This is a genomic window from Streptomyces sp. NPDC000134, assembly GCF_042899225.1.
GTDB lineage: Bacteria > Actinomycetota > Actinomycetes > Streptomycetales > Streptomycetaceae > Streptomyces.
Map to the genome: position 1 here is coordinate 1 of NZ_JBIAZN010000027.1, position 57,022 is coordinate 57,022.

The following is a 57,022-nucleotide window of genomic DNA, read 5'->3' on the forward strand; positions in this document are numbered from 1 at the left end:
ACGCGATCCCCGCAACTACCTGGCCTTTCTCGGCCTCGCCGCCGCCCTGTGCTGCTACAAGCGACTCATCCGCCTCACCACGTAGGACACGGTCTTAGTTCCCCGGACGAGGCAGAGGCCCGCGTCCGCACCCCCAGCGATGGTCTTCACTCCGCCCGAGCCGCAGTTGACGGCCGCAGCCCTGGGTCCTGTGCCGGCCAACTGGCTGGCGCCGACCGGGCGTATGGAGCACGTGCTGACGAGGTGGGGGCACAGGCAGTTGGCCGAGGTTCCTGTCGGTATCAGTTTCGACGTGGTCGTCATCCCCGGCGCCCTCGCCTTGGATGTGCTGGGGCGGCTGCGCCGTGCATGGGTCCGGCCCGGTCCTGTCGTGCTCGGCCCGTCCGGGGCGGAGCTGTTCGTCTGTCGAGGGTCAGTGCCCGACTGGGACGTGCTGGACTCCCACCTGCTGCGACGCGGGGGGCTGGTGCTGCTGCCGCCGCCGACCGTGCTGGTCCCGGAGGCGGTCGGTTCCCGCGGCTGGCTGGTGCCGCCCGCTCATCGGGCCGCGACTGCGCCGTGCGGGGTCGGCCTGGGCTGTGGCAGGGACCTCGCGGAACCGGTCCGTCAGGCCGTCCACGCCGCGGCCAAGAGCGTTGAAGAGAACGGGCGATGAAGGCCGCCTCCGCCAGATCCAGTGCTCCACGCGGCAGTAGGCACAGTCCGCGCGGTGACTTCCGTCGGGCTGGTCGTGCCGTGACCACATCCGTCCTCCGACCCCAAGGTCCCCCCGTGCCGGATTCACCCCCCACCGGCTCGCCGCGTCACAGCGGGCGAGCGCCCTTGACTGAGCACGACCTCATCGTCAGTCCTGTCGGTGCCGACCGCGACCTGCGAGAGGCCCTGGAGGACCTGAAACTGGGGCGTTACCACACCACGGGGAAGCTGCTGGCCGCGACCGGCCGCAACTGGCCGCTGCGGACCAACCGCAGCCGGCTGCTGGCCGCCGGCGCGGGCGACGGCGGGGTCTTCAAGGTGTGGCTGGACGAGCAGCCGCACAGCGTGGACGCGTCGATGATGTGGGCGCGGGTGCTGACTCGGGCCGCGCTGTCGGCCTGGCGGCGGCGCGCGGACCGCCAGTTGCTGTGGCGGGCGGCCGTCCTGGCACGGGATGCGTGTCTGCGGACGATCGAGCTGGACCTGGCGTGCCCGGTGCCGTGGATCTGCCTGCTCCAGCTCACGGCGTTGCCCTTCGAACCGTACCTGTTCGATCCTGCGGCTCGTCACCGTCGGCCGCCGTGGGGACAGAGCGTTGACCCGACGATGCCGTACGAGGGGCCGTGGCCTTTGCTGGACGAGATCGTCCGGCGCGATCCGGGGAGCCGGGAGGGCCACCACCGGATGCGTCAGTTTTTCCAGCAGCGCGGTATGGGCGCGGCTGCGAGGGACTACGCGTTCTGGGTCGCCAGCGGCCGGCCGGACAACGGCGAGCTGCTGATGCTCCCGGTGTACGCGCTGGTGGACTGGTACCTGGAGCAGCACGGCGACGGCCGGGGCGGCGCGCTGCACTTCTGGCAGTCCGCCCAGGTCAGGCACTACGCGTGCCGGGCGCGGGACGGCTGGTTCGCCCAAGTTCCGCCGACGGAGTGGGCGTGGTTGCCGCTGGTGGACCTCAGCTACCTGGCGTACGTGCTGATGGCCTGCGGCGAGGACGCTGTTGAGGTTTTCGCCGCGATGGGCCGCTATGTCACCCCTGAGCCGTGGCAGCAGGTCAACGCCAGTCTGGGGCGTAGCTACGACTGGCGCAGCGAGTACGTCCGCATCCGCAACGCGGCCATGCGGTAGCCGGAGGGCCGGATGCATATCCGAGCGCCCCCGCCGGCGCGCCCTTCCCACCCCACACTCCTTCTCTCGAGAAAGCGGAAACGGTGTTTCACAGAAGATCCGGTGCGCACCAGCCGGCCGGCGAGGACGACATACTGAGGGCCCTGGGCATCCAGCCGGAGCTGTCCCGGAAGATGGGCGGCTTCGGGAACTTCGCGATCAGCTTCTCGGTGATCTGCATCCTGGCCGGCGGGATGTCCCTGTTCGGCTACGGCATGGGCCATGGCGGGCCGGTGGTCATGCTCGGTAGCTGGATCGTGATCGGGTTCATGACGTTGCTGGTCGGGCTGTCCCTGGCCGATGTCGTCTCCGCCTACCCGACCTCGGGCGGCCCCTACTTCATGGCGAGCGACCTGGGCGGTCCGCGCTGGGGATGGGTCACCGGCTGGCTCAACTTGTTGGGTCTGCTGGGTGCCATCGCCGGAATCGACTACGGCGCCGCCAAGTTCGTCGGGGCCTTCGCCCAGATGCAGTGGGGTATCACGCCCACCGACACCACCGTTATGATCATTTTCGCGGGCATCCTGCTGCTGCACGGAGTGCTCAACTCCTTCGGCGTGCGGCTGGTCACCCTCCTGAACTCCGTGTCGGTGTGGTGGCAGCTCGGTGGTGTGGCCCTCATCGTCGGAGCCCTCGCCCTGGCCCCGGTCCAGCACCAGCCTCTCGACTTCGGGACGTACTTCTACAACGACACCGGGTTCACCACCGCCCTCTACGTCGCGCTCATCGGCTCGCTCCTGCCCGGCTACACCTTCTGCGGCTACGACGCCTCCGCCCACGTCGCCGAGGAGACCACCGACGCGAGCACGGCCGCGCCCCGCGGCATCGTCCGCTCCATCTGGGTGTCCTGGGTGGCCGGCTTCGTCCTGCTGGCCGGGCTGGTGGTCTCCATCCAGGACTACGCGGGCACCCTGGGCACGTCGACGGGGGTGCCTCCCGCGCAGATCTTCATCGACGTCCTGGGCGTGGGCTGGGCCAAGCTTCTGTTGCTGGTCGTGATCGTGGCGATGCTGTTCTGCGGCAACGCCGAGACGGCCGCCACCAGCCGCATGATCTACGCGTTCTCCCGGAGCCGGGCCCTGTGGGGCTACAAGCACTGGACGCATGTGTCCGACCGGACGAGGACCCCCTCCCGGGCGGTGTGGCTGGCCGTCGCGGTGCCCTTCGTTCTGGCACTGCCCGCCCTGTGGTCGCCGACCGCCTACGGAGCGATCACCGCGATCAACGCGGTGGGCATGATCCCCGCCTACGGCATCCCCGTGCACCTGGCGCTGCGCAAGGGCCGCGCCTACCGGCCCGGACCGTGGACCCTGGGGCGCTGGCGCAAGCCGGTCGGCATCATCGCGATCGTCTACGTCGCGGTCATCACCATCGTCTTCTGCCTGCCCCAGTCCAGCCCCATCACCGCCGAGTCGGCCAACTACGCCGGCATCGTCCTCGTCGCCGCGCTGGGCATCGCCTGGATCACCTGGCTCACCCGCGGCAGACACGCCTACCAGCAGACCACACCCGCCACCGCGCAACCGCACGCCGCCCTGCTGAGCGAGGACATCTGATGATCAGCGACGACCGGACCCTGGCCGACCTCGTGAAGGACTCGATGGCCAAGGAGATCCTGCTGGGCGTTCCCGACCTGCACGGGCGCCTGCAAGGCAAACGGTTCAACGCCGAGGTGTTCATGGACCGGATGACGTCCGGGACGGAGATGTGCGGTTACGTCGTGGCCTCCGACATCGACATGACCCCCTTCGACAGGACCGGCATCACCGGCTGGGACCAGGGGTTCCGCGACATGCTGATCAGGCCGGAACTGGACACCAGGCGGCTGCTGAAGCCCGGCACCGCCCTCGTGCTCGGCACCCCCTGCGACGACAACGGGGCCCCGTTGCGGATCGCACCCCGGCAGGTCCTCGTCGGCCAGACGGAGAGTCTGCGCCGAGACGGCCATACGGTGAAGGCGGGCATCGAGGTCGAGTTCGTGCTCTACCGGCGCGGCACCGCCGGCTGGGAGCCGGCGTGGAGCGACAACCTCGACTACAGCCTCGGCTACCCCGCCGCCGAGGCCGGCGACTTCCTCCGCACGCTGGGCGCCACGCTCACCGGTGCCCGCATCCGCTGGGAGTCGATCAAGACCGAGGGAGCGCCGGGTCAGGTCGAGATCGCCCTCGCCTACGGTGACCCGCTCGACGCGTGCGACGACTACGCGGTGCTGCGCCAGGTGGTCCGCGAGTCGGCCGCCAAGTACGGCCTGGTGCCCGCGTTCATGGCCGCGCCACAGACCGACATCGGCAGCGGCCTGCACATGCACCTGTCCCTGTGGTCGCTGGACGGGCAGCCGCGGTTCGCGCACGAGCGGGACGAGGCGGCACCGGAGGTGATGGATCTCGCCACCGCCGGGCTGATCTCCGCGCTGCCCTACCTGGCGCCGATGTACGCGCCGTACCCCAACTCCTACAAACGCTACCGGCCGCACAGCTTCGCTCCGACCCGCTTCAACTGGGGCGTGGACAACCGGGCCTGCGCGATCCGGGTCACCGGTCACGGCCGCGCCGCCCGCTTGGAGGTCCGGCTGGCCGGCGCCGACGCCAACCCGTACACGACGCTCGGCGCCTACCTCGCGGCCGTCATCCACGGCCTGAAGGACACCCCGGCCCTCCCGCCGCCTCAGGCCGGTGACGCCTACCAGGACAACCGCTCGCTCCCCCTCCCCAGCGACCTGGCCGAAGCGGTCGCGGCCTTCCGGCACAGCACCATCGCCGAGGAATTGCTCGGCCGCACCGTCGTCCAGCACTACACCCAGGCCGCCCGTACCGAACTGGAGCACCACCGGCTTCAGGTCACCGACGTCGAGCAGCGGCGCGGCATCAGATGAGCCCCCCGCGCCGAGGAGGAGTGCCTCGGCGCGGGGCCCGGCCCTCGGTGTCCCCGGAACAGGGGTGCCGGGGAACTGAGGGCCTCCTCGCCGGCTGGCCGAAGGGCCGCCACGGCAGCCGGCGCAGGGGCGGGCCCAGGGAGTCCCCCGTCTCCCGGGCCCGCCCCACCTCAACCAAAACCTGACGACTGACCGACAGGAGAACCCTTATGTCCACTGTTTCCACCGGGCTCCTCGCCCGCCAGGAGGCGGATCTGCTGCACCAGCTGCTGGAGGTCGTCGCCCGGCATCCCGCCGGCCGGTTCTTCCATCTCCTCGTCGCAGACGGGACGGTGCCCGTCTGCCCCGGTGAGGTCCTGGTCCAGGAGGCCGACCTCGACCGCGGGGTCATCGAACTGCGCCCCCGCAAGGCAGCGGACATCCAGGTCGGCGACGTGCTCCACGACACGCGCCGGGTCAGCATCGCCGACCCGGCGTTCGTCGACTACGCCCAGACGCCGATGGACCCGGAATACGTCAAGGACGCCACCACTGGCCAGCACATCATTGTCATGGGCGTCACGGCGCCGGGTGAGCGGTGAGCACCGACCCCGCCCGCGACATCGCGTACACCGTCCTGACCGCCCTCAGCTCCGCCGTGGTGCCTCACTGGGAACTCGGCGTGGTGCGGCTCGCCCACCTGCCGGCCGCTCTGCCCGAGCAGTGGACCACCTCGCTCCCGCTGCCCAGCGACCCGGGGGCACGCGGCCCGGACCAGCCGGTCACCCTCGTCGACGACTGCGAGTTCCAACGCGAGAGCGATGAGACAGCCCTCGCCGAGGCGTACGCCCACCGGCCCCGGACCCGCGTTCTGGAGAACGTCGGCACCCGCTGCGAAGGCTGGCAGTCCCTGACCGCCCTGCACCTGGCCAGGGTGCTGGAGCGCCAGGTCGTCTGCTCCCTGTACGAGTCCCGCCCGCAGGACGCCACCATGGGCTGGCACTGGGACGACTGGGACGGCGTGATCCTGCAAGTCCGCGGCGCAAAGTTCTGGCGTCTGCGGACCGAGCCAGACGCCGATCCGCACACCGTCGTCACCCGGCCCGGCGATGTCCTCCTTCTGCCCAGAGGACTCCCGCACGACGTGATGACACCCGACCACTCCGTGCACCTCGCCTTCGCCGTGACGCAGCATCCCCTCGGTGCCGAGCCCCTGGGATCGGCACCGGCCGGGAGCGTGTCCCGGCCGAAACCGGCCGACGCCCGCCTCACCAGCACCAGCTAGGACCATCCGATGCCCCGAAGCCTCCCTGACCTGCACAAAGGGTTCCCGGTCCCCTACATCGCTCAGTGGTCCGCCGAGAAGCTGCCCGACCCGATCGTCAGGCTCGGTCCCCGCGGGATCTGGATTGCCGGGCATGTACGTGACAGGCACGGTGTGTTGTGGCGGCCGTCGGCGTTACGGCGCGGGGTGGGCAGGCCCCTACATGGGCTGGTGCACGGGCCGCGGCAGCGGCGGGCGATGCGGCTGCTGCTGTGCCAGGTCTGCGGCGGCCGGCCGGACCACACCGAGCAGGGCTGGCTCTGGCTGCTCAAGGACGAGTCACGTTACGCGGGCTGGCCAGAAGGGGAGATCACCACCCATCCGCCGGTGTGCCGGCTGTGCGGGGCCCTGTCCGCGCTGCTGTGCACGCACCTCTGGCAGGGAGCGGCCGTCGCCGTGCGGGTGGGCAAGCCCATCATCGACGGCGTGTACGGACTGCCCTACGCGGTGTCGAAACCGTGGATGACCCCGGGGAAACCCACCGTGATACTCCACGGCGATCCCGCCATGCCCTGGATGCTCGGCCACCAGGTCGCCGCCTCCCTGACGAAGGTGACGATCACGGACCTGCCCACCCTGCGCCCCGAAGACCTCACCGACGAGGTCACCGACTTCCTACGCAAGGCCACAGCCGTGGACGTGGCCCGACTGCTGGCCAAGGTCGGAGGCATCGCGGCACTGAACCGATGACTCCTGCCCGCAGACAGGCCGGCCCTTCAGCTCAGCCCGATGGGCCAGCGGCTGCTCCAGGCCGTCGCCGAACACAGCACTTCCCGGACCCGATACCGACACCACCGAGAACAGGGAGCGTCATGGAGGAAAAGAAGCGGGACTGGTTCGCTGATCCACCGCCTCGCCGAATCGGGGCCCTCGCCCTCATCATCAGGGGAACCCGAGTTCTCATGGTCAGTCGTCCGTACCGGACGGCCGTCTCCGTGTGGGGGCTGCCGGGAGGGTCGGCCGCCGCCAACGAACTCCCCCGTCAGGCGGTGAGCCGCCACCTCTCCGACAGATTGGCACTCCGGGCTACCGCAGGCCGGTTGCTCGTCGTTGACCACGTGCCCGAGAAACCAGGAACGCATCGTGAGGGCATCAACTTCGTCTACGGCGTAGAGATCGCCGACGACGCCGAGCCAGCTGTCACGGAGTCCGGCGGTCTGGGCGAAGCCCGTTGGGTCGAGCGCGCTGACGTGGGCTTCCTGGCGGTCGACCACGCCCGGCGCCGCATCGAGCAATGCTTCATCGCCGCCGACACCAACCAGGTCCTGGACCTGGTCCTCGGTCTACCGCTGCCCACCTGCGACTGACTCTAATTGGACTGAACGACATGACGACCCCTGCTCCGACCGCACCACTCACGCCGAAATTGCAGCAGTTCGCCCAATATCTCATGGAGGGGCGGACCACCCGCGATATCCGCGCATTGTCCGGCCTGTCGCCCTCTGTGACCTATAAGACGATGCGCGATCTGCGGGCACGCCTGGGCTGCCCGGCCAGCTGCAAAGCGCCGGTCATCATCCATTACCTGCTCACCGCCGGCCACGTCACACCCCCGGCCGTGAACAGGCCCGCCCCAAAGCTCAGCACGATGGACAAGCGGCTGCTCCAGGCCGTGGCGACCTACAGCACGGCGGCTGCAATAGCCAAAGCAGCCGACGTCGCCCCCCGCTACTTGCCCGGCGCGCTCAAGATGCTGCTCACCAGGACCGGGGCACCGGACAAGACCCAGCTCGTCATCCTGGCCCATGCATGGGGCCTGCTGAGCTCAGAACGCCGTCAAGACCATGGTGCTCACGGATGGGGACGGCCGGGTGCTGTTCTGCGGCCCGACCAAGCCCGGAAGTTGCGCGGACATCACCCACGCTCGCCAGTTAGGGCTGGTCAAGCTCCTGGTCGATGGGTCCTCCGTGGAGATTCTTGCTGATGTCGGCTACCCGGGGCCTGGGCGCGCAGACCGGCGGCTGGGTGGTGACACCGCCGCGCCGCAAGCTCAAGAAGAACGCTCCGGACTGGTACGAAGAGATGTACGAGCGGCAGCGCAAGGCGCATTCCTCACGACGCATCCGCGTCGAGCACGGCATCGCTCACCTGAAGAACTGGCGAGTTCTGACCCGCCACCTCGACCGCCGCGAGCACATGAGTGACACCGTCCAGGCCGTCGCCGCCCTGCTGTCCCACCAGCAGACTGCGGACCTGACATCGGCGCGGCAGATGTGAACGCCGAGCCCCGCCGCCATCCTCGACGCCTCACGGCATACCGTGCACGAGCTCGTTCGGCCTTGGGGAACATCGGTACAGCCGTTAGCGCTAAGCACTTGATCATGGTCTGATCACGCTCGGACCGTTCCCGGGGTGGGGAACATCGATACAGCGATTGGCGCTGAGAACGATCAAGTTCGGCTTGGGCGTGGCCGACGTTCCTCAAGTCCGTGGTCCTCCACGACGGACCGGGAGAAGCCGGCGAATGCATCCCTGCTCGCGTCGAACGTGGCACGGGCCTCATGGAAAGCCAGGTCACGGCGTTCCTCGTCCTCCGCCGCCCGACCGCGCCACGGAGCGCGACGGATGCGTTCGACAAGCTGACGGAACTCGTCGTTCAAGATGCGGCCGCAGATGTAGACCTCCTGCGCCGCGGTCGCCGCAGTGTCCGGGCCGTTGAGCTGGATCTCGATCAGCAGCTTCCTCAGTTCCCGGACAGCATCGCTGATGTCCTGTTCAGAGAGCCGCAGGTTGCGGCTAGTGAGTAGGAATGAGCTGGCGGGTCCGTTGACTGCTCCAAAGCCGATCCTGTGTAACGCGTCGTCGATCGGTTCGGCTGCCTGCTGGAACAGCCGGTAAGCCGCGCGTCGTTCCTCTCTGAGCTTCTGCGCGTGTTCTATTCGCCCGCGGTCGCGAGCCTGCCGCCCGGCGGCAAGGTAGGCGAGCCCCGCTGCTCCTAGCGTTCCGACGACACCGATTCCTGCGCCCGCTAAGGCGGTGATTCCCTGGTCCATGAGCGGCATCCTGACGCATGCACGCGATCGACATCAGCAGAATTCGCCGCCCTGGTCTCGTCGTTGGTCAGTGTCGGGGACGCCAGCGAGTGAAGACGCACTGGTCGTCGCCGGCGCCGAGCCGGAAGGGCAGGGCGATGCGGTCCAGGGGGAAGGTCTCGCCGGGGGCGTGGAGGGTCCAGCCGCAGCGGGTGTAGAAGGCGGCCAGGTCGCGGTCGGCTTCGTAGGAGCCGTACAGCAGCATGTAGCCGAGCTGCTGGTGGATCTGCCACGTCCGGTTGAGCAGCGCGGAGGCGATGCCCTGGCCCGGGCGGGTTCGGCGACGGCCAGACCGTGGATCTTGGCGACGAACAGGCTCAGGGCCATGGCCTTGCCGGCCGGGAAGCCGTTGTTCATGGCCATGTCGATGAGGGTGCCGGGGGCGGTGGCGGAGAGCACGCCGATGGTGCGGTCCTGCTCGTCGGTGGCGACCAGCGTCAGGGAGACGGTGGTCAGGGCCTCGCTCATCGGCCGGTCGGTGAAGGTGTGGGCGGCGGCGGCGTGGTACGCGTTCGTACCGGCTCCGCCGAGCCCGGCGAGCATGGCGCAGGACGCCGAGCCGTCCTCGATGGCCGCCGCCAGGACCGGGATGATCCTGACGCCGTCACCGGTGGTGGCCATCAGCGCGTTTGCCGCTTCGATGTCCTGGCCGCGGGCCAGGCGGATGCGGGTGCCGGCCGGTCCCTGCCAGCCGGTGCGGACGCGGTCGGCGGACAGCGGCGGCGTCTGCCGGGCCTTCTTGGTGGTCTTGCCCATGGTCTTCGTTCCCCCCTGGTGGTGGTGCCGGCGGCGTACGGCCGCCTGCGGATGGACGGGACGGATGGATCTTGTTCCGGTGGCTAGGCGCCCTATCGCCGGTTTCCAGCCGGATGTTCCTCGTCGGGCTCGTCCTGATCCTCATCCTCGCTGTCGTTGGGTCAGCGGCCGAACGGCCCGATACCACCAGGGCCTTCGGCGCCGAGCACGCTCGGTCCCTTCGTACGGTGCGGCGTGCGGATCACGCGTCTTCCCCGTCGCGCCGGGCCTGCACCAGCAGCGCCGCCACGACGTCGTCCGTCTGTTCCTCGCTCCGCTCAACGAGTGTGTGCAGCACTTCGTCCGTAGCGCCGTCCATGACCTGCCGGTTGAGCCGCTGCATCAGCTCAGCGTCGGTGCCGCTGCCGGGGCCGGTGAGGTCTACCCGGGTCGGGCGGCGCGGGGCGATGATCTCCGGCCCGGCGCTCGAGTCGGCCTCCTCGGCGTCGGCGAGCGCGCGGTAGACGGAGGCAACGGAGGGGTTCTGTCCGGCGTTCTTGCCGCTCTTGATGGTCAGCTTCTTGGCGATCTCGGGGACGGGAACGCCCTTGTCCTTGAGCGCGCGGGCGAACAGCAGCATGTCGTCGCCGATGACCTTCGGCCGTCCGCCGTGGTTGCCCTTGGTCGCGGCGGCGACCTGCCCTTCCAGGGTCTTCTCCCGAATGTAGTTGCGGTCGAGCTGGGCGGCGACGGCGAGCACGGCGAAGAACATGGCGCCCATGCCGTTGGGGTCGTAGATGCCGGTCAGGGGGCCGGTGAGGAGTTCGAGCTGGACGCCGGCCCTCTGGAGCTGGTTGGACAGGGTCATCAGCTCGGCGGCGTTGCGGGCCAGGCGCTTGAGCTCGTGAACGGTAAGGATGACCTCCTGGTCGGGGGCGGCCTCCTTGATGTCGTACGCCAGCTTCAGCGCCTTCTCCAGTTCGGGCCGCGTTGTGACCCGGGTTGAAATCTTCTCGGAGAAGATCCGCTTGCAGACCGGTTCGAGCGCGGCGAGCTGGCTGGCGAGTTCCTGCTGTGCGGTCGAGCAGCGCGCGTACCCGATCCGGATCGGTTTGGCCGCGGTGGCGGCCGGCGTGTCCTCGATGGGCGGGCCCTGCTTCCACGGCCGTCCCGGGCCGCGGTCCTCCGGCACCCGCACCTCCAGCTCCTCCCGGAGCGCGGGCACAAGAATGAAGCGGGCGGTGTGGTACTTCGTCGCGCATCTCCCGCCGCGGGTGCGGCAGGGACTCCCGGCGAGGGCTTCACACTTCGGACAGTCGTTTCGTTCTACCGCGTTCGCGGCTTGATCGGGCGTCAGATCCACCCCGGGAGTCTGTCAGAACTGTCTCGCACAATGTGCCGGTTCTGAGAGGACTTCTGCGAACGGCGACCTGCGGAAACGTGATCGTCCGCAGGCCTCTCGCTGAACTCTCACAGACGGTCATTTTTGAGAGCTCGCCCGGCGGTCGTGCGCCCCCGAAACGCACCGCCGCGCTGACAATGCGGCATTGTCAGCGTGGCGCTGTGTCGGGAGAGTGGGGGCATGACGAGCACCGACAGGTCCACCCGCCCCACCCCGTACGCGATGGACGAGGAACAGGCCGGGCTGCTCGACCGGCTCGCCACCGACTATGCCGACGCCCTCTCCAAGATCCGCGACCGCGAGCCGCAGGCGTCAATCGCCCCGGTCCTGCACGCGGTCCGCGCCCATCAGGCACAGCGGATCTTCGCCTGCGATCCGCGCTGGCGGGAGACTGCGGGCATTACGGAGGTGCCGGAGGACCGGGCCGAGGACGTCAGTGCCGCGCTCGCGCTGCTCCAGATCGCCCGCGACGACCTGGAGACCCTGGAGGGCGCGCTGCTGCTGGCCGCACGCACGGCCAGCACCCGCACGGGCAAGCCTCTGCTGACGTTTCGGCAGATCGCAGCCGTTCTCGGTGTGGAATCCGAGCAGGCCGCGCAGGGCCGCTACCGCCGCAAGGTCGGCACTCTGAACGCCTCCTCCTCCGGCATCGACGGCACCCCGTAGCGCAGCGCCGCAGCGCCAACCGCTGTACCGATGTTCCCCGAGGCACAATCAGTCTCAAGGTGGTGGTGACCAACTTGGTCACGGGGCCATCGCGCGAGGGTGGCCCCCGGGCGTGCCGGCGCGACGTCCGGGGGCGCTTCCCTCGGTCACAGGTACATGCCGGACGCCGGCCGGGTCAATGGGGCCACGTCGGACGCGGGTCAGGAGGGCTGCTGCCGCCGCCCGGCCGGGTCTCCGCCGGAGTCGTCGGCCAGCTCGATGACCGCGATGATCCGCTTGCCCACCGGTTCGCGGTGGACACAGAACGTCTGGGACACCGCCATGGCGATCTCAAGGCCGTGCTGACCGATCCGTTCCGGGTCGGCCGCCTGGTTGGAGGGCTGTGTGGTGGAGCTGTCCCACACGCTGATCTGGACAGCGCCCCCGACGATCTCCAGCAGATTCGTGAGCGAGCAGGCCGGACAGTGGCACTTCCTCACCAACCACGCCCGGGTGTTGGGCGCCATCGCGCGCGACCCTGCCGCCCGGCTCCGCGACATCGCCGAGATCTGCTGTATCACCGTACGCACCGCGCAGAGCATCGTCACCGACCTCGAACAGGCCGGGTACATACGGCGGGAGCGAGAGGGACGGCGCACGCGCTACATCCTCAGCCCCGACGGCGCCCTCCGCCATCCAGCAGAGGCACACGTGCCGGTGCGGGAACTGCTGGACGTCTTCACCACCCACGACTGCCCGCGCTGACGGCACCCGCTCACTCCGGCTCGCCGTCGTCGTCCTCATCGAGACCGGGGGCGTCGGGGTCACGCAGCGGGCGCAGGGTGCCGCTGGTGCGGATGGAGGCGGTGAAGCTGTAGCGGCCCAGCACGTTGAGGTTCTTGTGCTTGAGCGGCGAGAGCCTGGCGATGTCCTCGTTGCGGATCTCGTGGCCCTCGGCGCGGAGCTGGGCGACGGCGGCGTCGATGTACTTGGTGGTACTCAGCACCACGGCGTTCAGGACCAGGCCGAGCGAGCCGAGCTGGTCCTCCATCCCGTCCCGGTACGCCTGGTGGATGGTGCCGCGCTTGCCGTGGCACACGTCCCGGGCGAGCTTGTGGCAGGACTCCTGCACGGTCAGCTGCCGGTTCATCTGACGGCGGTAGGTGTCGTCCACCGGGTCGACCACGGCCAGCAGGTGCAGGGTCTTGGCGATCCGCCCGTACTCGGCGAACGCCTGCCCCAGCGGCGTGGGCCGTCCGTCGCGGCCGAACATCCGCAGCAGGTCATAGGCACGAACCTGGTTGGTGACCAGGGAGCCGGCCACTCGCAGCATGTCCGGCCAGTGCGTGATCACCTTGTTCAGGTTGCGGGCGATGTCTTCCAGCGGCCCGTACGTGCCGGTCTCCACGCCGGGCAGACTGGCCCGCCAGAACCGCTGGTCGTCCAGGTCGCGGAACCGCGGGCTGAAGTTGTAGCCGAGGATCTTGAACAGGTCGAACACCATGTCGGAATAGGAGGCGTTGTCGGTGGGTATGTAGGGGTGTCAAGCTCTTCCGCTGATCCTTGTCCTGACATCGTGGCAGGCACGTGAGGCACATCTGTGGAAATCGCTGGTGCCCAGGTCAAGAGGGAAGACAAGATGTCTTCGTGACCACCAGTAGTCGATGGATCAACCTTGCGGCCTCGCAGCTGCCGCCGGCGAAGCTGCGGACGCTCGCGAACGATGCGGGTCTTGAAGTGCGTCGGACTTCGGACGGCGGTTGGCGCGTGTGCGTGCAGGAGGATTACCGGCGGAGTCAGTCACCGTTGCTGCGTTCTGAGCGCGCCAGCGCAGCAGACCCAGCGTCCTTTTCGCGGCTGACTGAACTGTTTGACACCCCTATAGAGGTTTCCTCCCTCACTCAGGCTGGCCATGCGAAGGTCCGCCAGCAGCAGACGCCCGCTGCACTGGCGGCTCAGTTCCAACTCGAGTTCATGTTTACTCCTGGACAACAACTGGCCGGTGTCATGCGAGCCTTCCTTAGTGAACGGGCGACGTTGCTCGACGGGCCGGCTTCTGAAATTCGAGTTGTGCTGAGCGACTCCGCCCTGCCTCGCCGGGCCCACTTCCCGCGCATCCTCACCTCGCTGGCCTTCCAGAAAGAGGAGCTCCCTGCAATAGGAGGAGAAGTCGGCAAGCTCTTCCCTGTCGCACAAGGGCTCACGCAGGACGTTTCTATCGGTGCACTCACGTTCGTACTTCCAGCGCTCTCCGCAGCGTCTCCGAAAGTGCTTGGTGTAGCGGCTGCTCGCTTGCTCGCATGCGGTGTCTGGCTTTTTGGTCAGGCGCTGAGTGATGCGGATTGGCCAAGCAACCGCCTCACCGATGTGCTTACCCCAACGGCACGCTTCGATAGCCCAAAGGGGCACGCGGCCACCCCAAGCGTGGACCTTACGGGTCCATATCTCAGCTGGTGGGTGCAACGCTCCGCTGAGCTCCTCCGCATAGCCACTGACCCTGCTGGCTTCAAAGATGAACAGGGCTTCTATGCGCCGACTCGCCACCTCGCCTTCATCGCGAGCCTGGGGCGCCTCTACCGTGACACAGCCGAGGCCATGCGCTCGAACAGTCACAGTGTCGCCCTGCGCGCGGCATACGATGCGCTCGATTGCCTGGAAGGAATGCGATGGAACGCGTTCGACAACGCGACCAATCCCGGCAAAGTCCGTAAAGTCTTGGAGAGACTGCGCGAGACACTTCCGTCACCGGTCGCCGAAGTGGCACTTCCCCTGTGTGAGCGTGCAGCACGAGCCCTGGAAGAGGTGCGGGACGGATTCATCACCAGAAGCCGTCACTACTCCACCGACGGGCTGGTTGAAATGCCAGGGAAGGGAGGTCCGCAAAACATCTCCTGGGACAAGGCCGTCCAGATGTACGTCCGTCTGGACCGGAACAGCGCTCATTCATTCGGCAAGATCGAGGAGGATCCTCTCGACCGCAGTCTTCTTTTTGTCCACGAGGGGGTGATTCCCGGAGACCTCTGCTACCTTCCTTTCCTGCATTTGATGGACATGCTGGTAAACTGTGAGCGCCTCGAAGTGCAGCTCTCCAAACGCCGCTAACCTCGATCGTTCATGAGTCCCCGTCAGCAAGCTGACGGGGACTCATGAACGATCGAGGTTAGGCCGTGCGGCAGGAGTTGTGCTGTAACCGCGCCGACAACAGCGAAGGGACTGAGGCGATGCCCCGCGGGGCATCGCCTCAGTCCCTTCGCTGTTTCTGACTCGGAACTCGGGTGCCGCGCTACGACGCGGCGAGGTCCACACCGAGCAGGTCGGAGAGAGTGGCTACCGTCTGCTTGGGGTCTCGGTTGTGCACCCCGGCAAGGCCGAGCTGCTCCGCTGCCTGAACGTACGCTTCCGTGTCGTCAACGAAGATGCACTCTTCCGCCGGCAGGTCCATGAGCTTAAGCGTGATCTCGAAGAGGCCCTGGTCAGGCTTGCGCATCAGGTGCTGCTCGGAGATCACCACGACGTCGTACAGCCGCTCAAGCTCGTAGCCGTCGTACAGGTCCCAGGGGGCGAGTCCCACACTGTTGGACAGGATGCCCACCTTGATCCCGGCGCGCTTGGCCGCAGCAGCCGCGTTGATCAGCAGCGGCTCGGGGCGGAGGTCGCCGAAGATGCGGCCCATCAGGTTGTCGGGGGACACGCCCAGCATCTTGCCGGCGAACTCGTTCCACTCGGTCTGGGATACCGCTCCGCGCTCAAGATCGCTGGTGATCCGGACGCCTTCCTTGTCCTTGTACAGGGCCGTGAGACAGGCGCCCTGCGGAAGGCCCTCCCGCTGCTCGAAGGCGAGCACCGCGGGCAGCAGCGGCGTGGTGAGCACTCCGCCGAAATCGAGGATGAGACCAGTGCGGCGGTTGGACATGCGGGAACTCCAGTTTTGCTGAGATTACGGACGCTCATCCAAACCAGATGGCGTCACGGCCCCGGCTACATCGTGACGGCGGTAACGGTGCGTCGCAGACCAGGGCGCACTAATGGGCGGATCAAGACCATTTGTCCGCGCAACCCACGGTACCGCATCAGATCAAGCAACGGATGGTGCCAAATCTCACTGCCGGTCTGCTGATCAAGATCGTCATGTTGTGCCCCGCGCGCCTGATATGAAGCCGCCCCTGGCTGACGTCGTGGAGAACCTATCGAGGGCTACTGATCAGCCAACTGCGCTCTTGTCGCGTACGCGAGAATTTCCTCGGTCTGCTCCTCGGTTATTTCCGCATAGGCCGCACTGACGCGCGCTAGCCATGCCGCTTCGCTGTCGGTGTCAACAAAAGGCTTCTCTCGCAGAGGGGCGGAGGCATCCACCCTCGCCGGCCCGGTGTCAACGGCCTTGAGCGCGGCCTTAATCCAGTACGCCTCTGCGGCCGCCTCAGGATCGGTATACGAGGCGGTAACGTCCTCTGCGGCGAATATTAGCTCCTGTGGAGCGTAGTAGCGCAGATTCTCGCAAGCATCAGCGATATCCTGGGTCCACCGGTCGAGGCGGACGTCGATCGGGACACGCATGTGCATAAGTTCGGTGAGGCGCCTTCCAGGTGGATAGAGGCTCGTCCCCGGAAACGCCTCCACCAGATCGAACCAGAGTGGATAGATTCTGTCCAAGGTGCGCCACGTCTTCCATCGGGCCACTGCCGCGCGGGTGGTGGGAATGCTCGCCCCGACAGCCACGATCAGGAAAAGCAGGTCCATCCATATCGATGCAGCGTCCACGACAAGCCGCACTGCGGATGGGCTCATAGGAAAAGCCACTGCGGTCCAAACGAGGGCAATGCGGGACACTGAGTGGACCAACCCCATCCACATCGAAATCCCCATCAAGCGCAGCCCGATGCGCATGCTCGTGCTCTCGGCCCGTCGGGCTGCCCGTGTCCACTGGTAACCGCAAACTGTGGCAGTGACAAGTGGGAAGAAGTAGAAGACAGTCATGTAGACCGCAAATCCCCGCTGACCAGCGTGGTCGATGAGGAAATCTTGGCTTCGAACCCTGCGGTCCACCACGGTGAAGAAGAGAACCGTGAGAAGAATGACGCCTATAGCCCCAGCCTTATATGATGCGCGGGCGATCCAGCGAGAGACCGCTACGTGACGGGGTACAACTGCCTCCGAGCTTTTCCCGTAGCTCGTGGCTACGTAGGTCAAGGCTGCGATGGTCGCCGCAGTGCTGGCGAAATGTCTCAGCAGGGCATCAAGGTCCACCACCGGGATTCGGGCCATGACGCCCATCAATGCCGGCGTATAGAGCCATAGGGCTATTCCGAACCCTGCATAGCCACCCCAGAGGGCCCGGCGGTGAAAGTCCCCGTAACGAACTGCTGGGAATCGCCACACGGCGATTGCGGTGATTACTACCGCAGTCAAGTATTGGAAATAGTCGGACATTCAACCGTGGCTATCTGGGTAGGCTGCAATTTTTTCGACCCTGAAAGTCATCCGGCCGCAGCCTTAATCGCAAGGAGGTGGAATTGGAGTAAGTTTGTGAGGCCCGAGGTGGCTAGCGCCTGCGCCGCGGCGGGGCAACCGGGTGGGCAAGGGAGGACTCTAGGAGGCTGACCATGTCATCTCCCCCGATCGACTGACGGCGTGCCAACCTCTTTATCAGCGACGCCGAAAGCTCGGCCTGCTTCTCCTCGGGGCTGTCAAAGTCGACGCGCCCCTGGACTAGGGTCGATGGATAACGGCGGAAGACCTCTTGGCGAATTCGTTCAGGGACGTATCGCTCGATCTCGGCAGGCGTTAGCGTGGTCCCGTGGTCCAGCCATTCGTGCGCGAGCTCATGGAGGATGATGTGTTCGGTCTGATTTCGGCTTGAACGGCGACGGTAGAGAATGAGGGTGAACTCCGGCGCTTTGACTCGGAGACCACATGCGGTGCCCAGCCCTCCATCGGGGTCATCCAGTGGCACTAGCCGAATTTGGCGGCTCAAGGCTCCTTCCATATTTTTCACCAGCGCCTCGACACTGAAAGGAGCCGGAGTGGGAAGGTCGGCGAGCAGTCTCTCACATTCCTTCACGAGTGCGCGCTGTGAAGGGTCTCTACGCCAACGCATAGTCGCTCCATTGCAATGCTCGCCAGCCCCGCCCGGATGCTCGTACGCGAGGCGCTAGTAGTCAGGAGCCTGTGCTTGAGGTGCGCGGTGGCCGGCCGATCGGCGGCCGTGTCCACGCGCAATCGTACAAGGGGGGAAGTGCGACATGTCCGGGCTGGGCGTGTTGTGAAGGTCACGCTAGCGCGGTAACTCCAAGATCAAATTCGAGTGACGGCGCTTTAATTGATCTTTGAACGCCTCTGCGCTGCCGCTAGGCCGCCGGGGCACGGTAACCGCGACGATGCCAGGCCGCTCACGGGAGACCCGCGGGTACGACGCCCATCAGGGTGTCGTACCCGCCGCTTGCCGGAGTTGGGGCCGCTAAGAACCAGGGGGCTGCTACTTCCACACAGGGATGAGCCGCTTGGGGTTCGGCGTCTTGTTCCCCCTCTGCCCCGGAAGGACCTGGACGGCAGAGAAGACCTCGAAGAGCACGTGGCGCTTCTGCGAAAGGTCGTACTCGCCAGCAAGCCACTTTATGGCCACGTCGTTGGGTGCCTCGTTCTGCATTTCTGCCGCCAATTCGAATTTGGCCCGCTCGCGGCGCAGCTTCTTAATTTCCTTTTCCAGCGGAATGGCCAAACGATAGAACATGTCGGCGGGCACTTCGTCGTCCTGCCACTTCTTTTCCAGGTCGGCGAGCTTGTCAGCCTTCTGCTGGAGTTTCTGTTCGTGAGGCCACGTGACCTTGACCGGAATGAAAGTCGCTTGGGCCTTCTTCAATTTCGCCAGCACCAAGCGTTGGAGCTGTTGGTCGACCATAGGGCCGGAGATCGAGTTGCGGGAGCATGTCGAGCAGGTGTAGACGTACGGGCTGCGCTTGCTCGTGGCCTTCGAGCCGCCCATGGGCTTGTTGCAGACGCGCGTCGTGACCGCCCCGTTGATCTCTTCCTCGATGCGGTACTGGCAGCGAAGCAGCGTAGAACCCAGGTACTTGATGGTCTTCGGAATACCGGTAATCCTCGGCGTGCCGGAGCCTCGGGCAAGATAGGTGCTTCCCGGTCCGAAGGTGGCACACACCGTACGCCATTTCTCCGGCGTGGTCACTGTTTCCCAGACTCCCACGATCGGCTGGCCGTCATCGTCCAGGACGAGTTCGCCGCGGTTCGCGCGATATCCGCACACGCGGGGAGCGGTCATCATCTGTGTGAGCGTCTGCGGAACGATTTCGCCTCCGCGACTCCCCTTCAAACTTCGCCGCTTCGACTCTGCGCAAAGGGTACTCATCGCCTTCCCCTTGATGCGCTCGTCGATCGCCCACGCGAGAAAGTCTGACTCGACCCGCCGAAGCGTCTTCCTGTCTTCCTCCCAGCCGAATGGCCGCGGGCCGCTGTGAGGAAGGCCGTCGAGTATTCGGTCCTGGTGCCAGTCGCGGATACGACGTTTCTTCTTCATGGACTCGGCCTTGTTGACCACCGCCATGATGCCGGTCCTGATGATCTCGCTTTCCTCGGTGAGATCCATCGGCCCCGACGGGGTGTAGAGGCGTCGGCTCGGGTCGAGCGTGATCGCCTCGACAAAGTCCTCCCAGTCCCGGTCCGTGCGCTGCACGCGGTCCTGGTCTACGCAGATGACCCCGTGGACCGGGTAGCCCTCAGGAGTGTGCCCCCGGCGGAGGTCCCGGAGCATCGCCTGGAAGTCCGGACGCACCACGTCGCGCTTCGAGGCCGACAGGTCGTTGTCGGTGTACCGGTGGACGATCACGGCGTTGTGGCGAGCCGCGTTCCTGTCGTTGCGGCGGTGCTGGTTGGCCACACCCTTACCCGCCGACCACGCGGAGGCGGCGGCCTTCTTCTTGTTGTGCTTGCGCCAGTCGTCCGAGATGCGGGAGTACGCGATCAGAAACGGCGTATCGGGGTGCAACCGGGCAAGCTCCTCCGGCGGAGCGAGCCCGGCGGGCCTGCCGCGCAGCTCAAGATCGTCCGGCCCGGTCTCGTCGGGCGGAGCGCTGGACATGGCGTGTTGGTGACTAATTGTGCTCAAGGACTTACTCCTGACCCGGCGCCCTGAAAGCTTCGCGGGGCGGCCCGGATCATGGGACGATGCCGGTATGAACCGACTGGCTAACGAGCAGTCGCCCTACCTACTCCAGCACGCTTCCAATCCGGTGGATTGGTGGCCATGGGGAGAGGAGGCGATGAATGAAGCTAAGCGGCGGGACGTACCCATCCTTCTCTCGGTGGGATATGCGTCCTGTCACTTATGCTTCTGTAAGTTTACTGGTGCCACGTCATGGCGCACGAGTCCTTCGAGGACCGCGCCACCGCCGACTACCTCAACGCCCACTTCGTCGGCGTCAAGGTCGACCGCGAGGAGCGGCCCGACGTCGACGCCGTCTACATGGAGGCGGTGCAGGCGGCGACCGGGCACGGCGGCTGGCCGATGACGGTCTTCCTCACGCCGGACGCCGAGCCGTTCTACTTCGGTACGTACTTCCCGCCCGAGCCCCGGCACGGCATGGCGTCCTTCCGGCAGGTCCTCCAGGGCGTCCACCAGGCGTGGACCGAGCGGCGCGGGGAGGTCACCGACGTGGCCGGCAAGATCGTGCGGGACCTGGCCGGACGGGAGATCTCCTACGGCGACGCCCAGGCCCCCGGCGAGCCGGAGCTGGGGCAGGCGCTGCTCGGGCTGACCCGGGAGTACGACCCGCAGCGGGGCGGGTTCGGCGGGGCACCGAAGTTCCCGCCGTCCATGGTGATCGAGTTCCTGCTGCGCCACCACGCCCGCACCGGCGCCGAGGGCGCGCTGCAGATGGCGTCCGACACCTGCGAGCGGATGGCCCGCGGCGGCATCTACGACCAGCTCGGCGGCGGCTTCGCCCGCTACTCGGTGGACCGCGAGTGGGTGGTGCCGCACTTCGAGAAGATGCTCTACGACAACGCCCTGCTGTGCCGGGTGTACGCGCACCTGTGGCGCTCCACCGGGTCCGAGCCGGCCCGCCGGGTCGCCCTGGAGACCGCCGACTTCATGGTCCGCGAGCTGCGCACCGCCGAGGGCGGGTTCGCCTCCGCGCTCGACGCCGACAGCGACGACGGCACCGGCCGGCACGTCGAGGGCGCGTACTACGTGTGGACGCCCGAGCAGCTCCGCGAGGTGCTCGGCGAGCGCGACGCCGACCTCGCCGCGCGGTACTTCGGCGTGACCGAGGAGGGCACCTTCGAGCAGGGCGCCTCGGTGCTACAGCTCCCGCAGCAGGAGAGCGTGTTCGACGCCGAGCGCGTCCGGTCGGTACGCCGGCGGCTGCTGGCCGCGCGGGCGGAGCGCCCCGCCCCCGGCCGGGACGACAAGGTCGTCGCCGCCTGGAACGGCCTGGCGATCGCCGCGCTCGCCGAGACCGGCGCCTACTTCGACCGGCCCGACCTCGTAGAGGCCGCCGTCGCCGCCGCCGACCTGCTGGTCCGGCTGCACCTGGACGACCAGGGGCGGCTCACCCGCACCAGCAGGGACGGCCGGGCGGGCGGCAACGCGGGGGTGCTGGAGGACTACGCCGACGTCGCCGAGGGCTTCCTCGCGCTCGCCTCCGTCACCGGCGAGGGCGTCTGGCTGGACTTCGCCGGACTGCTCCTCGACCACGTGCTGACCCGGTTCGCCGACGGCACCGGCTCGCTGTACGACACCGCCGCCGACGCGGAACGCCTGATCCGGCGGCCCCAGGACCCGACCGACAACGCGGTGCCCTCCGGGTGGACCGCGGCGGCCGGGGCGCTGCTGTCCTATGCCGCGCACACCGGGTCGCAGGCGCACCGCACCGCCGCGGAGCAGGCCCTCGGGGTGGTGAAGGCGCTCGGGCCGCGGGTGCCGAGGTTCGTGGGGTGGGGGCTGGCGGTGGCGGAGGCGCTGCTGGACGGGCCCCGCGAGGTGGCCGTGGTGGGCGACGGGGAGCTGCGCCGGGCCGCGCTGCTCGGGACCGCGCCGGGGATGGTGGTCGCGTTCGGCGAGGAGGGCAGCGAGGAGTTCCCGTTGCTCGCCGGGCGGCCGCTGGTGGGCGGCAGGCCGGCGGCGTACGTGTGCCGTGGTTTCACCTGTGAGGCGCCCACCACCGACGTGGAGCGGCTGCGGGCCGCGGTCCGCTAGGGCGTCTGAGCGCCGTCCTGGCTAGTCGCGCGGTTCCCCGAGCGCCTGAGGGGCGTACTGGTTGACGATCGCTTCCAGTCGCTCGTGGTGCGCCCCCCCGCCAGTAGGCGCGGCCGCACTGCGTGCACCGGGCGAAGGCGTCGTACGAGCGGCGGGTGCCGCTCTGGAGCTGGTCGGCGACCTCCTCCTTGGTGGCGGGGCGCAGCAGGCCGTTGCAGGCCGTGCAGCGGGTCCAGGGGCGCAGGTCGGGGGCGAAGCGGTCCAGGACGTCGTGGAGCTGGTCGTCGGGGCGGGTGCTGTAGACGAAGGCGCCGGCCCACAGCTCGCGGCGGCGCAGCAGGCCCCGGTCGCGGCTGAGCAGCACCCGGCGTTCGGCGGCCGACCGGGCGGCGAGCGCGGGGTCGCCGATGTCCGTCGACTCGTAGGCGGTGTCCACGCCGAGCAGCCGCAGCTTCCGGGCGAGGGTGCCGAGGTGCACGTCCAGCAGGAACCGCAGGGGAGCGCCCGGCACCCGCTGGGGCCGCTCGACCGGGCCCACCCGCACCGACTCGCCGGCCGCCGGGACGTGCGCGGGCGGCACGGGGCGGCCGTCGGCGGTGAGGGTGCCGACCTCGGTGAGGGGGACGCCGAGGGACTCCACGACGTGGCCGAGCGTGGAGACCCCGTCGACGGCGGCCCGGGTGGCGCCGGACCGGCGGGCCCGGGGGACGAAGAGGTGCAGTTCGGGGGCGAACTCGACGTGGATCTCGGCACCGTTCACCCGGTCAGGATGCCACGGGCGCCCCCGCCCGGCCGGTGCCGCGGTCAGGAGTGCTGGTAGGCGACCAGGGAGATGCCGACGTAGTGCGCGGTGAAGGCGGCCAGCGTGAACGAGTGGAAGACCTCGTGGAAGCCGAACCAGCGCGGGGACGGGTTGGGGCGCTTGATGCCGTAGACGACCCCGCCGATGCTGTAGAGCACGCCGCCGACGATCACCAGGACCATCACGGTGACGCCGCCGGTCCGCATGAAGTCCGGCAGGTAGAAGACGGCCGCCCAGCCCATGGCGATGTAGCAGGGGGTGTAGAGCCAGCGGGGGGCGCCGACCCAGAAGACGCGGAAGAGTATCCCGGCCGCCGCGGCGGCCCAGATCCCCCACAGCAGCCACTCGCCCTTGGCGCCCGGCAGCAGCAGCATCGCCAGCGGGGTGTAGGTGCCCGCGATGATCAGGAAGATGTTCGCGTGGTCCAGGCGGCGGAGCACGCCGTCCATCCGCGGGCTCCAGTCGCCCCGGTGGTAGAGCGCGCTGACGCCGAACAGCAGACAGGCGGTCAGGGCGAAGATCCCGCAGGCGACGCGTCCCCTGGCCGAGTCGGCGAGGGCGGTGAGCACCAGCCCCGCGATGAGTACGGCCGGGAACATGCCGAGGTGCAGCCAGCCGCGGAGCCTGGGCTTCACCGGGTGCGGCAGGGCGAGCGTGACGGGACCGCGGCCGGGGGCCGACGAATCCTTGTGCGCATCGAAGGCGGACGCAGTCATAAGGCGAATCGTACCTACGGAACCGTAAGTTAGTGATCAGGCCGGTCGCGGGAGATGCCGCGAGCGGTCATCTTCCCACGTGGTGGCGGGTGCCCGGGGCAGGTAAAAGAAATTCCAGCGAGATGCCACGTCCGCGCAAAGAATCCTCGGGATCGCGGGAGGTACGTGGCGATCCTCACGCCGCTCAGGTGTGCGGCCCTCTGGACAGATGGGCACTCGCGTCGGATGATCAAATGAGTGCGGTCGGCACCGGATGAGCGCCCAGGGCGTTGTGCGGCAAGCATCCGGGTCGCAGCCCCCACGGGGCCTCCAACAACACATCCCTCAGTGAGGAGCAATCGTGGCGCGCGACATCGCGGCTTCCCCCGTCCCCACCCAGCACCAGGAGCTGATCTCGTGGGTGAACGAGATCGCCGAACTGACGCAGCCGGACGACGTGGTCTGGTGCGACGGGTCCGAGGCCGAGTACGAGCGACTGTGCGGGGAGCTCGTGGCGAAGGGCACCTTCCGGAAACTCGACCCGATCAAGCGCCCCGACTCCTACTACGCGGCCTCCGACCCGTCCGACGTGGCCCGCGTCGAGGACCGCACCTTCATCTGCTCCGCGAAGGAGGAGGACGCCGGTCCCACCAACCACTGGAAGGACCCCGCCGAGATGCGGGAGATCTTCACCGGTGACGAGGGCCTGTTCCGCGGCTCGATGCGGGGCCGGACCATGTACGTCGTCCCGTTCTGCATGGGCCCGCTCGGCTCCCCGCTGTCCGCGATCGGCGTCGAGATCACCGACTCGGCGTACGTCGCCGTCTCCATGCGCACCATGACCCGCATGGGCCGCCCCGTCCTGGACGAGCTGGGCGACGAGGGCTTCTTCGTCAAGGCCGTGCACTCCCTGGGCGCCCCGCTCGCCGAGGGCCAGCAGGACGTCCCCTGGCCCTGCAACCGGACCAAGTACATCTCGCACTTCCCCGAGGACCGCGAGATCTGGTCCTACGGCTCCGGGTACGGCGGCAACGCCCTGCTCGGCAAGAAGTGCTACGCCCTGCGGATCGCCTCCGTCATGGCCCGCGACGAGGGCTGGCTCGCCGAGCACATGCTGATCCTGAAGCTGACCCCGCCGCAGGACGATCCCGCGGTCCGGAGGGCCTCCTTCGAGGGTGGTGGTGGGCGACGGGCGGGCGAGCCCAAGTACGTCGCCGCCGCCTTCCCCTCCGCCTGCGGCAAGACCAACCTCGCCATGCTGGAGCCGACCGTCCCGGGCTGGACGGTGGAGACCATCGGCGACGACATCGCCTGGATGAGGTTCGGCGAGGACGGCCGGCTGTACGCCATCAACCCCGAGGCCGGGTTCTTCGGGGTCGCGCCCGGCACCGGTGAGCACACCAACGCCAACGCCATGAAGACGCTGTGGGGCAACGCCGTCTTCACCAACGTCGCCCTCACCGACGACGGCGACGTGTGGTGGGAGGGCATGACCGAGGAGCCCCCGGCCCACCTCACGGACTGGAAGGGCAACGACTGGACGCCGGACTCGCAGACCCCGGCCGCGCACCCCAACGCCCGGTTCACCGTGCCCGCCGCGCAGTGCCCGACCATCGCGCCCGAGTGGGAGGACCCCAAGGGCGTGCCGATCTCCGCGATCCTCTTCGGCGGCCGGCGCGCCACCGCCGTACCGCTGGTCACCGAGTCCTTCGACTGGAACCACGGCGTCTTCCTCGGCGCCAACGTGGCCTCCGAGAAGACCGCCGCCGCCGAGGGCAAGGTCGGCGAGCTGCGCCGCGACCCGTTCGCCATGCTGCCGTTCTGCGGCTACAACATGGGCGACTACATGGGCCACTGGGTCGACGTCGCCAAGGACAAGGACCAGGCGAAGCTGCCGAAGATCTACTACGTCAACTGGTTCCGCAAGGACGACGACGGCCGGTTCGTGTGGCCGGGCTTCGGTGAGAACGCCCGGGTCCTGAAGTGGATCGTGGAGCGCCTGGAGGGCCGGGCCGAGGGCGTCGAAACGCCGATCGGCGTGCTGCCCGCCAAGGGCGCCCTGGACACCGACGGGCTGGACCTGTCCGAGGCCGACCTGGACTTCCTGCTCTCCGTGGACAAGGAGGTCTGGCGCGAGGAGGCCGCCCTGATCCCCGAGCACCTCGGCACCTTCGGCGACCGCACGCCGAAGGAGCTGTGGGACCAGTACCGCGCCCTGGTGGAGCGCCTGGGCTGACCGGTCCCCGCACCGCTTCGCGGCCGGTCCGACTAGCCCTGACCAGCGATGTCGTCACGAAGGCCGGCCGCGAGAGGGGCGCCTTCCCGCTCCCGTAGCTCGATGTCCCCGGAGCGGGGCGGCACCCCGTCCGGGCCGGGTCCCCGCACAACGACGTGCGACGGACCCGGCCCGTCGGTCGCAAAGCCGCCGGGACCCGACCGGGCCCGGCGGCGCCGGAGCGCGGACGCGGTGTCATGGCGCCCGGTCCGCGCGTCGCTGCGGGTGCACGCGGACCGGGGCCGTCGAGGGGAGCCTCGGCGAACGGGGCTCAGCGGGAGCCTCGGCGAACGAGGCTCAGCGGGACGCCAGCTCGCGCGGCCCCAGCGCCGCCGCGTGCGCGTCCATCCGCTCGGCCGCCAGGATCGCCGCCGCCGTGTCCGCGCGGGACGCCGCCACGACCAGTGCCCGCCCCGCCAGGGTGTGCGCCCGCCGGTGCAGCGCCTGCGGGTCCGGCCCGTCGGCGGCCGGGGCCGCCGAGGCGCGGGCCGGTGCCTGGCCGCCGCGCAGCCGGGACACCTGGGCGGCGAGCCGCTCGGCCGCCTGCTCCAGGTCGGCGCAGGGGGCCGGCGCCCGCAGTTCGTCGGTCACGGCGAGAAGGGCGGCGAGGTGGCCGGCGAGCTGGATGTCCAGCTCCTCCTCCCGGGACCGGTGCGGGATGCCCGTGGGGCCGTCGGCCATCGTGTGGACCGACTTGGTGCGGATCGGTTCGTACATGGGGGATGGCCTCCTAGCTCGACAGAAACCATCCTACATTGGAACGCGTCTAAAGTTGTCCTGATCCTCGAACCGGGTCAGTGCTGGCCGTACCCGTCCAGGAAGCGCCCGATCCGCCCCACCGCGTCCCGCAGGTCCGCGGCCGTGGGCAGGGTCACCACCCGGAAGTGGTCCGGCTCGGGCCAGTTGAAGCCGGTGCCCTGGACGACCATGATCTTCTCCTGGCGGAGCAGGTCCAGGACCATCCGCCGGTCGTCCTTGATCTTGAAGACCTTGGGGTCCAGGCGCGGGAAGAGGTACAGCGCCCCCTTGGGCTTCACGCAGGTCACCCCGGGGATCTGGGTCAGCAGCTCGTACGCCGTGTCCCGCTGCTCGCGCAGCCGCCCGCCCGGCAGCACCAGGTCCTTGATGGTCTGCCGCCCGCTGAGCGCGGCGACCACGCCGTGCTGGCCCGGCATGTTGGCGCACAGCCGCATGTTCGCCAGGACCGTCAGGCCCTCGATGTAGGACTCGGCGTGCGCGCGGGGCCCCGACACCGACATCCAGCCGACCCGGTAACCGGCCACCCGGTACGCCTTCGACATGCCGTTGAAGGTGAGGGTGAGCAGGTCGGGGGCGATCGCGGCGGTGGCGGTGTGGGTGGCGTCGTCGTAGAGGATCTTGTCGTAGATCTCGTCGGAGCAGACCAGCAGGTTGTGCCGGCGGGCGATGTCGGTGAGGCCGCGCAGCATCGCCTCGTCGTAGACCGCGCCGGTGGGGTTGTTCGGGTTGATGACGACCAGCGCCTTGGTGCGGTCGGTGATCTTCCGCTCCACGTCCGCGAGGTCCGGCATCCAGTCGGACTGCTCGTCGCACCGGTAGTGCACGGCCGTACCGCCGGACAGCGAGACGGCCGCCGTCCACAGCGGGTAGTCCGGCGCGGGGACCAGGACCTCGTCGCCGTCGTCGAGCAGGCCCTGCATCGCCATCACGATCAGCTCGGAGACTCCGTTGCCGATGAAGACGTGCTCGACGTCCGTCTCGATGCCGAGGGTCTGGTTGTGCATGACGACCGCCCGGCGCGCGGCCAGCAGCCCCTTGGCGTCGCCGTACCCGTGGGCGGTCGACACATTGCGGAGGATGTCCTCCAGGATCTCGGGCGGGCACTCGAAGCCGAACGCCGCCGGGTTGCCCGTGTTCAGCTTGAGGATGCGGTGACCGGCGGCTTCCAGCCGCATCGCCTCCTCGAGCACCGGGCCCCGGATCTCGTAACAGACGTTGGCGAGCTTGGTCGACTGGATCACCTGCATGCCCGCGAGCTTACGACCCGGCCCCCAAGCCCGCGTGGTGTTTTCCGCCACGTGAGTCAGCGCGGTTCCCGCCGGACCGAGCGGCCCGCCAGGACGTCCGTGCGGCGGCCGTCCTCGATCACGAAGCGGCCGTCCACCAGGACGTGCGGGATGCCGTCCGGCAGCCGGCGCGGCTGCTCGAACGTCGAGCCCGCCGCGACCGTCGCCGGGTCGAAGAGGACCAGGTCGGCCCGGTACCCCTCGCGGACCAGCCCCCGGTCGGGCAGCCTCAGCCGGGCCGCCGGGCGCGAGGTGAGGTGGGCCACGCACTCCTCCAGCGACAGCACGCCCAGCTCGCGCACGTAGTGCCCGAGGTAGTGCGGGAAGGTGCCGTAGGCGCGCGGATGCGGCTTCGCGCCCTGGAGGATGCCGTCCGAGCCGCCCGTGTGGACGCGGTGCCGCATGATCGCGCGGACGTTCTCCTCGTGGCCGACGTGCTGGAGGATGCTCGGCGCCAGCCGGTCCTGGAGCAGCAGGCGGCGGGCGACGGCCCAGGGCGTCTCGCCGCGCGCCGCCGCCGATTCCAGGACGGTCCGGCCGACGTACTCCGCCAGCTCCGGGCGGGACACGCCGGAGATCTCGATGGTCTCCCACTCCACCGGCACCCCGTGGCAGCCGTCGGAGCCGGTCTCCTCCAGATGGTGCCGGACCCGCTCGGCGGTGTCCTCGTCGGCGAGGCGGGTGAGGACCCGCTCCGGGCCGCCCTCGCCGGCCCAGCTCGGCAGCAGCGCGGCGAGGGTGGTGGAGCCGGGCGTGTACGGATAGGTGTCCAGGGTGATGTCGGCGCCGGCGGCCAGCGCGTCGTCCAGCAGGGCGAGCAGCTCGGCGGCGCGGCCCTTGTTGACGCCGAAGTTCATGGTGGCGTGGGCCAGGTGCAGCGGGCAGTCCGCCGCCCGTGCCAGGGCGACCATCTCCTCGTACGCCCCGAGCGCGCCCGCCCCGTAGGAGCGGTGGTGGGGGCAGTAGTAGCCGCCGTACCGCGCCACCACCCGGCACAGCTCGGTCAGCTCGGCGTCCGGGGCGTACATGCCGGGCGTGTACGTCAGCCCCGAGGACATGCCGACCGCGCCCTGCTCCAGGCCCTCGGCGACCAGTTGCCGCATCCGCTCCAGCTCGGCCTCGGTGGCCGGCCGGTCCTCCCAGCCGACGGCGAGGGCGCGGACCGTGCCCTGCGGGATCAGGTAGGCGGCGTTGACGGCGATGCCCCGGTCGAGCCGGTCCAGGTACTCGCCGACCGTCCGCCAGTCGAAGTCGAGGTCGTCGCCGGGGCCGTTCCACCCGGCGATCGCGCGGCGCACCTCGCCCAGCGTGCGGTCGTCGACCGGCGCGTACGACAGCCCGTCCTGGCCGATGACCTCCAGGGTGACGCCCTGGGCGGCCTTGGCGCTGTGGTCGGGGTCCCTGAGCAGGGCGAGGTCGCTGTGGGCGTGCATGTCGATGAAGCCGGGGGCGAGGACCAGGCCCCCGGCGTCCAGCTCCCGCCGTGCGGTGGGCCGCTGGCAGCCCGCCGCCGCGGCCTCCTTGACGATCGACACGATCCGGCCGCCGTCGACCACGACGTCCGCGCGGTAGGCGTCGGCGCCGGAGCCGTCCACGACGTCGGCGTCCCGGATGACCAGCTCGTCCATGTCCGGCTCCTCTAGAAGAACGTACGGATGTACTCGACGACCGTCCCGTCCGCCTCCGCGACCGGGATGAGCTGCCACTTGTCGAACGACGTGCACGGGTGGGACAGGCCCATGCCGACCCAGTCGCCGACCCGCAGGTCCGCGTCCTGGGCCGTGCGCAGCCAGGCGTGCTGGTCGGACAGGCCGGTCACCGTCACGCCGGTGGCCGGGCGCTCGGTGCCGTCCCGGCGGACCGCCTGGGCGAAGGGCAGGTGCAGGTCGTAGGCCGCGTCCCGCTTGCCCGCGTTGGTGAACGCCTGGTCGGGCGAGGGGCGGGAGACGACCTGGCTCCACAGCTTGAACGCGGGCTCCAGGGCGCCCTCCTCGGGAACCCGGTTGAAGGGGGTCAGCTCGCGGTAGTGCCCGTCGTCGTGGGAGACGTAGGCGCCCGAGCGCAGCAGCTTCAGCACCGGCCGGGACAGGGCGGGGACGTCCGCGAAGACGTCGGCCACCGCGTCGAACCAGGCGCTGCCGCCCGCGCTGACCACGATCTCCTCGGCCCCCTGGAAGAACCCCCGCTCGTTGAGGTCGGCGGCGAGCGCGACCAGCCGTCGCAGGTACGCCCGGACCCGCTCGGGCCCGGCGTCCGGCACCTCGCCCTCGTACCCGGCGACACCGGCCAGGCGCAGCCCGGCCGCGGCGGTCACCGCCTCGGCGACGGCCGCGCACTGTGCCTCGGTGCGGGCCCCGGTGCGCGCGCCCTCGCCGGCGGCCAGCTCGACCACGACGTCCAGCGGCCGGGCGGCGTCCGCGAGCGCGGCGTCCATCAGCTCCACGCCCCGCACCGAGTCGACGTAGCAGACCAGGCGGAAGTCCGGGTCGGCGTCCTGCTCGGCGGCGATCCAGCGCAGGGCGGCGGCGTCGACCAGCTCGTTGGCGAGGAAGATCCGCCGGATGCCGAAGGCCCGCGCGACCCGCACCTGGTGGGGGACGGCGAGGGTGATGCCCCAGGCGCCGTGCTCCAGTTGGCGGTGGAAGAGCTGCGGGGCCATGGAGGTCTTGCCGTGCGGCGCGAAGGCGAGGCCGTGCCGTTCGGCGTAGGTCTCCATCAGCCGCAGGTTGTGCGCGAGGCGCTCGGCGGACAGGGCGAGCACGGGGGTGGTGAAGCCGCCGGTGAAGAGGTTGCGGCGCTGGCCGGCCAGCTCGGCGACGGTGAGGCCGTACGCGTCCGGCGGGAGGCCCTTGAAACGGTGGTCGACATGCTCCTCGGCCAGCTTGGCGAGGGCTTCGGTACCGGAGTCGAGGGCCATGGAGCCTCCAGATCTGCTGCGTTGCAAAATGTGCAACATCCGTTGCGTATATCGCTTACTGCTGTCTAACATCTCGGCGAACGCGGGGTCAACGGAGCCGCCGCCCGCGCGAGCCGACGAGGAGCCTGCCCATCGTGACCGCCGACGGACCCCGCAGCACCGCCCCCGACGTCGTGGACGTCGTCGCGCTCGGCGAGTCCATGGTCACCTTCCTGCCCACCCGGCCCGGCCGCCTCGCCGACGTGCCCTCCTTCGAGCGGGCCATCGGCGGCGCCGAGTCCAACGTCGCCTGCGTGCTCGCCGCCGCCGGGCACACCGCCCGCTGGGTCAGCCGGGTCGGCGCCGACGGCTTCGGCGACCACCTCGTCGGGACCATCGGCGGCTACGGCGTCGACGTCGGCGCCGTCCAGCGGGACCCGCACCGCCCCACCGGCGTGTACTTCCGCACCGCCGGGGACCGGGCGAGCGACGCGCACGAGGTGGCGTACTACCGGGCCGGCTCCGCCGCCTCCGCGATGTCCGCCCGGACGGTCGACCTGGCCGCGGTCCACGCCGGACGCGTCCTGCACCTGTCCGGCATCACTCCCGCGCTCTCCGCCGACTGCCGGGAACTGACCCGCGAGCTGACCGCCCGCCGGCCCGGCCGGCCGCTGGTCTCCTTCGACGTCAACCACCGGCCCGGACTGTGGCGGGACACCGACGACGGCCCCGCCGTCCTGCTCGACCTCGCCCGCGGCGCCGACCTGGTCTTCGTCGGCGAGGACGAGGCATGGGGCCTCGGCGGACCCGAGGCCGTCCGGGCCGCGCTGCCCGAACCCGAGATCCTCGTCGTCAAGCAGGGCGGCACCGGCGCGACCGCCTTCCACGGCGACCGGGCCACCTTCGTGCCCGCGCTCCGCGTCGACGTCGTCGCCGCCGTCGGCGCGGGCGACGCCTTCGCCGCCGGGTTCCTCTCCGCCACCCTGCGCGGACTGCCCGTCCGGGACCGGCTGCGGCACGGCCACCTGACGGCCGCCGCCGTCCTCACCGTCCCCGGCGACCTCGCCGCGCCCCCGGCCCGCGCCCTCGCCGACCGGCTGGCCGCCCTGGACGACCCGGCATGGGGGAGACTGCGACTCGGCCCCGGCTGGACACGGGAGACCGGCCGGGCCGACGAGGAGGTACGCACCCCATGAGCCAGACCGTCGACCGCGCGCTGAGCATCCTGCCGCTGCTCGCCGAGGGCCCCGCCGACCTCGGCCGGGTCGCCGACGCCCTCGGCGTCCACAAGTCCACCGCCCTCAGACTGCTGCGCACCCTGCACGAGCACGGCTTCGTCTACCGCCAGTCCGACCAGCGCTACCGCCTCGGCGCCCGGCTCATCGCCCTCGCCCAGGAGGCGATGGAGAACCTCGACGTCCGCGAGATCGCCCACCCCCACCTCGTACGCCTCAACGAGAGCTGCGGGCACACCGTGCACCTCGCCGTCTACGAGGAGAACGAGGTCCTCTACATCGACAAGGTGGAGAGCCGCTACCCGGTGCGCATGTACTCCCGGATCGGCAAACCCGTCGCCATCACCGTCGCCGCCGTCGCCAAACTGCTCCTCGCCGACCTCCCCGAGGGCGAGCGGCGCGCGGTCGTCGAAAAGCTCGACTACCCCCTGTACACGGCCCGTTCGACACCCCACGCCGAGGCTTTCCTCAAGGAACTGGCCGCGGTGCGCGAACAGGGCTGGGCCACCGACCTCGGCGGCCACGAGGAGTCCATCAACTGTGTCGCCGCGCCCATCCGGGGCGCCGACGGCCGGGTGGTCGCCGCGATGTCGGTCTCCGCGCCGAACGTCGTCGTCACCGCCGAGGAACTCCTCACCCTGCTCCCGCTGGTGCGCCGTACGGCGGACGCCATCAGCGGCGAGTACTCCGGCAGGACCCCAGTCAAGGAAGTCACCGCATGACCGAGAAGACCGCGCTCACCCCCACGACCCACACCGTCCCGCCGGCGAAGTTCAGCCACGGCGTGAAGAAGGGCAACATCCTCCAGGTCGCCGGCCAGGTCGGCTTCCTGCCCCACGAGGACGGCAAGGCCCCGACCCCGGCCGGCCCCACCCTGCGCGCGCAGACCCTCCAGACCCTCGCCAACGTCAAGGCGATCCTCGAAGAGGGCGGCGCCACCTGGGACGACGTGATGATGATCCGCGTCTACCTCACGGACGTCGACCACTTCGCCGAGATGAACGAGATCTACAACGCCTACTTCGAGGAGCAGGGCCTCACCCAGCCCCCGGCCGCCCGCACGACCGTCTACGTCGGTCTGCCCGCCGGACTCCTCATCGAGATCGACGCGCTCGCCGTCCTCGGCTGACCGCGCCCCTTTCGCCCGCCTGTCCCACGGCACGGCACCCCGTCTCCCCGCGCGGGTGCCGTGCCGTGCCCCTCCCTGCCCGAAAGCCCATGCGGTTACCCAGAGGACCCCCGTATGTCCGGAACGTCCCTTCAGCTCGCCGCCGCCCCCGAGGCCCCGCCGCACACCGGCGGCCTCCTCCTCCTGATCGACGGCACCGCCGGTCTGCTGACCGTCGCCGCGATCGGCATCGCGCTGCTGCTCTTCCTGATCATCAAGGCCCGGCTCCAGCCGTTCGTCGCGCTGCTCGCCGTCTCCATAGCCGTCGGCCTGCTCGCCGGGCTGTCGGTCACCGAACTCTTCGGCACCGTCCAGAAGTCCGACGCGGTCTCCACCATCGAGTCCGGCATGGGCGGCATCCTCGGCCACGTCGCCATCATCATCGGCCTGGGCACCATGCTCGGCGCGATCCTGGAGGTCAGCGGCGGCGCGCAGGTGCTCGCCACCCGGCTGCTCGGGCTGTTCGGCGAACGCCGGGCGCCCCTCGCGATGGGCCTGACCGGCCTGATCTTCGGCATCCCGGTCTTCTTCGACGTCGGCATCTTCGTCCTCGCGCCGATCGTCTATGCCGCCGCCAAGCTCCCCCAGGACTCCGACGAGCTCCGTCCCGGGGGGACCCCCACCGGCAAGTCCGTCCTGCTCTACTGCCTGCCGCTGCTGGCCGGCCTGTCCATGACCCACGCCTTCCTGCCGCCGCACCCCGGCCCGGTCGCCGCCGCCGGCCTGCTCCACGTGGACCTCGGCTGGGTCATCCTCATGGGCGTCGTCTGCGGCGTCCCCGCCGTCCTGCTGGCCTGGGTGTACGCCGCCTGGATCGGCCGCCGGCTCTTCGTCGCCGTACCCCAGGACATGGTCGAGGCCGCCGAGGAGGCCAAGCAGGCCGTCATCGCCGAGCAGCGCGCCGCCGGCGTGGAGCCCCGCGAGGAACCGGTGCCGCTCGGCACGGTCCTCGGCATCATCGGCACCCCGCTGGTGCTGATCCTCGCCGCGACCTTCTCCTCCATCGCCCTGGACCCGTCCACGGGACGCTCGGTGATCGAGTTCTTCGGCAGCCCGTTCGTCGCCCTCACCATCGCCCTGCTGCTCGCCTACTACCTGCTGGGCATCCGGCGCGGCTGGTCCCGCAAGTCCCTGGAGACCGTCTCCACGTCCTCGCTGAAGCCGGTCGGCAACATCCTGCTGGTGGTCGGCGCGGGCGGCGTCTTCGGTGCCGTCCTCAAGGCCAGCGGCGTCGCCCAGGCCCTCTCCGACACCTTCAACGACGTCGGCCTGCCGGTGATCGTCCTGTCCTACCTGATCTCCGTGGTGCTGCGGGTCGCGCAGGGCTCGGCGACGGTGGCGATCGTGACGACGGCGGGCATCGTGGCCCCGCTGCTCGCCGCGGGCGACCACTCCCAGGCGTTCACCGCGCTGGTCATCATGGCCATCTCGGCGGGCTCCATCTTCGCCTCGCACGTCAACGACGGCGGCTTCTGGATGGTCGCCAAGTACTTCGGCATCAGCGAACGGGACACGCTCAAGTCCTGGACCGTGCTGGAAAGCGTGCTCTCGCTGGGCGGCTTCGCGGTCGCGGCCGTGCTGAGCCTGTTCCTCTAGGCATCGTCGGCGTAACGATGCCGGGACCGGCTGTCCTTGGCACAGGAACGTCGACCATACTGCCCGCTGTGGAGCAGCGCATTGGATCGAGCAGCCAGCCCCTGCCGGGCGAGCCCGTGGTGAAGGGCGCCGGTTTCGACCCGGCCTTCATCCCCGGCCTCACCCCGCCCGCCTCCGGCGAACCGGAGGACACCGAGCCGCGGAAGACGGAGGCGGACGCCCCCGCCGAGGAACCGGAGGGGCCCGAGGACGCCGCCGGCTCCGGGACGTCACCGGACTCCGCCGAGGACGCCCGGGACGCCCGAGCCGCCGGGGACGCCGAGGACGCCGAGGACGAACCCGTCCCCGACGGGCCGGTGTTCGAGGCGTCCGACCGCCGGGCCCGGATCGTCGCCGACCACAAGGGCGTCCGGCTCGCGCTGGACGACCAGGAGTGCGACTTCCGCTGGGACGAGATCGGCGCGGTGGAGACGGAGACGGCCCGCTTCGGCAAGCGGTTCACCGTCACCGTGCACACCCGCGACCGGCGGTGGTACCCGCTGGAGGTCGAGGCGGCGTCCCGCGGCCGCTTCGCGGAGTGGGACGCCGCCCTGGACGCGGTCCTGGACGCCTACTTCGAGGACGGCGAGGAGGCCGCGGACGGCGAGGAGGACCCCGCCGAGGACACGGCCTCCTGAGCCGCCGTCAGGAGCAGTACTGCGCCTGTTTGCCGATGGACCGGTACATGCAGTCCGCGTTCTCCAGGAGCTGGAGCACCGCGTCCCGGTTGCGTGAGGTCTCCCGCTCGACCACCTCGTCGGGCGGGTAGAAGCCGCCTCCCGAGCTGGACGACGGGTACATCTCGAAGGTGTACGCGAAGATCTTCTGGTTGCCCCACAGCCAGTCGTCGATCGAGCCGTCGGTGATGTACAGGTCGCTGGACTGCTCGGGCGTGTACCCGTTGCTCGCGGCCATCTTCTGGCCGATGGCCGCGAAGGCGTTGCGGTCGTCGGCCGTCATCCCGGTCGTGGTGTCGGCGGTGGTGTAGCCGAAGGGCCACAGCACCAGCTCGCTGTAGGTGTGGAAGTCGATGCCCGCCTTGATCTGCTGGACGCCCCCGACGACCCGGCTGCGCACGAAGTCCGCGACTACCTTCACCTCGGGCGCCGACTCGGGCCCGGAGCCGCGGTAGGTCTCGGAGGAGGCCGTCCCGGAGGAGCCGCCGCAGCAGCCCCAGCGGTAGTTCCAGTTGCGGTTGAGGTCGGTGCCCACGGCGGTGGAGCCGGAGTTGGGCTGGCGGTTCTTGCGCCAGGACCGGTAGGAGCCGGTCGCGATGTCGTACTCGCCGCCGTCCGGGTTGAGGTCGGGGACGATCCAGATCTCGCGGCCGTTGACCATGTTGGTGACCCGGGAGTCGGAGCCGTAGCCCGCGCCCAGTTCCCGGATCAGGTAGAGCGCCATCTCCACGGTCAGGTGCTCGCGGGCGTGCTGGTGGTGGGTGAACAGCACCTCGGGCTCGGCCTCGTCGGTCGCCACGTTGTCGCTGATCTTGACGGCCACGATGTCCCGGCCCTGGTACGACTTGCCGATCACCCGCTTGCTCATGATGCCGGGGTACGCCGCGATCCGGGCGTCGATCTCCGCGTTCATCTCGGCGTAGTTGTGGTAGCGCGAGTCGGCGGACGGGAAGTCGTAGAGCCGCAGGTCGTCGCCCTGGGAGCGGTCGGGCACCGCGTCCGCGGGGGTGATGTCGTAGCCGAGCCGCTTCAGGCGCGCGGCCTGGTCGGCGCGGCCGGAGACCCACACCGAGTGCTCGTCGGCGTCGTCCACGGTGACGCCGGCGCGCATGAGCGCCGTGCGCGACGCGGAGTCCGAGGGCATGTGCACCTCGTACTGGCGGATGTCGTCGGCCGAGGGCGCGGCCTTCCCGCCGCTGTCGGCGGTCGCGGTGAGCGGGGCGCCCAGGGCGAGGGCGAGGACGGTGACGAGGGCGGCACGGCGTCTGCGGCCGCCAGGGCCTCGTGAGCTCAGTCGCATGAAGTCTCCTGGTCTGTCTCCGGGTTCCGGGATCTCCGGAAGCGGGGGAGTGGAGCGGGGGGTGGTTCAGCGACGTGCTGTGCGGATGTGGCGCTCATCGTCTTCTCATGGCATGACCCGGTCAAGAGGGGGTGGTGCGCCACGGCGCGGATCGCGCCCCTCTCCTCCCCCGCACGCCCTCTTGTGCCGGGATGCTTTTCGCGCTTTCTTGATCCGCATGGCGGACATCACGGACACCACCGCGGCGGAGGCGGCCGGCCCCGCGCCCCGCAGGTCGAGCTGGACGTACATCGGACCCGGCATCGTGGTCGCGGCGACCGGGGTCGGGGCCGGTGACCTGGTCGCGACGCTGATCGCGGGCGGCAGCTTCGGCTACACCCTGCTGTGGGCGGCCGTCATCGGCTGCCTGGTCAAGATCTCCCTGGCCGAGGCGGCGGGCCGCTGGCACCTGTCGACCGGCCGCACCCTCTTCGACGGCTGGGCCAGCCTGGGCCGCTGGACCACCTGGTTCTTCGCCGTCTACGTCGTGGTCTGGGGCTTCGTCTACGGCGCCGCGGCGATGTCGTCCAGCGCGCTGCCGCTCCAGGCGCTGTTCCCGGACGTGATGGACCTGAAGTGGTGGGGCGTGGCCTGCGGCGTGGTCGGCCTGGTCTTCGTCTGGTTCAACAAGTACGCCGTCTTCGAGAAGGTCATGACGGTCCTGGTCGGCGTCATGTTCGTGGTGACGGTCTACCTCGCGATCCGGGTCACCCCCAATCTGGGCCGCGCCGTCGCCGGACTGCTGCCGGTGCTGCCCGACGAGAAGGACTCCGTCCTCAACACCCTCGGCCTGATCGGCGGCGTCGGCGGCACCATCACGCTGGCCGCGTACGGCTACTGGGTCAACGCCAAGGGGTGGACGGACGCCAAGTGGATGAAGGTGATGCGGCTGGACAACCGGGTCGCCTACCTCACCACCGGCGTCTTCGTCGTCGCCATGCTCTTCGTCGGCGCCGAGATGCTGCACAGCGCGGGCGTCGCCATCGCCAGCGGCGACCAGGGCCTGGTCCAGCTCAGCGGCATCCTGGAGGACCGGTACGGCACGGCCACCGCCAAGTTCTTCCTGATCGGCTTCTTCGCCACCTCCTTCACCTCCCTGATCGGCGTCTGGCACGGCGTGAGCCTGATGTTCGCCGACTTCGTGTCCCGGCTCCGGGCCCGCGCCGAAGAGGCGTCGGGCGAGAAGGTCGCCACCGGTGAACGGGAACGCTCCTGGCCGTTCCGCGTCTACCTGCTCTGGCTGACCTTCCCGCCCGTGGTGCTGCTCTTCCAGGGCCAGCCCTTCCGGCTGGTCATCATCTACGGCGTGCTGGGCGCGGCCTTCATGCCCTTCCTCGCCCTGACCCTGATCTGGCTCCTCAACACCTCCCGTACGCCCCGCGAGTGGCGCAACGGGCATCTGAGCAACGGCATGCTGGGCATCGCCGGGCTGCTCTTCCTGGTGCTGTGCGTCAAGCAGATCTGGGACCAGCCGTGGTCGGAGTTCTTCTAGCGCCCCGCGCGGCCGCTACGGCAGGGCGTGCACGTGCGGCCCCACCGCGCTGGACCAGGCGTTGCCCGCCGTGGCGTCCCAGTTGGTGGACCAGGTCATCGCGCCGCGCAGGTCGGGGTAGGCCTTGGCCGGCTTGAAGGTGCCGCAGTTGGTGAGCCGGGTCAGGCAGTCCAGCGCGTTGTTGACGACGGCCGGGGAGACGTAACCGCTGCCCGCGCCCCGGGTCGAGGCGGGCACCCCGATGCCGACCTGGGAGGGGGCGAGCCCGCCCTCCAGTTGGATGCAGGCCAGGGCGGTCAGGAAGTCCACCGTGCCCTGGCTGTAGACCTTGCCGTCGCAGCCCAGCATCGAACCGCTGTTGTAGTACTGCATGTTGACGACCGTGAGGATGTCCTTCACGTTCAGCGCGGTGCGGAAGTACGAGCCGGACGTGGACTGCATGTCGATGGTCTGCGGTGCCATGGTGAGGACCATGGACGGGCCGGCCTTGGCCGACAGGGCGCGCAGGGCCTGGGTCATGTAGGTCGGGTTGAGGCCGTTCTCCAGGTCGATGTCGACGCCGTCGAAGCCGTACGTCTGCATCAGGGAGTAGACGGAGTTGGCGAAGTTGGTGGCGGAGGCCGCGTCGTTGATGGAGACCGTGCCCTTCTCGCCGCCGACCGAGATGATCACCTTCTTGCCGGCCGCCTGCTTGGCCTTGATGTCGGCCTTGAACTGGTCGACGGTGTAGCCGTTCAGCCCGGCGGAGTCGAGGTTGAAGGTGACCGCGCCCGGCGTCGTGGTGGCGTCGGCGAAGGAGACGGCGATGATGTCGTACTGGGAGGACACGTCCGACAGCTTCTGGACGGTCGCCCCGTTGTTGAAGTTCTGCCAGTAGCCCGTCACGGCGTGCCGGGGCACCGCGCCGTTCCCGCCGCCGTCGCCGGAGGGCGCCGTCCGGGCGGTGACCGCCGCCGACTTCGGGGACTCACCGGCCGCGTTGGAGGCCGTGACCTGGAAGGAGTACGAGGTCGAGGCCGTCAGCCCGGTCACCGTCGCGGAGGTGCCGCCGACCGCCGTGACCTTCGTGCCGTCGCGGTAGACGGTGTAGCCGGTGGCGCCGGAGACCGCGTTCCACGCCAGGGAGACCGAGGAGGACGTGGTGCCCGAGACGCTCAGGCCGGCCGGGGCGCCGGGGACCGAGGGGCCGGGGCCGGAGCCGCCGCCCCCGTCCGGGCCGAACACGGAGACGTCGTCGGCGAGATAGGCGCCCTGCCCGTACCAGCCGTGGGTGTAGACCGTCACCGAGGTGGTGGACGCGCCGGTGCGGAAGGTCGTCGACAGTTGCTTCCAGGAGGCGGCGTCCGGCGACCAGGTCGACACGTCCGTGGTGCCGGTCCCGGTCACGCCGAGGTAGGTGTACCCGCCCTGCACCCAGGCGCTGAGCGTGTACGAGGAGTTGGGCGCGACCGCGACGGTCTGGCTGCACCGGGCGTTGTCCTGCCCGGCCGGGGTCGCCTTCAGCGCCGCGGAGCCGCCGTGCACCGGCGAGGAGACGGTCGTACCGCTGCCGCCGGAACAGGTCCAGTCGCTCAGACCGGACTCGAACCCGGCGTTGCGCGCGTTGTTGACGTCCGCCGCCGCTGCGGGACCGGTGCTCACGCCGGTGAGGACGAGGGCGGCGGTGACGGCGGCCGACCACAAACCGGCGCGGCGTCTGCGTACGGGGTCCACTGGGGCCTCCGGTGGGGAGTAAGGGGGGGACGAAGACGGTGGCCACCGTTGGAGGACAAAGGTGGTCCAGACCAATTGCGAAGTCAAGAGGTTGGTACGGACCAGCCGTTCGCCCGTGCCGGGGGAGCGGCGGCCCGGACGGGCGTCCGCCCCGCCCGACATATGACCGAGCGCCGTTCGACCTGACCCGGTTTGCCGCGAGTTGTGCGACCGAAGTTCCCGGACGGCTGCCCAAACGCTGTTCTCCGGCCACAAGCCCGTGGATACAGTGCTGAGGTAGTCACGCAGTGAAGTCATCCGGGTGTGCCGGAGTAACGCCGGCAGACCTCCGGGCTGGGGGAGACGGGGAGCCGCGCGTGCCAACTGCCATCGCCGTGACCAGTGCCGACCTGGCACTGGAGCCGCTCGACGAGCGGACCATGCCCGCGACCGTCCTCGAAGACCTCGCCGGCCGCCCGCTGGACCGGGCCCTGACCGAGCTGCAGCACCTCATCGACCAGCACGGACACGTGATCGTCGTGTGCGCGGCAAGCGCCTCGGCCGGGGTGCGCCGGCGCCTGCACACCGTCCGCTCCCTGCTGGAGACCGACCGGATCGCCCTCTTCGAGCCGCCTCTGCCGCCGCTCGGACTCGCTGTCCTCGCCCGCCAGTTGCGCCAGTTGGCCTCCTGCGACCTCAGCCCCGGCGTGCTCGCCTCGGCCGGCCGGCTGCTGGTGCACTACCTCCACTGCGGGGCGCTGCTCGGCTCCGTCACCCGCCTCGACCGCGTCCCCGTGGGCCTCACCTCGCACGCCAGGTCCTGGATGCCGGGCAGCCGGTTCGCCGTCCTCGCCCACCCCGAACCGCAGCTCGTCCGGATCGGCCCGGACGCCACCCTCACCGGCCCGGAGTTCGGCACCTGGATGCTGGTCGCCAAGGGCCAGACGCCCGCCGACTGGGTCACCGGCACCCTGGCCCCGGCCTGGAACGTCCTCGGACTGCGCGAGGCCCCGCTGCCCGCCGACTCCGCCGACTGGTGGGGCACCGGCAGGCTCACCGAGTTCTGCGCCTTCCTGCCCGACCTGTCCGTGCTCTACCAGTTGGTGACGTCGGTCCGGCGGACCGGCTGCCACTGGTGCGGCATCGACGTCATCGGCGACCGCTGCGTGTTCTGCTCCGCCACCCCGCCGGACCCCGAGGAACGCCCCCGGCCCGCCCGGGAGCTGCCCGGGGGCCGCCGCCCGGCCGCCCCCCGCCGCTCCCTGACCACCTGACCCCGCCCACCCCCCTTCCGTCCGCGCTCGACCGATATCGAGGTTCTACGGTCCATGAACTCCCGTCAGCGCCGCGGCATCATCCTGCTGATCCTGTCGCTCCTGTGCGCCCTCGGCGCCTTCGCCGGCGTGCTCTCCGTCATCAGCGACGTGAAGTCCAAGGTCGGCCCCGAGGTCACCGCGTACCGGCTCAGGACCGACGTGGCGCCCTACACGCCGCTCGGCGCGGGGCAGTTCGAGAAGGTCGAGATGCCCGAGCGGTGGCTGTCGGAGAACGCGGTCACCGACCTCGGCCAGATCCGCGGCAAGATCGCCGTGACCACCCTCAGAAGAGGCTCCCTGCTCCAGAGCGACATGGTCGTCGACCAGCCCGCCCTCCGGCCCGGCCAGCAGGAGGTCGCCATCATGGTCGACGCGGCGACCGGCGTGGCCGGCAAGATCACCCCGGGCTCCACCGTCAACGTCTACGCCACCTTCGAGGGCGAACGCGACGGCGACCCCGACCAGTCGAAGATCATCGTCACCAACGCCCGGGTCCTCGACGTCGGCAAGCTCACCCCCCTCGAACCCGGCGACGACGACCGCTCCCGGCGGGCCACCGAGGCCGTCCCCATCACCTTCGCGCTGTCCACCCTCGACGCCCAGCGCATCACCTACGCCGAGTCGTTCGCCCAGCGGGTCCGGCTCGCCCTGGTCGCACCCGGCGGCGACACCGCGGTCCCCGAGCAGGACCGGACGTACGAACTCGCGAAGGACAAGTGAGAACCGCATGCCCACGAGGATTCTCCCGGCGGTCGGCGACGCGGACGCGGTCCGGTCCCTCACCTCCCTGCTCAGCCAGCTCCCGGACGCCGAGCCGGTCGCCCCGGTCACCGACTCCACCCAGCTCATCGACACCCTCGCCCGGCTCGCCGCCGAGTCGGTCGACGAGCTGCCCGAGGTGGTCGTCGTGCACGAGCGGATCGGCCCCGTCCCGGCCCTGGAGCTGATCCGCGAGGTCGCCCTGCGCTTCCCCGCCGTCGGCGTCATCCTCGTCACCTCCGACGCCAGTCCCGGGCTGTTCCAGGCCGCCATGGACTACGGTGCCCGCGGCCTGGTCGCCCTGCCGCTCGGCTACGAGGAACTCGCCAGCCGCGTCCAGGCCGTCGCCCAGTGGTCGGTGGGCGTCCGCCGCCACCTGGGCAGCGGCGGCGACGTGTTCACCGGCGCCGGCGGCACCGTCGTCACCGTCAGCGGCGCCAAGGGCGGCGTCGGCGCCACCGTCACCGCCGTCCAGTTGGCCCTCGCCGCCCAGGCGTCCGGCCGCCCCACCGCCCTGCTCGACCTGGACCTGCAGACCGGGGACGTCGCCTCCTACCTCGACGTCCAGTTCCGCCGCTCGGTGCTGGACCTCGCCGCCATCACCGACATCTCCCCGCGCGTCCTCGCCGACGCCGTCTTCCGCCACGACAGCGGCCTCGCCCTGCTGCTCGCCCCCGCCGAGGGCGAGCGCGGCGAGGACGTCACCGACCGCTCCGCCCGCCAGATCGTCAGCGCCCTGCGCTCCCGCTACGAGGTCGTCGTCGTGGACTGCGGCGCCCAGTTGGGCGGGGCCGGCGCAACTGCCGTCGAGATGGCCGACACCGCCCTGCTGGTCACCACCCCCGACGTGGTCGCCGTCCGGGGCGCCAAACGCGCGGTGCGGATGTGGGACCGGCTCCAGATCCGCAAGGCCGAGGAGACCACCGTGGTCGTCAACCGGCACACCCGGGGTACGGAGATCCAGCCCCCGCTGATCCAGAAGATCACCGGCACCGCCGTCGCCGCCACCACCGTCCCCGCCCACTTCAAGGAACTCCAGGCCGCCGTGGACGCGGGCCGCCTGCACGAACTGGACGGCCGGAGCACGGTCCGCCAGGCCCTGTGGGCCCTCGCCGCCGAACTCGGCCTGGTCGAAAACCCCGGCGCCGACCGCAAGGCCGGCCGCTTCCGGGGCGACCGCGGCCCGGCCGGCCTCCGGCGCCGGAAGGACGGCACGGGATGACGGGCTTACGGGGCCGGGGCCGGGTCCGGGGCAGGGTCCGGAGTCGGGGCCAAGGCTGGAGCCAGGGCTGGAGCTGGGGCTGGGGCCAGGGCTGGGACTGGGGTGGGGGCCGGGGCCAGGTCCGGGATCGGGGCCAGGTCCGGGATCGGGGCCAGGTCACCATCGAGTTCCTGGGCATGATCCCCACCATCGTCGTCACGCTGGTGGTGCTGTGGCAGCTCGTCCTCCTGGGATACACGTTCACGCTCGCCGGCAACGCCGCCGACGAGGCGGTACGCGCCGCGACGGCTGCCTCGCCGGGGGAGCGGCAGGGTGCCTGCCGGGCCGCCGGCACCGACAAGCTGCCGGGCGCGTGGCAGGGGGGCGCCGACGTGCGCTGCGGCACCGGGGGCGGTTACGTCACCGCCGATGTGGGCATCGACGTCCCGATCCTCTTCCCCGGCACGGTCAGCTTCCCGTTCGAGGTACGGGGCCACGCGGGCGCCGTCGAGGAGGAGGACGACTGAGATGCGGAGTCACCTTCGAGGCGCGGCAGCGGCGCCGGGAGGGCCACCGGGGAGGGGGGCGGCCCGGATGCCGTCCTCGCCTCCGACACCGCCTCCCCGGGTACGGCACGGCGACCACGGCGGGGTCGGCCACGACCGCGGCCAGGTCGCCATCGAGTACCTCGGCTTCCTGCCGATCCTGATCATCGTCGCGATGGCCGCCGTACAGCTCGGGCTGATCGCCTACACCGCCCAGCAGGCCGGCACCGCCGCTCGGGCCGGCGCCCGCAGCGCCTCCCTCGACGGCAGCGCCCAGGAGGCGTGCGCGACCGCGGTCAGCGGCTGGCTGGCCGACGGCACCGCCTGCCCGCCCTCCTACGGCGGCGACGAGGTGACGGTCACCGCCACCGTCGACATCCCCTCCATCGTCCCCGGCTGGGACTTCGGGGACGCCACCAGGACCGCGACCATGCCGCTGGACCACTGACCGAGGAGTACGGGACGCATGAGTCTGCGCGCACGCATCCACTCCCCCGAGGAGCACGCCGGGCGGGGCGGCGACGGCCACCTGGTCGCCTCCTACCGGGCCAAGCTGCTGGAGGAGATCGACCTCGCGGAGATGAGCGGCCTGGCCGCCGCCGAGCGCCGGGCCCGCCTGGAACGCGTCCTCGGGCACATCATCAGCCGCGAGGGCCCGGTCCTGTCCACCGTCGAGCGCTCCCAGTTGATCCGCCGGGTCGTCGACGAGGCCCTCGGCCTGGGCATCCTGGAACCCCTGCTGGAGGACGCCTCCATCACCGAGATCATGGTCAACGGCCCCGACGCGATCTTCGTGGAGCGCGGCGGCCGGGTCGAGCAACTGCCCCTGCGGTTCGCCTCCGACGACCAGCTCATGCAGACCATCGAGCGCATCGTCTCCACGGTCAACCGCCGCGTCGACGAGTCCAACCCGATGGTCGACGCCCGCCTCCCCTCCGGCGAACGCGTCAACGTCATCGTCCCGCCGCTCTCCCTGACCGGCCCCACCCTCACCATCCGCCGCTTCCCGCGCTCCTTCACCCTCCAGGAGCTGATCGGCCTCGGCTCGCTCGACGAGCACATGCTGTACCTGCTCGCCGGGCTGGTGCAGGCCCGCTTCAACATCATCGTCTCGGGCGCCACCGGCACCGGCAAGACGACCCTGCTCAACGCCCTGTCCGGGCTGATCCCCGAGACCGAGCGCATCATCACCATCGAGGACTCCGCCGAACTCCAGCTCCAGCAGTCCCACGTCATCCGCCTGGAGTCCCGCCCCCCGAACGTCGAGGGCCAGGGCCGGGTCACCATCCGCGACCTGGTCCGCAACTCCCTGCGCATGCGCCCCGACCGCATCGTCGTCGGCGAGGTCCGCGGCGGCGAGTCCCTCGACATGCTCCAGGCCATGTCGACCGGCCACGACGGCTCGCTCGCCACCGTCCACGCCAACAGCGCCGAGGACGCCCTGATGCGGCTGCAGACCCTGGCCTCCATGTCCGACGTGGAGATCCCCTTCGTCGCCCTGCACGACCAGATCAACAGCTCCGTCGACGTCATCGTGCAGTTGACCCGGTTCGCCGACGGCGCCCGCCGCATCACCGAGATCGCCCTGCTGGCCAGCCACGGCGGCGAGCCGTACCGCCTGGCCACCGTCGCCCGCTTCAACGCCCGGCCGATGGCCGCCGACGGCCGGATCTACGGCGCCTTCGAGTACTTCCCGCTGCCGCGCCGCACCGCCGACCGCCTCTACATGGCGAGCCAGCCCGTCCCGCAGGCGTTCGGCGTCGCCCAGTCCGCGGCCCAGTTGGCCACCCGAGAAGCCAGGTAGGAACCGTCCGATGGAACTGTCCACGCTCGCCCAGGCCACCACCGGCATCACCCTGCTGGCCTGCGTCCTGGCCGTCGCCGGCGTGCACTCCTACGCCGCCGGCCGGGCCCGGCGCCAGGCCCTCGTCGACCGCCTCACCGCCACCGGCCACGCCCCCGCCGCCGGGCGCCGCCGGCACTTCCCCACCCTGGACCGCAGGCTGCGCCGGACGAGACTGGGCAAGAAGCTGGAACTGCGGCTCGCGGCCACCGGCCTGGACGTCACCCCGGGCGAGTTCTTCGTCTACCTGCTCGCCGCGGTCGCCGGCCTCTGGCTGATCGGCCAGGCCGCCCTCGCCCCCTTCTTCGGCCCCCTCGCCGGACTGCTGGGCATCGCGGCCGCCGTGCAGTTCCTCAACTGGCAGCGCCAGAAACGCATCGAGAAGTTCATCAACCAGCTCCCCGAACTCGCCCGCATCCTCGCCAACGCCACCCAGGCCGGCCTCGCCCTGCGCACCGCCGTCTCCATGGCCGCCGAGGAACTGGAAGCCCCGGCCGGCGAGGAACTCGGCAAGGTCGCCGCCCAGTTGGCCGTCGGCGCCTCCATGGACGAGGCCCTCGGGGAACTCGCCGACCGCCTCCCCTCCCGCGAACTCGTCGTCCTCGTCACCACCCTCGTCCTGTCCAACCGGGCCGGCGGCCAGGTGGTCAGCGCGCTGCGCAACCTCACGGAGACCCTGGAGGAACGCAAGGAGACCCGCCGCGAGGTCCGCACCCAGTTGTCCCAGGTCAGCATGACCTCGTACGCCGTCCCCGTGCTCGGCGTCGGCTCCCTGCTGTTGATGAACGGCGTCAAGGACGGCGCCCTGGAGCGCATGACGGGCTCCCCGGCCGGGCAGGCGGCGGTCCTCGTCGCCTTCGCCCTCTACGCCGTCGGCTTCGTCCTCATCCGCCGCCTGTCCCGCATCGACGTCTGAGGAGGCGCAAGCCATGGGTCTGCTGCTCGCCCTGCTGATGGGCCTGAGCGTCTGGGGCGTCTTCGCCGGCCTGCGCATGTACCGCGCCGAGGCCAAGCTCCCCGGCGACCTCGCCCTCGCCCTGGAGATCGGCGCCACCCGCACCGGAGCCGTCGACTCCCTCGTCGACCGCCTCGGCATGCGCTACGCCCCCGCCGTGCTGCGCCTGATGGGCCCCGCACTGGTCGCCAGGTACCGCCGCCGCATCGACCTCGCGGGCAACCCCGGCGGCCTGACCATCGACCGGTACGCCGCCCGCCGTGCCGTCTACGGCTTCCTCGGCGCCCTCGGCTTCCTGGTCTTCCTGCTGCGCGGCCAGTTCCTGGTCGCCCTGCTCCTGCTGGCCTTCGGCGCGTTCTGGACGGAGGTCGGCATCTGGTCGGCGATCCGCGTCCGCAAGGACGAGATCGAGCGCACCCTCCCCGACTTCCTCGACGTCCTCGCCGTCGTGGTCAGCGCGGGCCTCGGCTTCCGCCAGGCCCTGGACCGCGTCGCCACCCGCTACGAGGGCCCCTGGGCCGACGAACTGCGCATCACCCTGCGCCAGATGGACCTCGGCATGAGCCGCCGCCAGGCGTTCACGGAACTGCGCCGCCGCAACGACTCCGAACAGGTCGCCATGTTCGTCACCGCCCTCCAGCAGGGCGAGGAACTGGGGGCGCCGATCGTCGACACCCTCGTCTCGCTGGCCAAGGACATGCGCCGCACGGACGCCCAGAACGCCCGCCGCAAGGCCGCCCGCGCGGTCCCCAAGGCCACCATGATGATCACGACGCTCATGGTCCCGGCCACGATGATCCTCCTCGGCGCGGGCCTGATCCTCGGCTCGGGCACCGACTTCGGCTCGCTCACGGGGGAGTGACCGACCGGCACAGTCTTGTACGACCAGTCAGCACGGGACCGGGGGAGCAGGGGAGGACGGCATGACGACGAAGCGGCCCGCGGTGCCGTCCCCGGTACCGTCCCCGGTGCCGGACACACCGGAACCGAGGACCACGCACCCGCCGAGGACGACGCGCCCACCGAGAACCACCACCCCACCGACGGGCCCGGCCCTCCCCGCTCCCGCCCGCACCCCTGAACCATCCGCGCCCCCGCCCCCGGCCCTCGCCCTCCAGGTGAACGCGCTCCAGGCCCTCTGCCGGCAGGTCTTCGGCTTCCGGCTGGCGATGATCGCCGTGGCCGCCCCCGCCGCGCTCCTCAACGCGGGCCCCGGCCTGGGCGTCCGCCTGGTCGGCGCGGCCGTGGTCGTCACCTTCATGGGTTCGTACGTCCTGTTCCGCGACTGGGAGCGCTTCGGCCCGCTCCTGCTGCGCCACCCCACCCTGCTCGCGGCGGACACCCTGTTCGGCGCCCTGCTCCTGGTCTCGGCCGGCCCGGACACCACCCTCGCCTACGTCAGCGTCTGCACCCCGCTGCTGGCCGGCCTGGTGTACGACTGGCGCGGCGCGGCCGTCTTCGCCTGCCTCCAGTCGCTGATCCTGGTGGTGGTCCAGGCCGCGCTGGCCGCCCCCCACCGCGACCCGGCGGAGTCGCTGCTGCTCCCGGGCCTGTGCGTGATCGCCGGAGCCGTGGGCTCCAGCCTGCGCAAGCTGATGCTCCGCTTCGGCGCGGCCACCCAGGCCCTCACCGAGGTCCAGGCCCGGCTGGCGGTCACGGAGGCGATCGGCGCGGAACGCGCCCGGCTGGCCCGGGAACTGCACGACTCGGTGGCCAAGACCCTGCACGGCGTCGCCCTGGCCGCGGACGCCCTGGCGGCGACGGCGGGCACCGGCCCCGCCGGCCAGGAGGCGACGCGCCGGCGGGCGGAGCTGGTCGCCCGTTCCGTGCGCCGGGCCGCCGCCGAGTCCCGCGAACTCCTGGCCGACCTGCGCCGGGAGACGGACCCGGACCACGGCACGGACGTACTGGCCGAACTCGCCGCCCGGACGGCGGACTTCAGCGCCCGTACGGGCCTGCCCGTCACCTACCACCCGCTGCGGGGCGGCCCCGCGCCCCGCGTCCCCCCGGCGGTGGCCCGCCAGCTCCTGACCATCACGGCGGAGGCGATGGAGAACGCCCACCGCCACGCCGCCGCGTCCCGCGTGGAGGTACGCGCGGGCGTCCACGGCGACCGGCTCCGCGTCAGCGTCCACGACGACGGCCGCGGCCTCCCGCCCGGCACCAGCCTGGAACACCTGCGCCGCGCGGGCCACTTCGGCCTCGTCGGCATGGTCGAACGCGCCGTCTCGGTGGGCGCCCGCATCCGCATCGGCCGCGGCGACCACGCCCGGGGCACCGAGGTCCGCCTGGACCTCCCGCTGGCGGCGCTGACCCCCCACGCAGGACAGGAGACCCCCCGATGACCCCGAACCCTCCCACCCCGCTCCTGCCACCGTCCCCGGCGCCGCCCCCGCCCCTGCGCGTCGTGGTGGCCGACGACAACCCGGTCGTCCGCGCGGGCCTGACCGCCCTGCTCTCCGGCCGCCCCGGCATCACGGTCGTCGCCGAGGCCGCCGACGGCCGCGCGGCCTGCGAGGCGGCCGGCCTGCACCGCCCGGACGTGGTCCTGCTGGACGTCCGGATGCCCGGCGTGGACGGCATCGCGGCCCTGCCCTACCTGGTGCCGATCGCCCCGGTGCTGATGCTGACGTACAGCGGGGAGTCGGCGATCGTACGGGAGGCCCTGTGCCGGGGCGCGGGCGGCTACCTGGTCCACGGCGAGTTCACCGCCGACCAACTGATCACGGCCGTACGGGACATCCGCGCGGGCCGCCCGCACTTCACCCCGACCGCGGCGGAGGCGGTCCTCACCCAGCTCCGCGCCACCCCCACCGATGCATCTGCACACGGCACCTCACTCACGCTACCCCCTAAGGCCCGCCAGCCCACCCGGATTTCACCAATCTCCCCCAAACTTCTTTCGCGATTGCAACCGTCTGTGGCACAGTCGTCCCCGAGGCGTCCCGGACACCGACTGAGCGCCAGGGAGGCGGAGATCATGGACCTGATCGCGTCCGGCATGAACAACCAGCAGATCGCCGCCGCCTGCTTCATCAGCGAGAAGACGGTCAAGAACCACATCAACCGCATCTTCGCCAAGCTCCACAGCACCAGCCGCTCCGAGGCGACCGCCAAGTGGCTCGGCAACTGGGGCGACCCCCGATGACCCCTTCCCGCCCCTGGGCCTCCGCCTGGGCCCGCCTTTGGGCCCTGGGACCCTCCAGTCGCCCCCGCTCCCGGCCGTACGGTGCCCCCACCGACAGCGTCACCGGCCCCCCAGGAGGCGACCCCCATGACCGACCGGCACCCCCGCACCCCCACCGACAAGGGCCAGACCGCGGTGGAGTACCTGGGCATCATCGCAGTGGTCGTCGCCATCGTCCTGGCCATCACGGGGACGGACATCGGGCAGTCGATCTACAACGCCATCACGGACAAGATCACCGAGGTGACCGGCGGCTGACGCGATCCTGCCGGTACAAGGACACCGGGCAGGCGTTCCCCATCTACATCACCGTGGTGGGGGGCCTGCTCTTTCTCGCGTTCGCCTACCTCGCGGTCGGCCAGGCGGCGGCGAACCGGAACGGCGCGCAGACGGCAGCGGACGCGGCGGCGCTGGCAGCGGCGCAGGACGCCCGGGACCAACTCGGCGGCCTGTGGGCACAGGACGTACTCGATCCGACGCGATGGCAGGACATCTTCGACGGGATCGTCACGGGGCTGGAGCCCTCCTGCCCCCGGGCGGAGGAACTCGCCGCGCAGAACGACGCGGACGTGTTGTCCTGCGCCGCCGACGGCCCGCTGAGGTTCACGGTGGAGGTCGAGACCAACCGGGGCGTCGGGGAGTCCATCGTGCCCGGCACGGAGAACAAGCGGTCACGGGCGTCCGCGACCGCCGTGATCGAGCCCCGCTGCACCTTCGAACCGCCCGCCGACGAGGCGGACGAGACGGACGAGACGGACGAGGCGGACGAGGCGGAGGACAAGGTGCTTCCGGAACTCACCTGCGACGACCGGGACTGGCAATTGGACCCCGAGGACCTGGAGATCCTGCCGGAACCCGACGATCTCTTCGACGTCCACCTGGCCGACTGAAAGCGAACGACGAGGGATGAAGGAAGCGGAGTCATGAGCATTCGATTCACTACGAAGGCTCGCAGAGGGATGGTCGCGCTGACCGCCGCGGCGGGCCTGGCCCTCGGCGCGGCTGGCTGCGGTGGGGGCGGCGACGACGGGAAACCGAATGCCTCGTCCTCCGCGTCCGAGGACGGCGGGTCCGAGCCGAGCACCCAGGACGTCCAGTCGGAGACGCCTCTCGCCGAGCTGAAAGGCCCCGACGGACTGCTCCTCGCGATCACCTCGGCGGAACGCGACTCCGGCGGGTTCGTCACGGTCAGCGGCGACATGAAGAACGACGGCGCCAAGACCGTCAACGTCCCGGCCCAACTGAGCGGGAACGAAACGGAGATCATCCGCAACGGCAGGTCGCTGGGCGGAGCCTCCTTGGTGGACTCCAAGGGCAAGAAGCGCTACTACGTGCTGCGCGACACCGACGGACGACCGCTCACCACGACCAACTTCCCGGCGCTGAAGGCCGGCGAGACGCTGCCCGTCTTCCTGCAGTTCCCCGCCCCGCCCACGGACACCACCGAGGTGACCTTCCAACTGCCCATGTTCGCGGCCGCCACCCTCACGATCTCCGGGTGAGGCCACCGATGACCCCCACGCGTCTGACGACGGTGCTCGGCACCACCACCATGCTGGTCGCCACGAGCCTGATCGGTGTCACGACCGCCCGAGCCGACGACCCCAGCGTCCCCCCCGGCACCGAAGCCACCGCCACCGCCCCGGTAGAGGTCGACCCCAACGACCCGGACCTGAAGCTGCCCGACGGTGCCACGCTCGCCGGGGCGAAGGTGCTGGACATCAAGTCGGTCGTCGAGGACGAGAGCGGCGACGAGCGCCGCGAGGACACCAACTCGGACGTGAAGTTCGCCCTCCAGGCGGAGGTGCTGTTCGGCAAGGACAGCGCGAAACTCGGCGGCGAGGCCAGGTCCCGCATCGCCGGCATCGCCGAGGAGATCAAGACCCAGAACGCCACCAGGGTCCGCGTCTTCGGCTTCACCGACGACCTCGGCTCCGCCGCCCACGGCGACATCCTGTCCAAACGACGCGCCAACGCCGTACACGACGTCCTCTCCGAGGAACTCGACGACGCCGCCATCACCTACGAGGTCCGCGGCTACGGCGAGCAGTACCCCATCGCCGACAACTCCACGGAACCAGGCCGCAAGAAGAACCGCCGCGTGGAGGTCTCCTTCCCCCGCGCGGGGGACTGACCCTCCGCGTCACAACCACGCACCCATCCCACCCGATCCCCTGGTTCCGGCCCCCTCCGATGGATAACCTCACTTCGCTCAGGAGAAGCCTCGCCCCACCGGGAGCCACCGTGAACCGCCGCCCCACCCTGCTCGCAGCGCTCAGCCTGACCGCCGTCGCGGCACTGACGCTGTCCGCGTGCGGAAGCGACGACAGTCCCAGCGAAACCGACAAGATCGCCGGCGCTGACACGGGAGACAAACCCTCCGCGCCCCCGAGCCCGTCCGGGTCCGCGGCGGACGACCGGCCCGAGATCGAACTGCCGGCCGACCTGTCCTACACCTTCGACTGGCCCAAGACGGGCGACAAGGACAAGGACGCCGTCCTGGCCGACAGCGAGCAGTCCATCAAGGCCGTCGACCTGGCCATCGTCAACCAGGACCCGCTCGACAAGGCGTACCTCTACTACTACGAGGGCGAAGCCGCCGCGAGCACGCAGGAGTTCATCCAGAACTACGTCGACCACAAGGCCAGCCTCACGGGCAGCTACCGCTTCTACGCCGCCGAGCCGGCCGTGCGCGACGACGGCACCGCCTCGTTGACCTACTGCGAGGACCAGGGCAAGGCGTACGTGAAGTACCTCGACACCAACAAGGTCAAGAAGACCGAGGTCACCGCGAAGAGCTACGTCATCTACCACACCTCGCTCAAGAAGAACGCGGACGGTGTCTGGGAAGTCCGGAAGATCGTGTCCCAGAGCGGAAGTGACCAGTGCCAGCCATGATCCGGATGCCACGCGCCGCCCTCCCCGTACCGGTCACCGTCGGCCTGTGCTTGTCGCTGCTCGCGCTCCCCGGAGTCGCTCGGGCCGACGACACGCTCGGCGGCAAGACCCAGAACTCCGCCACCGAACAGCACGCCGACGCCGGTCCCGACGGCAAGATCTCCGTCACCGCCGGAGGCGTTGTCTTCGATCGGTCGGACAACGGTGGTGGCGGTTCCGTGGGCGCGCTGACCGCCGCCTCCTCCTGGACCCCGCCGGCCTGCTGGTACGCCCCGATGTACACGCCGGAGCAGCTTCAGAAGCACCTGGAGCCGATCTGGGAGGCGGAGTCGACGGGCTATCAGTGGGACGCCGAGCAGCGCGAGACGTACAACGCGGCCGACGAGGAGAAGGGCTTCAACAAGGACAAGTCCGGCAAGGGCTACTGGTGGGGACCGTACGTCAACAAGTCGTACCCGCCGGGCTGGGACTCCTGCACCAAGGACTACTTCTGGGTCGACACCGGCGACGCCCCGCCCGCCGGCATACCCAACGCCATCACCCCGGAGATCCTCGCCGAACTCGCCTACGCCGAGATCCGCGTCCCCGGCACCGAGGTGACGCTCGCCCCCGCGGAGGCCACCAAGGTCAACCTGCCGACCTGGGCCTGGCTGGACGGCGCCCGGTTCAAGCCGGTCTCCGTCACCGCCTCCGTCCCCGTCCTCGGCATCGAGGCAACCGCGACGGCGGAGCCGTTCGCCCTGAGCATCGACCCGGGCACCGCCGACGCCGAGACCTACCCCGCCTCCGGGGTCTGCCCCCTCGGCGACGGCCGCATCGGCGAGCCCTACGCCAAGGGCAGGGCCGACGAGACCCCCTCCTGCGGCGTCAAGTACCTGCGCGGCTCGGGCGACGGCTCGTTCCCGCTCAAGGCCACCCTCACCTGGAAGATCCACTGGACCGGAACCGGCGTTCCGGGCGGCACGCTTCCCGACGGCACGTTCGGCGCCACCCAGGACGTGGTGGTCCAGGAGATCCAGGCCGTCAACCGCTAGCCGCGGAACCGGCGTCCCCGGGGGCGGGACCACCGCCCCCGGCCGTCTCCACCCGCACCCGGACCCCCGCCCGCACCCCCCACCCGGCCATCGCCCCCGCCTCCGCCTCCACCACATGCCGCGACCGCAGCCGGGGCAGCCCCAGTCGCCCCGGCGGCATCGTCCGCACCGCGACGACGGTCAGCCGCCGGTCGAGATACGCCACATCGATCGGCATCCGCATCCGGAAGGTGTGCACACTGCCGGCGGGCGACAACAGCATCGCCCCCTCCAGTCGCTCCCGCCCCAGCAACCCCCGGGTCCGCGCCCGGTAGGACGCCGCGATCTCCAACGCCACCCGCACCTCCCCGGAGTCACCGGGCACCACCAGCACCCCCCGCCCGTCCCGCCATCGCCGCCGCACGCCCCACCCTCCCCGCACCACGCCCGACACAGGTCCCACAGCAACGAGATCCCCGCCCCGCGAGGCACCCACTCCCCATCCGCCCGCCCCAGCGCGCCGGCTCCGTGCCCGGACTGGGCGCCGCCGGAGACGCGGGCGCCGTCGCGAAGGCCGTCGAACGGCTGGCCGAGGCCGGAGCCGACACCGTCATCCTCCAGCCGACCGGGGACGAACCGGACCCCGAGGGGTTCGTGCGGTTCGCGGCGGAGCGGGTCCGCCCGCTGGTGGCCCGGGACGGCCGTCCCCGCCACCCCGTGAAAGGCCCCGCGGCCCAATGACCCGGCCGCACCGCCGTTCCTTCGAGGATCTCGTCGCCGAAGGGGCCGCCGTGCCCACCGACGGATGGGACTTCTCCTGGTTCGAGGGGCGGGCCAGTGAGGCGCGCCCGTCCTGGGGGTACGCGCGGGCGATGGCCGGGCGGCTCGCCGCGGCCGAGGCCGTACTGGAGGTGGAGACCGGCGGCGGGGAGGTACTGGACTTCGCCCTCGGCCTCGCCCGGCGGCGGCCCCCGCTGGTGGTCGCCACCGAGGGCTGGGCGCCGAACGCCGCCAAGGCCACCGCCCTGCTCCGGCCGCGCGGCGTGCCCGTGGTCACGGTGGCCGAGGACGCGCCGCTGCCGTTCGCGGACGGCGCCTTCGACCTGGTCGTCAGCCGGCATCCCGTCCGGCCCCGGTGGGCGGAGACGGCCCGGGTGCTGGCACCGGGCGGCACGTACTTCGCGCAGCACGTCGGACCCGGCAGCGTCTTCGAACTGGTCGAGTTCTTCCTGGGTCCGCAACCGGAGGCGAACCGCGACACCCGCCGTCCTGACCGGGAACGGGCCGCCGCCGAGGCCGCGGGACTCCGGGTCGTCGACCTCCGCGCGCAGACGCTGCGGATGGAGTTCCACGACATCGGCGCGGTCGTCCACTTCCTGCGCAAGGTCGTATGGATGGTCCCCGGGTTCACCGTCGACGCGTACCGGGACCGGCTCCGGGCCCTGCACGAGCGGATCGGGACGGAGGGCTCCTTCGTGGCCCACAGCACCCGGCATCTCTTCGACGCCCGCAAGGTGTGAGGGCTCGCGCGTAAGAGCGACGGGACGGTTCCCACATCGTTACCCCGGTCGGCTCGCTTCCGGACCGAGGGCTCGCGTAAGTTCGGACCACGGTAATTCGCGTGAGCAAAGCTGCGCGGGGGCACCGCGCGGCGGAGGGGGCCGCGCGGTGCCCGGTCAAGTACGCGTTCACCGGTGGGGTCACCCGGTGGAGGGATACGGAGGCAAGTCGCCGCGCGGCGCCCGGCGCGCGCCGATACCTCCGGAACGCGTCCCCCGTCCCCCGCATCGCCTGGGAATCCGCTGTGCACCGGCCATGATTCCGGCACGAATCGGGAGTCGCCGCGACCAGCGTGGCGTCGCCGGATAATCACACAGCGTAGTTTTTGCACGCCGATGCACGCAGCATCACTTACGAAGGGTTATGGTGGAAACCCCCCCTCGGGCCGGTCCGTATCCCCCCCACGGACCGGCCCGTTTTTTCTGCCCCCGCCCGGATGCCGCCTCCCCACCCGCCCGGACGGCCCCCCACCCGCCCGGACGCCCCCCCCGGGACGCCGCCTCCCGCCCAGCCTTGCGGACCGGCGCCCACCTGCCTGGCCGGCGTCCCCCTCGCCCCCGACACGCCCCGCGTAACGCGGAGTTCACCGCCCCGCCGTCATATGCCGTTGCATGGCGACGCTCGTTCGAGGGCATAGACCAAGCAGGTCGACACCCGAACCACGGGCGTCGTATCTCAGCGGGCGGCACGGGGCCGCCCGCCCGGGAGGCCCTTTGCACCAGCCCGCCCGTGCGGTCACCGCGCGGCAGAAGCAGTGGAGGGCCGGTCCCCGGCCCCTGCGATGTGTGCATCGCGGCCGTCGACCGGTCGGGACCCGTCCCGCCCTGCCCAGCCCGGCACTCCACTCCGTCGCTCCCCGACCTCATCCGAGGGGGTACGTCCTTCCGTGGTGACCAGCGCAAAGCGCCACAAGCCTGACCGGCGCACCTACGTACTCGACACCAGTGTCCTGCTGGCCGATCCGAACGCTCCGAGCCGCTTCGACGAGCACGAGGTCGTGCTCCCCATCGTCGTGGTCACGGAGCTGGAGGCCAAGCGGCACCATCCCGAACTCGGCTACTTCGCCCGGCAGGCCCTGCGCCTGCTCGACGACTACCGGGTGAAGCACGGCCGTCTCGACGCCCCCATCCCCATCGGGGAGCTGGGCGGGACCCTCCGTGTCGAGCTCAACCACTCGGACCCCAGCGTGCTGCCGACCGGCTACCGCCTGGGGGACAACGACTCCCGTATCCTCGCGGTCGCCCGCAACCTGCAGGCCGAGGGGTTCGACGTCACCGTCGTGTCGAAGGACCTCCCGCTGCGCATCAAGGCGTCCTCCGTCGGCCTGCTCGCCGAGGAGTACCGCGCCGAACTGGCCATCACGGACTCCTCCGGCTGGACCGGGATGTCCGAACTGACCCTCCCCGGCGAACAGGTCGACATCCTGTTCGAGGAAGGGCGGGTGCACGTGCCCGAGGCGACGGGGCTGCCCGTGCACACCGGGCTGACCATCCAGTCCGAGCGCGGCAAGGCGCTCGGCCGGGTCACCGCCGACGGCGACGTCCGGCTGGTGCGCGGCGACCGGGAGGCGTTCGGCATCAAGGGCCGCAGCGCCGAGCAGCGGATCGCGCTCGACCTGCTGCTCGACCCGGACATCGGGATCGTGTCGATGGGCGGCCGGGCCGGCACCGGCAAGTCGGCGCTGGCGCTCTGCGCGGGCCTGGAAGCGGTGCTGGAGCGCCGGCAGCACCAGAAG

General features: G+C 70.4%; 52 protein-coding genes and 4 pseudogenes (1 of these 56 cut by a window edge). 39 read left to right on the top strand and 17 right to left on the bottom strand.

Going from position 1 to position 57,022, the window contains the following annotated elements; all coding sequences use genetic code 11:
• Positions 1-259 precede the first annotated feature (259 nt).
• From ACFY32_RS30515 to ACFY32_RS30555, 9 genes are all read left to right on the top strand, one after another.
• Positions 260-655, top strand: coding sequence for a hypothetical protein (locus ACFY32_RS30515; RefSeq protein ID WP_390675978.1), 396 nt, complete (start codon positions 260-262; stop codon positions 653-655).
• Between the two features lie 167 nt (positions 656-822).
• A complete protein-coding gene (locus ACFY32_RS30520) occupies positions 823-1,824 on the top strand; it encodes a hypothetical protein (RefSeq protein ID WP_390675979.1) in 1,002 nt (333 codons plus the stop codon).
• Positions 1,825-1,907: 83 nt separating this feature from the next.
• Positions 1,908-3,419, top strand: coding sequence for an amino acid permease (locus tag ACFY32_RS30525; RefSeq protein ID WP_390675980.1), 1,512 nt, complete (start codon positions 1,908-1,910; stop codon positions 3,417-3,419).
• A complete protein-coding gene (locus tag ACFY32_RS30530) occupies positions 3,419-4,735 on the top strand; it encodes a glutamine synthetase family protein (RefSeq protein ID WP_390675981.1) in 1,317 nt (438 codons plus the stop codon). Before ACFY32_RS30525 ends, ACFY32_RS30530 begins: the two co-directional genes overlap by 1 nt.
• A gap of 209 nt (positions 4,736-4,944) precedes the next feature.
• The gene (locus ACFY32_RS30535; RefSeq protein WP_390675982.1) at positions 4,945-5,316 is read left to right on the top strand and encodes a hypothetical protein; all 372 of its coding nucleotides are present in this window, start codon (positions 4,945-4,947) and stop codon (positions 5,314-5,316) included.
• Positions 5,313-5,999, top strand: a complete 687-nt coding sequence (locus ACFY32_RS30540; protein WP_390675983.1) for a JmjC domain-containing protein — start codon at positions 5,313-5,315, stop codon at positions 5,997-5,999. The genes ACFY32_RS30535 and ACFY32_RS30540 overlap by 4 nt, the downstream gene beginning before the upstream one ends.
• A gap of 210 nt (positions 6,000-6,209) precedes the next feature.
• Positions 6,210-6,728: a hypothetical protein gene (locus ACFY32_RS30545; protein ID WP_390675984.1), complete on the top strand. Its 519-nt coding sequence runs from the start codon at positions 6,210-6,212 to the stop codon at positions 6,726-6,728.
• Between the two features lie 122 nt (positions 6,729-6,850).
• Positions 6,851-7,345 (top strand): NUDIX domain-containing protein, encoded by a 495-nt coding sequence (locus ACFY32_RS30550; RefSeq protein WP_390675985.1) that lies wholly within the window; start codon positions 6,851-6,853, stop codon positions 7,343-7,345.
• 616 nt (positions 7,346-7,961) lie between these two features.
• Entirely contained in the window at positions 7,962-8,255 is a 294-nt protein-coding gene (locus ACFY32_RS30555; RefSeq protein ID WP_390675986.1) for a transposase family protein, read from the top strand.
• Positions 8,256-8,428: 173 nt separating this feature from the next.
• On the opposite strand, the gene ACFY32_RS30560 is transcribed toward ACFY32_RS30555, so the two are convergent.
• The 3 genes from ACFY32_RS30560 to ACFY32_RS30570 all read right to left on the bottom strand — a co-directional run bounded on the left by ACFY32_RS30560 (position 8,429) and on the right by ACFY32_RS30570 (position 11,030).
• The gene (locus ACFY32_RS30560; protein WP_390675987.1) at positions 8,429-9,031 is read right to left on the bottom strand and encodes a hypothetical protein; all 603 of its coding nucleotides are present in this window, start codon (positions 9,029-9,031) and stop codon (positions 8,429-8,431) included.
• 33 nt (positions 9,032-9,064) lie between these two features.
• Positions 9,065-9,826, bottom strand: coding sequence for a hypothetical protein (locus ACFY32_RS30565; protein ID WP_390675988.1), 762 nt, complete (start codon positions 9,824-9,826; stop codon positions 9,065-9,067).
• A 241-nt stretch (positions 9,827-10,067) separates the two neighbouring features.
• A complete protein-coding gene (locus ACFY32_RS30570; protein ID WP_390675989.1) occupies positions 10,068-11,030 on the bottom strand; it encodes a recombinase family protein in 963 nt (320 codons plus the stop codon).
• Between the two features lie 357 nt (positions 11,031-11,387).
• Here ACFY32_RS30570 and ACFY32_RS30575 point away from each other — a divergent pair, with 357 nt between their 5' ends.
• Positions 11,388-11,873: a hypothetical protein gene (locus ACFY32_RS30575; protein ID WP_390675990.1), complete on the top strand. Its 486-nt coding sequence runs from the start codon at positions 11,388-11,390 to the stop codon at positions 11,871-11,873.
• Between the two features lie 200 nt (positions 11,874-12,073).
• Here the strand turns inward: ACFY32_RS30575 and ACFY32_RS30580 are convergent, their stop codons facing one another.
• Complete coding sequence (locus ACFY32_RS30580; protein ID WP_390675991.1) at positions 12,074-12,277, bottom strand: hypothetical protein; 204 nt, start codon at positions 12,275-12,277, stop codon at positions 12,074-12,076.
• Between the two features lie 40 nt (positions 12,278-12,317).
• Between ACFY32_RS30580 and ACFY32_RS30585 the strand changes: the two genes are divergently transcribed.
• Positions 12,318-12,617 (top strand): MarR family transcriptional regulator, encoded by a 300-nt coding sequence (locus ACFY32_RS30585; RefSeq protein ID WP_390675992.1) that lies wholly within the window; start codon positions 12,318-12,320, stop codon positions 12,615-12,617.
• A 10-nt stretch (positions 12,618-12,627) separates the two neighbouring features.
• Here ACFY32_RS30585 and ACFY32_RS30590 read toward each other — a convergent pair.
• Positions 12,628-13,386 (bottom strand): annotated as a pseudogene (locus ACFY32_RS30590) (Tn3 family transposase); the annotation flags it as partial.
• Positions 13,387-13,499: 113 nt separating this feature from the next.
• Between ACFY32_RS30590 and ACFY32_RS30595 the strand changes: the two are divergent.
• Complete coding sequence (locus tag ACFY32_RS30595; RefSeq protein ID WP_390675993.1) at positions 13,500-14,954, top strand: hypothetical protein; 1,455 nt, start codon at positions 13,500-13,502, stop codon at positions 14,952-14,954.
• Between the two features lie 181 nt (positions 14,955-15,135).
• On the opposite strand, the gene ACFY32_RS30600 is transcribed toward ACFY32_RS30595, so the two are convergent.
• The 3 genes from ACFY32_RS30600 to ACFY32_RS30610 all read right to left on the bottom strand — a co-directional run bounded on the left by ACFY32_RS30600 (position 15,136) and on the right by ACFY32_RS30610 (position 19,941).
• On the bottom strand, positions 15,136-15,765 hold the full coding sequence (locus ACFY32_RS30600; RefSeq protein ID WP_390675994.1) for an HAD-IA family hydrolase: 630 nt from the start codon (positions 15,763-15,765) through the stop codon (positions 15,136-15,138).
• Positions 15,766-16,046: 281 nt separating this feature from the next.
• Complete coding sequence (locus ACFY32_RS30605) at positions 16,047-17,279, bottom strand: MAB_1171c family putative transporter (protein ID WP_390675995.1); 1,233 nt, start codon at positions 17,277-17,279, stop codon at positions 16,047-16,049.
• A 1,045-nt stretch (positions 17,280-18,324) separates the two neighbouring features.
• Positions 18,325-19,941 (bottom strand): recombinase family protein, encoded by a 1,617-nt coding sequence (locus ACFY32_RS30610; protein WP_390675996.1) that lies wholly within the window; start codon positions 19,939-19,941, stop codon positions 18,325-18,327.
• Positions 19,942-20,035: 94 nt separating this feature from the next.
• On the opposite strand from ACFY32_RS30610, the pseudogene ACFY32_RS30615 reads away from it, so the two are divergent.
• Positions 20,036-22,059, top strand: a pseudogene (locus tag ACFY32_RS30615) (thioredoxin domain-containing protein).
• 21 nt (positions 22,060-22,080) lie between these two features.
• On the opposite strand, the pseudogene ACFY32_RS30620 reads toward ACFY32_RS30615, so the two are convergent.
• Positions 22,081-22,819, bottom strand: a pseudogene (locus tag ACFY32_RS30620) (Mut7-C RNAse domain-containing protein).
• 44 nt (positions 22,820-22,863) lie between these two features.
• On the bottom strand, positions 22,864-23,577 hold the full coding sequence (locus ACFY32_RS30625) for a hemolysin III family protein (RefSeq protein WP_359199944.1): 714 nt from the start codon (positions 23,575-23,577) through the stop codon (positions 22,864-22,866).
• A gap of 340 nt (positions 23,578-23,917) precedes the next feature.
• On the opposite strand from ACFY32_RS30625, the gene ACFY32_RS30630 reads away from it, so the two are divergent.
• A complete protein-coding gene (locus ACFY32_RS30630) occupies positions 23,918-25,792 on the top strand; it encodes a phosphoenolpyruvate carboxykinase (GTP) (RefSeq protein ID WP_390675997.1) in 1,875 nt (624 codons plus the stop codon).
• Between the two features lie 336 nt (positions 25,793-26,128).
• Here the strand turns inward: ACFY32_RS30630 and ACFY32_RS30635 are convergent, their stop codons facing one another.
• From ACFY32_RS30635 to ACFY32_RS30650, 4 genes are all read right to left on the bottom strand, one after another.
• The gene (locus ACFY32_RS30635; RefSeq protein ID WP_359199948.1) at positions 26,129-26,548 is read right to left on the bottom strand and encodes a hypothetical protein; all 420 of its coding nucleotides are present in this window, start codon (positions 26,546-26,548) and stop codon (positions 26,129-26,131) included.
• A 77-nt stretch (positions 26,549-26,625) separates the two neighbouring features.
• Entirely contained in the window at positions 26,626-27,837 is a 1,212-nt protein-coding gene (locus tag ACFY32_RS30640; RefSeq protein WP_359199950.1) for a pyridoxal phosphate-dependent aminotransferase, read from the bottom strand.
• Positions 27,838-27,893: 56 nt separating this feature from the next.
• The gene (locus tag ACFY32_RS30645; protein ID WP_390675998.1) at positions 27,894-29,504 is read right to left on the bottom strand and encodes an amidohydrolase family protein; all 1,611 of its coding nucleotides are present in this window, start codon (positions 29,502-29,504) and stop codon (positions 27,894-27,896) included.
• An 11-nt stretch (positions 29,505-29,515) separates the two neighbouring features.
• Positions 29,516-30,793 carry an amino acid deaminase gene (locus tag ACFY32_RS30650; RefSeq protein ID WP_390675999.1) on the bottom strand — a complete coding sequence of 426 codons (1,278 nt, stop codon included), beginning with the start codon at positions 30,791-30,793 and terminating at the stop codon, positions 29,516-29,518.
• A gap of 134 nt (positions 30,794-30,927) precedes the next feature.
• On the opposite strand from ACFY32_RS30650, the gene ACFY32_RS30655 reads away from it, so the two are divergent.
• From ACFY32_RS30655 to ACFY32_RS30675, 5 genes are all read left to right on the top strand, one after another.
• Positions 30,928-31,968 (top strand): sugar kinase, encoded by a 1,041-nt coding sequence (locus tag ACFY32_RS30655; RefSeq protein ID WP_359199956.1) that lies wholly within the window; start codon positions 30,928-30,930, stop codon positions 31,966-31,968.
• Complete coding sequence (locus tag ACFY32_RS30660; protein ID WP_359199958.1) at positions 31,965-32,729, top strand: IclR family transcriptional regulator; 765 nt, start codon at positions 31,965-31,967, stop codon at positions 32,727-32,729. Before ACFY32_RS30655 ends, ACFY32_RS30660 begins: the two co-directional genes overlap by 4 nt.
• Complete coding sequence (locus tag ACFY32_RS30665; RefSeq protein WP_359199960.1) at positions 32,726-33,136, top strand: RidA family protein; 411 nt, start codon at positions 32,726-32,728, stop codon at positions 33,134-33,136. Before ACFY32_RS30660 ends, ACFY32_RS30665 begins: the two co-directional genes overlap by 4 nt.
• Positions 33,137-33,250: 114 nt before the next feature.
• Entirely contained in the window at positions 33,251-34,771 is a 1,521-nt protein-coding gene (locus ACFY32_RS30670) for a GntP family permease (protein ID WP_390676000.1), read from the top strand.
• A gap of 68 nt (positions 34,772-34,839) precedes the next feature.
• Positions 34,840-35,448 carry a hypothetical protein gene (locus tag ACFY32_RS30675; protein WP_390676001.1) on the top strand — a complete coding sequence of 203 codons (609 nt, stop codon included), beginning with the start codon at positions 34,840-34,842 and terminating at the stop codon, positions 35,446-35,448.
• Between the two features lie 7 nt (positions 35,449-35,455).
• On the opposite strand, the gene ACFY32_RS30680 is transcribed toward ACFY32_RS30675, so the two are convergent.
• Positions 35,456-36,787, bottom strand: a complete 1,332-nt coding sequence (locus tag ACFY32_RS30680) for a M14 family metallopeptidase (RefSeq protein WP_359199966.1) — start codon at positions 36,785-36,787, stop codon at positions 35,456-35,458.
• Between the two features lie 217 nt (positions 36,788-37,004).
• Here ACFY32_RS30680 and ACFY32_RS30685 point away from each other — a divergent pair, with 217 nt between their 5' ends.
• Positions 37,005-38,318: an Nramp family divalent metal transporter gene (locus tag ACFY32_RS30685; RefSeq protein ID WP_390676002.1), complete on the top strand. Its 1,314-nt coding sequence runs from the start codon at positions 37,005-37,007 to the stop codon at positions 38,316-38,318.
• Between the two features lie 15 nt (positions 38,319-38,333).
• On the opposite strand, the gene ACFY32_RS30690 is transcribed toward ACFY32_RS30685, so the two are convergent.
• The gene (locus ACFY32_RS30690) at positions 38,334-40,031 is read right to left on the bottom strand and encodes a chitinase (RefSeq protein WP_390676003.1); all 1,698 of its coding nucleotides are present in this window, start codon (positions 40,029-40,031) and stop codon (positions 38,334-38,336) included.
• 356 nt (positions 40,032-40,387) lie between these two features.
• On the opposite strand from ACFY32_RS30690, the gene ACFY32_RS30695 reads away from it, so the two are divergent.
• The 16 genes from ACFY32_RS30695 (at position 40,388) to ACFY32_RS30770 (ending at position 53,748) form a co-directional block, all read left to right on the top strand.
• On the top strand, positions 40,388-41,284 hold the full coding sequence (locus ACFY32_RS30695) for a hypothetical protein (protein WP_390676004.1): 897 nt from the start codon (positions 40,388-40,390) through the stop codon (positions 41,282-41,284).
• 54 nt (positions 41,285-41,338) lie between these two features.
• Positions 41,339-42,046, top strand: a complete 708-nt coding sequence (cpaB, locus tag ACFY32_RS30700) for a Flp pilus assembly protein CpaB (RefSeq protein WP_359199974.1) — start codon at positions 41,339-41,341, stop codon at positions 42,044-42,046.
• 7 nt (positions 42,047-42,053) lie between these two features.
• Entirely contained in the window at positions 42,054-43,307 is a 1,254-nt protein-coding gene (locus ACFY32_RS30705) for a CpaE family protein (RefSeq protein ID WP_390676005.1), read from the top strand.
• Positions 43,308-43,483: 176 nt separating this feature from the next.
• Positions 43,484-43,813, top strand: a complete 330-nt coding sequence (locus ACFY32_RS30710; RefSeq protein WP_390676037.1) for a pilus assembly protein — start codon at positions 43,484-43,486, stop codon at positions 43,811-43,813.
• Between the two features lie 67 nt (positions 43,814-43,880).
• Positions 43,881-44,279, top strand: coding sequence for a TadE/TadG family type IV pilus assembly protein (locus ACFY32_RS30715; protein ID WP_390676006.1), 399 nt, complete (start codon positions 43,881-43,883; stop codon positions 44,277-44,279).
• A gap of 18 nt (positions 44,280-44,297) precedes the next feature.
• Positions 44,298-45,635, top strand: coding sequence for a CpaF family protein (locus ACFY32_RS30720; RefSeq protein WP_359199982.1), 1,338 nt, complete (start codon positions 44,298-44,300; stop codon positions 45,633-45,635).
• Positions 45,636-45,645: 10 nt separating this feature from the next.
• On the top strand, positions 45,646-46,590 hold the full coding sequence (locus ACFY32_RS30725) for a type II secretion system F family protein (protein ID WP_390676007.1): 945 nt from the start codon (positions 45,646-45,648) through the stop codon (positions 46,588-46,590).
• 13 nt (positions 46,591-46,603) lie between these two features.
• A complete protein-coding gene (locus ACFY32_RS30730) occupies positions 46,604-47,491 on the top strand; it encodes a DUF5936 domain-containing protein (RefSeq protein ID WP_390676008.1) in 888 nt (295 codons plus the stop codon).
• A 61-nt stretch (positions 47,492-47,552) separates the two neighbouring features.
• A complete protein-coding gene (locus tag ACFY32_RS30735) occupies positions 47,553-48,974 on the top strand; it encodes a sensor histidine kinase (protein ID WP_390676009.1) in 1,422 nt (473 codons plus the stop codon).
• Positions 48,971-49,777, top strand: a complete 807-nt coding sequence (locus tag ACFY32_RS30740; RefSeq protein WP_390676010.1) for a response regulator — start codon at positions 48,971-48,973, stop codon at positions 49,775-49,777. Before ACFY32_RS30735 ends, ACFY32_RS30740 begins: the two co-directional genes overlap by 4 nt.
• A 126-nt stretch (positions 49,778-49,903) precedes the next feature.
• The gene (locus ACFY32_RS30745; protein WP_359199992.1) at positions 49,904-50,074 is read left to right on the top strand and encodes a hypothetical protein; all 171 of its coding nucleotides are present in this window, start codon (positions 49,904-49,906) and stop codon (positions 50,072-50,074) included.
• A complete protein-coding gene (locus ACFY32_RS30750; protein WP_390676038.1) occupies positions 50,071-50,706 on the top strand; it encodes a pilus assembly protein TadG-related protein in 636 nt (211 codons plus the stop codon). The genes ACFY32_RS30745 and ACFY32_RS30750 overlap by 4 nt, the downstream gene beginning before the upstream one ends.
• Positions 50,707-50,739: 33 nt before the next feature.
• Entirely contained in the window at positions 50,740-51,318 is a 579-nt protein-coding gene (locus ACFY32_RS30755) for a hypothetical protein (RefSeq protein WP_359199994.1), read from the top strand.
• Between the two features lie 8 nt (positions 51,319-51,326).
• The gene (locus tag ACFY32_RS30760; RefSeq protein WP_359199996.1) at positions 51,327-51,950 is read left to right on the top strand and encodes an OmpA family protein; all 624 of its coding nucleotides are present in this window, start codon (positions 51,327-51,329) and stop codon (positions 51,948-51,950) included.
• 110 nt (positions 51,951-52,060) lie between these two features.
• On the top strand, positions 52,061-52,714 hold the full coding sequence (locus ACFY32_RS30765; protein ID WP_390676011.1) for a hypothetical protein: 654 nt from the start codon (positions 52,061-52,063) through the stop codon (positions 52,712-52,714).
• Entirely contained in the window at positions 52,702-53,748 is a 1,047-nt protein-coding gene (locus ACFY32_RS30770) for a hypothetical protein (protein WP_390676012.1), read from the top strand. The genes ACFY32_RS30765 and ACFY32_RS30770 overlap by 13 nt, the downstream gene beginning before the upstream one ends.
• Here ACFY32_RS30770 and ACFY32_RS30775 read toward each other — a convergent pair.
• Entirely contained in the window at positions 53,738-54,151 is a 414-nt protein-coding gene (locus tag ACFY32_RS30775; RefSeq protein WP_390676013.1) for a DUF192 domain-containing protein, read from the bottom strand. The two genes, ACFY32_RS30770 and ACFY32_RS30775, sit on opposite strands and share 11 nt — an antisense overlap.
• A 104-nt stretch (positions 54,152-54,255) precedes the next feature.
• On the opposite strand from ACFY32_RS30775, the pseudogene ACFY32_RS30780 reads away from it, so the two are divergent.
• From ACFY32_RS30780 to ACFY32_RS30790, 3 genes and pseudogenes are all read left to right on the top strand, one after another.
• Positions 54,256-54,468: pseudogene (locus tag ACFY32_RS30780) on the top strand (hypothetical protein); the annotation flags it as partial.
• On the top strand, positions 54,465-55,247 hold the full coding sequence (locus ACFY32_RS30785; protein ID WP_390676014.1) for a class I SAM-dependent methyltransferase: 783 nt from the start codon (positions 54,465-54,467) through the stop codon (positions 55,245-55,247). The pseudogene ACFY32_RS30780 and the gene ACFY32_RS30785, both read left to right, overlap by 4 nt.
• Positions 55,248-56,173: 926 nt before the next feature.
• Positions 56,174-57,022: the 5' portion of a PhoH family protein gene (locus tag ACFY32_RS30790; protein WP_390676015.1), read on the top strand. It continues 477 nt past the right edge of the window; only the first 849 of its 1,326 coding nucleotides appear in the window; its start codon is at positions 56,174-56,176; its stop codon lies beyond the right edge, outside the window.

Coding starts and splice junctions, on each gene's coding strand:
- ACFY32_RS30610 (WP_390675996.1), bottom strand. CDS start 19,941: ATGTCCAGCGCTCCGCCCGACGAGACCGGGCCGGACGATCTTGAGCTG.
- ACFY32_RS30670 (WP_390676000.1), top strand. CDS start 33,251: ATGTCCGGAACGTCCCTTCAGCTCGCCGCCGCCCCCGAGGCCCCGCCG.
- ACFY32_RS30605 (WP_390675995.1), bottom strand. CDS start 17,279: ATGTCCGACTATTTCCAATACTTGACTGCGGTAGTAATCACCGCAATC.
- ACFY32_RS30755 (WP_359199994.1), top strand. CDS start 50,740: ATGAGCATTCGATTCACTACGAAGGCTCGCAGAGGGATGGTCGCGCTG.
- ACFY32_RS30565 (WP_390675988.1), bottom strand. CDS start 9,826: ATGGGCAAGACCACCAAGAAGGCCCGGCAGACGCCGCCGCTGTCCGCC.
- ACFY32_RS30535 (WP_390675982.1), top strand. CDS start 4,945: ATGTCCACTGTTTCCACCGGGCTCCTCGCCCGCCAGGAGGCGGATCTG.
- ACFY32_RS30665 (WP_359199960.1), top strand. CDS start 32,726: ATGACCGAGAAGACCGCGCTCACCCCCACGACCCACACCGTCCCGCCG.
- ACFY32_RS30715 (WP_390676006.1), top strand. CDS start 43,881: ATGCCGTCCTCGCCTCCGACACCGCCTCCCCGGGTACGGCACGGCGAC.
- ACFY32_RS30530 (WP_390675981.1), top strand. CDS start 3,419: ATGATCAGCGACGACCGGACCCTGGCCGACCTCGTGAAGGACTCGATG.
- ACFY32_RS30575 (WP_390675990.1), top strand. CDS start 11,388: ATGACGAGCACCGACAGGTCCACCCGCCCCACCCCGTACGCGATGGAC.
- ACFY32_RS30725 (WP_390676007.1), top strand. CDS start 45,646: ATGGAACTGTCCACGCTCGCCCAGGCCACCACCGGCATCACCCTGCTG.
- ACFY32_RS30550 (WP_390675985.1), top strand. CDS start 6,851: ATGGAGGAAAAGAAGCGGGACTGGTTCGCTGATCCACCGCCTCGCCGA.
- ACFY32_RS30740 (WP_390676010.1), top strand. CDS start 48,971: ATGACCCCGAACCCTCCCACCCCGCTCCTGCCACCGTCCCCGGCGCCG.
- cpaB (WP_359199974.1), top strand. CDS start 41,339: ATGAACTCCCGTCAGCGCCGCGGCATCATCCTGCTGATCCTGTCGCTC.
- ACFY32_RS30635 (WP_359199948.1), bottom strand. CDS start 26,548: ATGTACGAACCGATCCGCACCAAGTCGGTCCACACGATGGCCGACGGC.
- ACFY32_RS30680 (WP_359199966.1), bottom strand. CDS start 36,787: ATGCGACTGAGCTCACGAGGCCCTGGCGGCCGCAGACGCCGTGCCGCC.
- ACFY32_RS30600 (WP_390675994.1), bottom strand. CDS start 15,765: ATGTCCAACCGCCGCACTGGTCTCATCCTCGATTTCGGCGGAGTGCTC.
- ACFY32_RS30710 (WP_390676037.1), top strand. CDS start 43,484: ATGATCCCCACCATCGTCGTCACGCTGGTGGTGCTGTGGCAGCTCGTC.
- ACFY32_RS30555 (WP_390675986.1), top strand. CDS start 7,962: ATGTCGGCTACCCGGGGCCTGGGCGCGCAGACCGGCGGCTGGGTGGTG.
- ACFY32_RS30735 (WP_390676009.1), top strand. CDS start 47,553: ATGACGACGAAGCGGCCCGCGGTGCCGTCCCCGGTACCGTCCCCGGTG.
- ACFY32_RS30650 (WP_390675999.1), bottom strand. CDS start 30,793: ATGGCCCTCGACTCCGGTACCGAAGCCCTCGCCAAGCTGGCCGAGGAG.
- ACFY32_RS30785 (WP_390676014.1), top strand. CDS start 54,465: ATGACCCGGCCGCACCGCCGTTCCTTCGAGGATCTCGTCGCCGAAGGG.
- ACFY32_RS30745 (WP_359199992.1), top strand. CDS start 49,904: ATGACCGACCGGCACCCCCGCACCCCCACCGACAAGGGCCAGACCGCG.
- ACFY32_RS30645 (WP_390675998.1), bottom strand. CDS start 29,504: ATGGACGAGCTGGTCATCCGGGACGCCGACGTCGTGGACGGCTCCGGC.
- ACFY32_RS30730 (WP_390676008.1), top strand. CDS start 46,604: ATGGGTCTGCTGCTCGCCCTGCTGATGGGCCTGAGCGTCTGGGGCGTC.
- ACFY32_RS30705 (WP_390676005.1), top strand. CDS start 42,054: ATGCCCACGAGGATTCTCCCGGCGGTCGGCGACGCGGACGCGGTCCGG.
- ACFY32_RS30760 (WP_359199996.1), top strand. CDS start 51,327: ATGACCCCCACGCGTCTGACGACGGTGCTCGGCACCACCACCATGCTG.
- ACFY32_RS30560 (WP_390675987.1), bottom strand. CDS start 9,031: ATGGACCAGGGAATCACCGCCTTAGCGGGCGCAGGAATCGGTGTCGTC.
- ACFY32_RS30640 (WP_359199950.1), bottom strand. CDS start 27,837: ATGCAGGTGATCCAGTCGACCAAGCTCGCCAACGTCTGTTACGAGATC.
- ACFY32_RS30720 (WP_359199982.1), top strand. CDS start 44,298: ATGAGTCTGCGCGCACGCATCCACTCCCCCGAGGAGCACGCCGGGCGG.
- ACFY32_RS30625 (WP_359199944.1), bottom strand. CDS start 23,577: ATGACTGCGTCCGCCTTCGATGCGCACAAGGATTCGTCGGCCCCCGGC.
- ACFY32_RS30685 (WP_390676002.1), top strand. CDS start 37,005: ATGGCGGACATCACGGACACCACCGCGGCGGAGGCGGCCGGCCCCGCG.
- ACFY32_RS30660 (WP_359199958.1), top strand. CDS start 31,965: ATGAGCCAGACCGTCGACCGCGCGCTGAGCATCCTGCCGCTGCTCGCC.